This is a genomic window from Novosphingobium arvoryzae (assembly GCF_014652615.1).
Lineage (GTDB): Bacteria > Pseudomonadota > Alphaproteobacteria > Sphingomonadales > Sphingomonadaceae > Novosphingobium > Novosphingobium arvoryzae.
The window spans coordinates 57672-114116 of record NZ_BMZD01000006.1; the positions used below are offsets into that span (position 1 = coordinate 57672).

Here is a 56445-nt window from a genome sequence, read left to right on the forward strand (position 1 = left end):
CACCCGGTCGCATTCGGGGTGAAACTTCGTGCGGATCGTCCCGTCGTTCTGTTGCAGCGTGGAGAAATAGCCATCCGCCAGCGCGATCATTTCCGCGCGCGGGGTCGGCACTTCGGCCGGGGAATTCATTACGGCCTTGTCCCAGAACCGGGGGTTCAGGAACTTGATCCCCGAATCCGACTGGCGCACCACGATGCTTTCCGCTTCCTCGATCGCGCCGTCCGCCGCCACTTTCAGCCGCAATGCAAAGCCCGATTCCTCGGCATGTTCGTGCGTCACCCCAAAGAACCCGACCTGCCCCGTGCGCGTATCGGCAAAGCGCAGGTCATAGTCGCCCAGCCGGTCGATCGTGCCCCACAGCCCGTCGCCGATCTCCAGCATCACGTTGTTTTCCGACGTTTTCGCGCCCTCTGCCCAGCGCAGCCGCTGCGGCGCGCGGTCCTGCAAGGCGGCCAGATAGCGATCGAGGACGGCATAAAGCTCTGCCCGGTCCATACTCTCTCCCAATCGGGCTTTACGCCCTGTCATGACTGCGGCATATCTTACCAATTGTTATAAATACAAGCAGAGAGTGCGATGCCGCCCACTGCGGATCGCCGCACCGCCGGGAGATGCCTGATGAAGCCGCAGATCCATGCCGCACTGGCCGCCACTGTTCTGGCCGCCGCGCTCGTCGCCCAGCCCGCTGCGGCGGCGAAACCAGCCCGCTGCAAGCTGACGCCAAAGCAGGTCGTGACCGAATTCATGACCGAGTTCTACCTCCGCAAGAACGTGCGCAAGGCGTTCGAGACATGGGTCGATCCCGGCTATATCCAGCATAACCCGATGGCCGCGACCGGGCGCGATGCGGCGATTGCCTTTCTGGAGCCGTTCTTCGCGAGCAACCCCGCGATCCGGTACGAGATCAAGCGCGTGATCGCGGATGGCAAGCTGGTCGCCGTCCACGCCTACGGGCGCTTTTCGGCCGAGGACCGGGGCATTGCCGTGGTCGATATCCTGCGGGTCGAAGGGTGCCGGGTGATGGAGCACTGGGACGTGGTCCAGCCGGTTCCGGAAAAGGCCATGAACACCAACGGGATGTTCTAGAGAATGAAGTGATCCCCCGCCGCGCGCACGGTGATATCCCCGATCGACACGCCCGCGGGCTGGTCGATCGCGTGGATGATCGCATCGGCAATGTGTTCCGGTGCAAGGCTGGCATAGTCGATGTTTTCGGGATCGAGCCGCTCGGCCGGGAACGTTCCGTCCTGCATCCCGGCGACCATCGCCATGAAATCCGGCGTGTTCTGCCCCAGAATGCCGACGCTGGCCGCCTGGTTGACCACGGTGCCACCCAGCCCCGTGGCCGGAACCCCGGTCGGCTTGACGATGGTGACCTTGACCTTGCCGCGCGCCTCCACCCGGAAGCTTTCCGACAGGAAGTTCACCGCCGCCTTCGACGCCCCATAGACCGCCGCGCCCGTCACCGGGAAATTGCCATAGATCGACGAGACGTTGATCACATGGCCGCTGCCCTGTGCGATCATCGGATCGTGGGCGGCGACCATGCCGTTCAGGACGCCCTTGATGTTGATGTCGATGCAGCGTTCCCACGCCGCATAGGCCGCTTCGTGGTCCGCGATGAAGGCCAGCGGCATGATCCCGGCGTTGTTGAGCATCACGTCCACGCGCCCGAACGCATCCAGCGCGGCACCGACCAGCGCCTTGACCTGGGCCAACTGGGTCACATCCACTGCCACGGCCTGCGCCTGCCCCCCGGCGGCGCGGATTTCGGCAGCAACGTCCTCGGCGGCGGGCAGGTTGATGTCGCCCAGCGTCACTTTCGCGCCGCGCGCGGCGGCCTTTTGCGCGACCAGCCGGCCAAAGCCTCCGCCCGCGCCGGTGATGACGATGGATTTGCCGCTTACGTGATCCGCCATGCCGTACTCTCCCGTTTATCCAGTCAGTATCAAAGCTGCGCGGGCATCGCGTCAAGCAGCATGGTCTTGGTTTCGAGATAGCCCCACAGCCCTTCCGGCCCGCCTTCGCGCCCGATCCCGGATTGCTTGAAACCGCCGAAGGGCAGGCCAAAATCCATCCTGAGGCCATTCTGCCCGAACCCGCCGGTGCGGATGCGCCGCCCGATGGCATAGGCCGCCTGGGCATCCTGCGTCAGAACCGAACCGTTAAGGCCATAGTTGGACTCGTTGGCGATGCGGATCGCGTCTTCCTCGTCCTCGCACGGGATCAGGCTGAGCACCGGGCCAAAGATTTCCTCTTGCGCGATGCGGCTGCGGTTATCGACGTTGGCGAACAGAGTCGGTTCGATGAAGTAGCCCTGGTTGAGGTGCTTGGGCCGCCCGCCGCCGCAGATCAGGTCGGCGGTGCGCTTGCCCTCCTCGATATACATCTCCACCCGCTCCAGCTGGCGCTTCATCGCCAGCGGCCCCAACTGGGTGGCAGGATCGTCGGAATGACCGATGACCACCTGGCGCATCTCCGCCGCGATCGCCGCGGCCAGCTCGTCGTGCCGGGCCTTGGGCACGATGGCGCGGGTCAGCATCGCGCAGACCTGGCCGCTCATCATGTTGAGCGTGCCGGTCAGCAGCTTGGCCGCCGCATCGGTCGGGAAATCGTCGCGGATGATCGCCGCGCTCTTGCCGCCCAGTTCCAGCGTGTAGCGCGCGATCCGTTCCCCGCAGACTTGCGCGATCCGCTTGCCCGCCAGGGTCGATCCGGTGAACGAAACCTTGTCCACCCCGTGGTTGTTGACCAGATGGTCTGCCGCCTCGCGGTGGCCGGGCACCAGGTTGACCACGCCAGCCGGAATGCCCGCCGCCGCTGCCGCTTCGGCAATGATATAGGCTTCCAGCGGGGTTTCCGGGCTGGGCTTCATCACCACGGTGCAGCCGGTCAGCAGGGCATAGGCCACCTTGTTGGCCATGATCCCGAACGGCCCGTTCCACGGCGCGATAGCCGCCACCACGCCCACGGGTTCGTGCACCACGATCCCCGCCGCCGCGCCGACCGTGGCGCGCTGCTGGACGAATTCGAAAGCTTCCGCAAAGCCGGCAATCTGCGCCAGCCCCATTACCGATCCGCCATGCATCGCCCCGGCAAAGCTGGCGAGCCCGCCCATCTGCGCAGTCCACGCGGCGGCGAGCTCCGGCACGCGCCCTTCCAGATGCGCCACCATCCGGCGGAACGCGGCGACGCGCTCGGCCGGGGGCGTGGTCGGCCAGGGGCCGCAGTCAAACGCGGCGCGCGCGGCAGCGACGGCAGCGTCCATATCGGCCTCGTCCGCTTCGGCGCAGGTGGCAACGACCTGTTCCGTATTGGGCGAGACCAGTTCCAGCAGCCGCCCGGAATGCGCGGGCACCCACTGGCCGCCAATATACAGCTTGTCAGGATGGGCGATCTTTACGCCGTGGGGCAGCATCGGACAGTCTCCCGGATAGTTTTGTAACAATTGTTATGGATGGTAGCGCCGTGCGCGCCGCCGCGCAAAGAAAAAGGGGCAGCCATTGCTGGCCGCCCCTTTCCGATTTCCCCACCTGGTTTCCAGGCGAGCGATCCGGTCAGAACTGCTTCTTGACCGTGATCGCCCATTCACGCGGACGACCGACCTGCGAGTAGATCGTCCCCGAGAAGGCATAGACCGCCGCAAAGCGCGCCGGCGTGTAATACTTGTTGAACACGTTCTGCACTTCCAGCGCGATCGACAGGTCTTCGTCGGGGTTGCGCCAGGTCAGGCGGGCATTCGCCAGCGTGTAGGCCGGGAAGAAGTCGATCACCCCACCGGCCGCGATGCGGCCCGCGCTGGTCTTGCCGGTATAGGCGGCGTCGAAGCGCGGCGTGATCGAGCCATAAGTGCCCAGATCAGCCTTGTACTGCGCGCCGATGCTCCACTTCCAGCCCGGCGTCACGATCGGATCGGTCAGCAGGATCGCATTGCCGACGCGCGGGTCGATCTTCGACCAGTTGCCCGCCAGATGGCTGAGCGACGCATCGATATCGAACCCTTCGACCGGCGAAGCGGTGACTTCCACTTCGAAGCCCTTGATCTTGCCGTCACCCGCGTTCTGGCGGGCGCCGCACGGGGCGTTGGAACCCAGCGAGGCGCAGCTGATCAGCGGCAGCTGCACGGCCTTGTAGTCGTTGATGAAGCCCGAGATGTTCATCCGCAGGCGGCGGTCGAACAGGTCGGTCTTGATCCCCGCTTCATAGGCGGTGACGGTTTCCGGGCCAAAGCTGCCGTTCAGCGCCTGCGCGGCGTCGAACGGACGCGCGGTCACGCCGCCGCCCTTGAAGCCGGTGCCGACGGTGACATAGGCCAGGATCTGCGGCGAGAAGCGATAGTCCGCCGAAACGCGCCAGTCCCACCGGCTGCCGTCATAGGTCGCCTTCACGCCGTCCAGCGCGCCGAGGAACGTCGAGACCGTGCCGTTGTAGTTCTTGCGAACGAAGGTGTAGTCCTTGTGCTCGTCGGTGTAGCGCACACCGGCGGTCAGCGTCAGGCCTTCCATCGGACGCGCAATGATCGTGCCGAACCCGGCCTTGCTGTCGGCGTTGACCGGATCGTTACCCGCGAACTGGAAGTTCAGGCCCGGCGCGATATAGCGGATGTCCTGACGGGTGTAATACAGCGACCGCTGGTCGGACATGAAGCCGCCGACCGTCAGGTCCACGTTGTCGCCCAGCTGCGCGTTGAAGCGCAGTTCCTGGCTGAAGAACCAGAACTTCAGGTCGTTGTAACCGCCCGCGCCCTTGCTTGCGATCGGGCCGAAGTCATCGTCGGTGCCCCAGATCTGGCGGTAATCGCGATAGGCCGTGATCGACTGGATGTTGATGGTATCGGACAGCTTGATCGTGCCGTTGGCCGAAATGCCCCAGCCATCGAACTTGGTGGTGTTGGGCATGAAATAGCCCTGACCGACCTGGCCGCCCGCCGGCAGGTAGAAGCTGGCGTAAGTGCAGAACCGGCCGCAGATCACGCGATTGAGACCATTGGTCTGCGTCACCACTTCGGCCGCGTTGTTGCGGTCTTCGCGGGTATAGTCCGCCGTGACGGTGAAATCGATCGCATCGCTGGGGTTGAAACGCAGCGCGCCGCGCAGGCCCGCGTAGTTCACTTCGCCCAGATCGGCCATCACGCAGTCCGAACCGGAGCCGGGGAAGCCGGTGATCCCATCCGGGTTGCCCGGGTTGGCGCAGCCGTAATCGACCTGCTTCACATAGCCATTCTGGCGCTTGTACACGCCCGACATGCGGGCATAGAGGCCATCGGCCAGCACGAAGTTGGCGCTGGCGCGCAGTTCCACGCGCTGGCGCTCGCCATACGTGCCCTGGATCGAGCCGGAATTTTCATCCGAAGGCTTCTTGGAAAACAGCTTGATCGCGCCGCCGATGGCGTTGCGGCCCGTCAGGGTGCCCTGCGGCCCGCGCAGCACTTCGACGCGCTCCAGATCGAGCAGGTCGAAGATCCCGCCGGTCAGCGTGGCATAATAGACATCGTCGACATACATGCCCACGCCCGGTTCATAGGCCGGGTTGAAGTCAAACTGGCCGACCCCGCGGATCGAGGCGCCCAGCGACGAACCATAGGCGCCGCCCATGGCATTCAGCGTCACGTTCGGGGCCTGGCGGGCCACTTGCGACAGGTCGGTCTGGTTGCGCGATTCCAGCAGGCCGGCATCGACCGCGGTGATCGACAGCGGCGTATCCTGCAGCTTCTGTTCGCGGAACTGGGCGGTAACGACGATTTCACGGCCCGCTTCGGAGGTGTTCTCGTCATCGCTCGCTTGCGCGAAGGCGGGCGTCGCCAAGCTCATCGCGATCATGGAGGCGCCGGCCGCAAGGCCTACGCGCGCAAGTGCAGTCATGCCAGAAAGCTTGGCCATCTCTTCCCTCTCCTTGTTACGGACCCTATGCCGGGCCTCCCTATTTTGTGAGTAAGACATACAATATGAACCTTGGCAAGCGTTCCGTGCTGGTCAATGCACCGGCTCGGTGCAGTGATGCAAAAAGGTCACGATTGTTAGCGATCCCGGGTCGGCCCGATGCGCCTGCCCCTTGCGCCGACGCGGCCAGGGGGCGATAGGCAGGGCATGGACGCTGCCACTCATCCCGAACCCGCCGTGCCTGCCGACAGCGGACACGCCCAGTTCGACCTGCTGATCCGTCTGCTCAAGCTGGGCAGCTTCATCAACGGGCCGATGAAGGATGGCGTCTGCGATCCGTCCGGCGTCTCGCAGATCGAGCTGAAAGTGCTGATGGCGCTGGCCGGCGAAGGCGATCTGGCCGGGCATGACCTGGTGGAGATCATGGGTGTCCCGGCCATGAACGTCAGTCGCGCGCTGGCCGCACTGCGGTCGCGCGGCTGGATCGAGGACACGACCGATCCCGAGAACCGTCGCCGCAAGCCGGTGCGGCTGACCATCGCGGGGACAGACGCCTATCAGGCGCTGCTGCCGTCAGTCGCCACCGTGGCAAACGCGGTGCTGGGCGGGCTGACCCCGCGCCAGCAGCGCGAATTTGCCGCGATTTCCGACAAGCTGATCGCCGCGATGACCGACTGGATTCGCAGCCACCACGAAGGTGTGAAGCTCTAGGCGGCCCCTCACGGCCACTGCTTTTGCAGCCTGGTGAAGTTTTCGACCACGAAGGCCGCGCCCAGCACGGGATGGGCAAAGCTCATCGCCACTTCCTGCCGGTTGGGCCAGGTCGGGCGCCATTCCTCTTCTGCCAGGATCACATCCGGGCCGATGGGATTGGCCGGATAGCATTCCACCGCCGGTTGCAGGTGCGCCACCGTGTGCGCCCAGCCGGTTTCGTAGTCGGCCTGCCACTGCATCATGTAGTTCAGCCGCTTGATCTTCCACACGCCGTTCTCGCGGACATAATCGTTCTCATAGATGCCGGCCTCCCAGAACTGCTGCGGCATCCCTTCGGGCAGGCTGTCCTTGATCGCATCGTGCCAGCCGCCCGCCAGCACGCCCCGGAACCGGCCCTTGGCGGTCTTGCGATCCGGCGCGACGGTGATGACGTCCTGCAACTGGAAGTGATCGAGCAGCAGCCCCTTCACCGGCCCGCGCCGCCCGCCGGTGAACAGGTTCTGGAACCACGTGCCATAGAGCCGCATCACCCCGGCGTGGCCGCGATATTCGCCCGACAGGAACACCACCGCGCCGTCCTCGGCAAACAGCCCTGCCACTTCTTCCGGCCGGTTGTAGTCGATGTAATAGCCATAGGCCCATTGCAGCTTGCGGATTGCGGCCTGGTCCTCAAGCTCTGCCACCCGGCCTTCCAGCGCGGCGAAGCGCGATTCCAAATCAGCCATTTCGACTCTCCCAATTTATTTGTATGCAACACTAACAAATGTGAATGTCTTGGCGAGAGGGAAAATGCAGATGAGCGACTGGCAGGGCCGCGTGGCCTTCATTTCGGGCGGGGTTTCCGGGCTGGGTCTGGGCATTGCGCAGGCGTTCAGCGACGCGGGTATGCGGCTCGCGCTGTCCTATCGCAACGAGGATTACCGCGCGTCCGCCTCCGCCTGGTTCGCCGCCAACGGGCGCGAGGAACCGCTGTGGATCAAGCTGGACGTGATGGACCGCGCCGGCTGGGCCGCCGCGGCCGATGCGGTGGAGGCGCACTTCGGTGAAGTCCACGTGCTGTGCAACAACGCCGGGGTCAGCGTGTTCGGCGACACGGCAGAGGCATCGCACGCCGATTACGACTGGATCATGGGGGTCAATTTCGGAGGCGTGGTGAACGGCATCGTCGCCTTCCTGCCCAAGCTGAAGGCGGCGCAGGGCAAGCGCCATGTCGTCAACATCGCCAGCATGGCGGCGTACCTGTCCGGCCCACAGGCAGGGATCTACACCGCCAGCAAGTTTGCCGTGCGGGGACTGACCGAATCGCTGCGCTACAATCTTGTGCCGCTGGGGATTGGCTGCACGCTGGTTTGCCCTGCGCTGATCCGCACCAATGCCTGGGATTCCGCCTTCCGCCGCCCCGCCGAATTTGCAAGCAGCGGTTTTGGCGCGGTGGACAAGGCGCAACTCGAACAGTTCGGCAGCGTGTTTCAGGCCGGGATGGACCCGCACGAGGCCGGGACCAAAATCGTCGCGGGCATGAGCGCGGGCGCAGGTCTGGTCTTCACCCACCCTGAATTCGCCGAGGACTTCAAGGCGATCTACGAAGACAGCCTCGCCGCCCTGCCCGATGAAGTCGCCCCGCCGGAGCGGCTGGAAGTCGAACGAATGCGCCGCGAAGCGAACAAGGCCGCGCTGGCGGGCAAGGCCATCACCATCGACGATCTCAGCTAGACGGCGCGCATCGCCGCACTATCTTGGCCCCGATCTGGAGGGGTTCAGAGGAGAACGACTGATGTGCGATGACCTGACCGCTCACGCCGAAGAAGCCGCGCTGGCACAGAGCGGCCTCAACCGCCGCGAATTTGCCGCGATCGGCGCGGCGGCGATCCTGGCATCGGGCTTTGCCACCACCGCCAGCGCCAAGGGCGCGCCCAAGCTGAAGGAACAGACCGTCACCTTTGCGACGGGCGATGGCACGGCGGATGCGTTCTTCGTCCACCCGGCCAAGGGCAAGCATCCCGGCGTAATCATGTGGCCGGATATCGCGGGTCTGCGCGAAGCCTACAAGGTCATGGCGCGGCGGCTGGCGGAATCCGGCTATGCCGTGCTGGTGCTCAACCAGTATTACCGCTCCAGCCCGGCACCGATCATGAACAGCATTGCCGAATGGCGCACGCCGGAAGGGCAGGCCAAGCTGGGCCCGATGATCAGGCTGATCGATCCCGCCGCGACGATGCGGGACGCCAGGGCCTGCGTGGCGTTCCTCGACGCGCAGAAGGCCGTCAACCGCAAGCGCGGGATCGGATCGTGCGGCTATTGCATGGGCGGGCCGTTCACCGTGCGCAGCGCCTATGCCGTGCCGGACCGGGTCAAGGCCGCTGCCTCATTCCACGGCGGCGGGCTGGTGACGGACAAGGCCGACAGCCCGCACAAGCTGCTTGCTGAAACCAGGGCCAGCTACCTGATCGCCATCGCCCGCAACGACGATGCCCGCGCGCCGGCCGACAAGGATACGTTCCGCGAAGCCGCCAAGGCGGCTGGCCGCCCGGCCGAGGTCGAAGTCTACAATGCCGATCATGGCTGGTGCACCATCGACGCCCCCGTGTTCGACAAGGCCGAGGCCGAGCGCGCCTGGGGCCGGATGCTGGCGCTCTACAAGGAGCTGTAACCGCCCCTTACGCCCACCAATAGGCCGTCGCGCGCATTTCGATGCTGATGCGCGGCGGCGCATCGGCCGGGGCGAGCGGATCGTCGAAGGCCACGTGCGGCACACAGTGCGCGCGGGTGGGATCGCTGTCGTTGGTCTTGAACAGCACCGCTTCGTCCGCCGTCATGTCGGCAAAGAAATACCACTGGTGCGCCGGGTTATGCCCGACGACCCAGCTTTCGAACGACCATTCGGGCGCGCCATCTGGCGGGTCGAAAATGGCGTCGGCCACGATCAGGTCGTCCGCCGCGACACTGCGAATATCGCAGAACGCCAGCGGCACGTCCTGCGGCGGCGGGGACAGCGCCCGCCACAGGTTGTAGGCGGCGCAGCGGGTAAAGGCCCGCCCCCCGGCCCCGCGCTCCGCAAACTGCGCGGCGGTGGCATCGTTGATGTCGACATGGACAAAGCGCGCCGGGTGCGAATTGTCGCTGCTCCCGGCCTTGCCGCTCTTTTCGCTGTAGCGCAGGATGCCGGGACTGGTGACGAAGACATCGTCCGCCCCGGTCAGCTCCTTGATCAGCGCCGCCACTTCGGCGCGGTGGATCGCCTCCAGCGCGGCGCGGTCGGTCCAATCCGTCACGATGCTGCGATGGCGGACCAGCTGGAACCCTTCCCGGTCGACCTGCGCGCCGATCGCGCGCGCATCGCGCACCGGCATGGGCTGCAAGTCCACCGGAACCCGGTCCTTCTCATGCGCATTGGCATAGTAGAAGGGCCGGGGCGTGCCCCGCCGCACATAGGCGATCAGGGCAGTGCGATCGGTCACCCCTTGACCTTCGTGGTATCGAAGGTGCCCAGCCCCGGCTTGAAGCTCTTTTCGTCAAGGAACTGACGGGTCGCTTCCTTGCGCGCGGCAGCGCCGCCAAAGCTGTGCAGCGCTTCCTGCGCGCGGATCTGGTATTCCAGCCCGTTGTCATAGGTCATGTCGACCATCCGGCGCATGGTCCACTTGGTGGCGCGCAGGGCATGGGTGTCCTTCTTCTTCAGGGCATTGGCGATTTCCAGCACGCGCTCCTTCAGGCGCTCGGCCGGAACCGCCTCGGTCACCAGGCCCTGCTCCTCGGCCTGCTTGCCGGTCAGGTTTTCGCCCATCATCGCGTGATACATCGCCTTGCGGAACGGCATCAGTTCCTGCGCCACCTTCGATGCGCCGCCGCCGGGCAGGATGCCCCAGTTGATTTCCGAGAGGCCGAACTGCGCATCTTCCGCGGCAATGGCAATGTCGCAGCCGAACAGCGGGCCATAGCCGCCGCCAAAGCACCAGCCGTTGATCATCGCGATGGTCGGCTTTTCATACCAGCGCAGACGTTCGAACCAGCCATAGCTTTCGCGCTGCGACTTGCGGATCGCCCACAACCCCTGCTCCTCGGTCTCGCGGAAGTATTCCTTGAGGTCCATGCCAGCGGTCCAGGCATCGCCCTCGCCGGTCAGCACCAGCACCTTCACGTCGTCGCGGAATTCCAGCTCTTCCAGCACCTGCTTCATCCGCCGGTTGAGCTTGGGGCTCATGCAGTTGCGCTTTTCGGGGCGGTTGAACTTCACCCAGGCGATGTCGTCGGCAACGGTGAAGGCAACGGTATCTTCTTCGGGGCGGTCGGCGGCGGTGCTCATGACAATCCTCTTTCTCAGCAAATGTTGCTATGACTCATAACAATATGGATTGCTATGCGCAATAGCCAAGGTTAGAGGAGCAATGTGAAGGATCCGCTGCTCGACCTGCCCGGTTATTCCCTGCGCCGCGCCGCATCCGCGATGATGGCGGAGTTCGCCGCGCGGATCGAACCGCTGGGACTGCGCATCGCCGACGTTTCGGCGCTGCTGGTGATCGGCGCCAATCCGGGCGTCACCGCCAGCCAGCTCGGCCGGGCTCTGGACATCCAGCGCGCCAACATGGTCCCCCTGCTCAACCGGATCGAGGATGCCGGGCTGCTCACGCGCCGCCCGCTCGATGGCAAGTCGCACTCGCTGCACCTGACCGAGGCGGGTGAAGCCAAGCTGGCCGAGGCCCGCGCCACCATCGCCACGTTCGAGGACTGGCTGGTAAACCGCGTTCCGCCGCCGCACCGCGACCACCTCAAGCCCGCGCTTGACGCGCTGTGGCGGGATTAAAGCGCCGCACCGCGCAGCATTTCGACGTTCTCGGCAATCATCTGGCGGACTGACCGCGCCGGGCGGCCCAGCAGCCGCTCCACATCGTCCGAACAGATCGCCAGGAACCCGCCCCGGATCGCCGCGCCGAACGACACCATGTCATCGCTGTTCCACGGAATCGCGCCGACATACTGATCGTCCACCGGGCGGCGGGGAATGCCCATTGCGTCGAAGATCGCATACTGCGCCTCATCGTCGACCGCGACGTATTCCAGCGGCACCCCGGTCAATTCCGCCATCAGCGCGGTGACTTCGGCAAAGTCCTGCAGTTCCGGCCCGGTGATGTCATACGTCAGGTTCTCATGCCCCGCGCCCGTCAGCACGGCGACCGCGCAGGCCGCGCAATCATCGCGCCACACCATCGCTTCCTTGCCCAGGGCGGCATTGCTGATCCACTGCCCGCTGGCCATCACGCCGGGGCCCGCCATCAGGATCATCGCATCGGCATAGTGGGCATCGCGCAGGAACGTGAAAGCCAGCCCCGATGCGCGGATCAGGCGTTCGGTTTCGATATGGTCATGGCGCACTTCGGCCGGGTTGGCCGGATCGTCGATGCCGATGAAGCTGGTATAGACCACGTGGCCCACCCCCGCCGCCTCTGCCGCATCGACGGCGGCCTGATGCTGCGCCACCCGCGCGCCCACGCGGGTGCCAGAAATCAGCAGCAACTTGTCCGCCCCGGCCATCGCCGAGACCATGCTGGCGGGATGGTCATAGTCCCCATAGCGCACCTCGCAGCCCAGCGCGGCCATGTCCGCCAGCTTGGCGGGGGTCCGCGTCATCAGGATCAGGTCGCGGGCAAGACCGCGCTCGATCAACCCCTGCGTGGCGAGGCGGCCATACTGGCCCGACGCCCCGGTGATGACGATCTTGCCCACGTGCGCCCCCTATTCCGCCGCATCCAGCTGCGCCTGGCTGACCCACCAGCCGTGCACTTGCGGGCGCAGCCGCGTGGGAATGCGGATGCTGGCCACCGGGCCTTTGGCGATGGCCCCCGCTTCCAGCACCCACGCGAAATGTTCGAACGTGTTCTCGCCCGTCTGGTGATCGACGAACGTGATCAGCCAGCCTTCATGGCTCGCCGATGGCACGTGCAGCGGCTCGTTATAGCACCAGCCCGGCTGCATCGGCAGCGCCTGGGTGATCTGCGGCTGCGCGGTGTCCATCCCGTCCAGCCGCACCAGCATGTCGAACATCGCCAGCACCGGGCCGCCGAACACCGGCGGTCCCTGCCGGTCCGGGTTCATCGTCAGCATGAAGCCCGTCGCATAGGGCCGCCCCTGCTTCGCTGCCGGGATCACCGGGAAGTCGCCCGGCGGGCCGATCACGCTTTCCGCCACGTCGCCGGCCGGCCCCCTGGGATCGACCGTCCAGCGGGTCAGTCCGCCCTGGATTTCCCACGGCTGCATCTGGATGCCCGACGGTTCGCGGATGAAGGCGAAGGCGTTGGTATTGGACAGGCACTGGTCGAAATGCAGCAGGCCGTCCGCATCTTCCCACGCGTTCATCATGTGATAGCAGAACACCCCCTTGGGGCCCTTGAACCACTTGATCTCGGAAACATCGCCATAGCGCGGCATCACGCCCAGCCAGCTGTTGAGGTCTGGCTGGTGATGCCAGTGTTCGCCGCCTGCCTTCAGCCGGTCGAGGTCGGCCGTGGTCGGATAGATCGGGAACAGAGCGTAATTCTCGCTGATCGTGAAATCGTGCATCATCGCGCAATAGGGCGCGTCGAACCACTGTTCGGATTTCAGCTGCCCATCCGCGCCGACCACGCAATAGGCGACCTTGGTGCTGGCCAGCCCGTCCGCCTCGTAACCATAGAAGAACATCTCGCCGGTGACCGGATCGACCCGGACGTGCGCGGTCATCGTTTCGGACTTCAGCGCGCCACCGAAATTGTAGCTGCCGATGGTGTCCAGCGTGCGCGGATCGACGCGATAGGGCAGCCCGTCCTCCTTCGCCATCAGCAGCTTGCCCGCGTGCCAGACCGGGGTGGTGTTCGCCACGGTGCGGTCCACGCCCTGCACCTCGGCATCATCGGTATAGGGGTTGCGGTATTTGCCGAAGCGGGCGCGGCCCAGCGCCTTTTCCGCCTTGTGCCGCGCGGTTTCGACGAACTTCATCGCGAAATCGACACTGCCGTCGGCGTTGATCGACAGGCGGCTGACCATGCCGTCGCCCGACAGGGTGTGGTCATCGGCAAACTTCGGCGGGAAGGCGGGATCGGGCACGGCACGATAGAAGCTGCCCCGAATCTCCGCCGGAATCGTGCCCTCCACCTCAAGCCCGGTGAACGCCACTTCCTGGCCCACGGGTTCGTTCAGCCCGATGAAATAGGGCGTTTGCGGGAAACCTGCCATCGATCCTCATCCTAACTATTGTTAGCGTTTGTGTAGCGCGATGGCCGCGCGGCGCAAGCTGAAAAGCGCAAGAAAAAGGGGCCGCCATCCGGGTGGATGACGGCCCCAGTCAGGGTAGTTCGTTAGCTCAGAATTCCTTCTTGAGCGTCACCGCCCAGGTCCGCGGCAGCGACGGCGCACCCGAAATGGTGCCCGGGCTGGCGAACTGCTCGTAGAGCGAGGTGTAGTAGTACTTGTCGAACACGTTCAGCACTTCGAGGCTGACCGAGATCGGCGCTTCCGCTTCCTGCTTCCAGGTCAGGCGCGCATTGCCGACGAAGTAGCCGTCGATCCGGTTCGATGCGACCAGCGTGGCCAGCGGGCCGCCGCCGGGACGCGCGGTCACGCCCGGAACCGCCGGACTGGTGGTGATTGGCGCGGTGGTGGACACCAGGATCCGGTCATAGTTCACCGCTTCGGTGTAGATGTGGCTCTGGTACGAACCGTCGAAGCGGGCCGACAGGGTGCCGCCCAGCACGTTTTCAAAGTCGTACTGCGCGCCGAAGCTGGCCTTCCATTCCGGCGTATACGGCGTGACCATGTTCAGGGTCACGGCGGTCGCGCCGGTCAGCGCCTTGTACTTGAAGTCGATGTAGCTGAGCGAACCGTCCAGCGTGAAAGCGGGGGTCGGCTTGATCAGGGTTTCGACTTCGAAGCCCTTCACATCGGCGGCCCCAACGTTGTTGGGCTGGAGGCACGGCGCGATCGGGCAGGCCGACAGCGTCAGGATGATGTCCTTGTAGTCGTTGTAGAAGGCCGAAACGTTCAGGCGCAGCTTGCGATCGAACAGGTCGGTCTTGAACCCGGCTTCATAGGAAATCAGCGTTTCCGGCTTGAACGACTTGATCTGGTTCAGCGCCCCGTTGGCCGGGCCGAAGAACGGACGCGGGTTCACGCCGCCCGCGCGGTAGCCGGTGGCCACCTGGGCATAGGCCATCACTTCCGGCGAGAAGCGATAGTCCATCGCGATGCGCCAGTCGAAGCGCTTGCTGTCAAAGCTGGCCGGCGAACCATTGAGGCCGGCGATCAGGCAGTTCGGCACGCCGGTGCTGAACGTGGCGGCCGGCGGGGGCGCGGCGCAGGCGCCGGGCAGGGTGCCGTCCGGGTTGTGACGCTGGAACACGTAATCCTTCGAGTCCCAGCTGTGGCGGACGCCGCCCGTGATGTTGAGGCTGTCGGTGACGTGCCAGATGCCGGTGGCGAAGAGGGCCTTGTTGCTGGCCGGCGTCGGGTCCGGCCCGTGCAGGAAGTCCAGCCCGGCATAGTTCAGCACCACGCGCGCGGTCAGCGTGCCGTCACGTTTGAAGTAGAAACCACCCAGCGTGTATTCGAACGCCGCATCGTCGCCGATCTTGCCGTTCAGGCGCAGTTCCTGGCTCCACTGATCGTTGATCAGCGTCTGGCGCAGCTGCTGGTTGGCAATCGGCGAGTTGTCGACGTCCTGCGACCAGACCGACTTGTAATGACGCCAGGCCGTGATCGACTTCAGCTGCAGGCTGTCCGACAGATCGATGTCGATCGTGCCCATCACGCCATAATTGTCGAGCCACTGCTGCGGTTCGAAGATCACCGGCTTGAACGGTGCCTGCGGGGTCACCGGACGGGTATCGGCGAAGGTCGAATAGGTCACGTAGCGGCGATCGTAGCCGGTCAGGGTGTCGCAGCTGTTCACGCCGTAGGGAACGAACGCGCAGTTCCCGACAACCGGCGCACCGGTGATCGTGTTGCGCAGCCACGCCACGCCGTCACCCGTGGTGGAGGCGTTGTTGAAATAGCGCAGCACGCCCGCACCGGCTTCCGAACGGTCGCGGGTGTAATCGCCCGAAACGTTGACCTCGACCGTCTCGGTCGGCAGCCAGCGCAGCGAGAGCTTGCCGGCAGCATAGGACTGGCCGCCCAGCGTGCCCAGCACCGGGCTGCCGGTGTTGTTTGTAGGGACGCCGGAACCCGGGTGGGTCAGGCCATAGTCCAGCCGCTTGACGTAACCGTCGCGGTTCTTGGACACGCCCGCGACGCGCGCGAACAGGTTGTCGGCCAGCGCGAGGTCCGCAAAGCCGCGCACTTCGACGCGGTTGAACGAGCCGTAAGTGGCCTGGATCGAGCCCTTGCCGTTGCCTTGCGGCTTGGTGGAGAACAGCTTGATCGCACCGCCGATGGCGTTGCGGCCCGAAAGGGTGCCCTGCGGCCCGCGCAGCACTTCCACGCGGTCGAGGTCCATCAGGTCCAGCAGCGAGCCGGTCAGGGTCGGGATGTAGACGTCATCGACATAGATGCCGACGCCCGGTTCCAGCGCGAAGTTGAAGTCGGTCTGGCCAACGCCGCGGATGAACGCGATCAGGCCCGAACCGTTCTGCTGGCCCTGCGGGGTCAGGGTGACGTTCGGAGCCTGCGCCGCAACCTGCTCAACGCTGGTCTGGCTGCGGGCTTCGAGCATTTCCGAATTGACCGCCGAAATGGCAAGCGGAGTGTCCTGCAGGCGCTGTTCGCGGAACTGCGCGGTGACCACGATTTCCGGGTTGCCGCCGGGAGCGGTCTCATCCGCTTCCTGCGCAAAAACCGGGGTTGCGGCCGTTGCCAGGACCAGTACGCTCGCACCCAGCGCGAACGAATGCCGAAGCTTGCTCATTGCCTTCATCCTCCCTCGTTCCAAAGGCGGCTTGATTGTAAGCCTTGCCTACCGATTATCACCCATGTGAAATTTTCAAAAGGGTGAAATTCATCGGAGCGAAAGATTCCAGTACCTGTGGCCGAAAAGTCGCAGGGCCATTCCGGCGCTGAAATATCAGGCAAATTCCTCGGTATCGATGGTCTGCTGGATCACCGGGCCATAGCGCGGACCGGCCACGGTGTGCTGGTTTATCAGCGAATCAAGCTCATCCGCCACGTGTGCGGGCAAGTCCCAGTCCCAGCGCGCGATGTTTTCTTCCAAGTGCGGGATCGACGCCGTGCCGGGGATCGTGACCACGTGATCCCCGCGCGAATGGACCCACGCCAGGCTGAGCTGGGCCGGGGTCACGCCCTCGCGCGCGGCGATCGCGTTGAACGCATCGACCAGCGCCAGGTTCTTCGGCCAGTTATCGGCATTGAAGCGCGGCATGGTGTGGCGCAGATCCTTGTCCGGCAATGCAGCCATATCGCGCACGCCGTTTGCCAGCACGCCCCGGCCGACCGGCGAAAACGCCACGAACGTCACGCCAAGGTCGCGGCAGGCGTCCAGCACGGCGATTTCCGGGTTGCGGGTCCACAGCGAATATTCGGTCTGCACCGCCGCCACCGGATGCACCGCGTGGGCGCGGCGCAGGGTATCCGCGCTCATTTCCGACAGGCCGACCGCACCGATCTTGCCCGCTTTCACCAGGTCCGCCATCGCCCCCATCGATTCCTCGATCGGCACGCTGAAATCGCGGCGGTGCATATAGTACAGGTCGATGTGATCGGTCTGCAGCCGCTCCAGCGACTGCTCGACACAGGCCTTGATCGTCTCCGGCTTGCAATCCACGCCCCGGCGCGGCCCATCCACGACGATGCCCATCTTGGTCGCCAGGAAGAATTCCTGCCGCCGCCCCTTTAGTGCCTTGCCAAGCAGGGTCTCGTTATGGCCCAGGCCATAGATGTTGGCGGTGTCGAGATGGTCATAGCCCAGGTCAAGCGCCCGGTTCAGCAACTGGACGGCGTAGTCCTCGGACGGCGGCGTGCCATAGGCCCAGGACAGGGACATGCATCCCAGCCCGACCGGATTGACTGCCCGTCCATTGATCTGCCGCCGTCCCACCATGACTTATCGCGCCGCCTCCAGCTGCTTTTCCAGTTCGCCCAGCACCCGATAGCAATCGAGCACCTTGCCGACCGACGAATTCGGCTCGCGCCCTTCGCGGATCGCGGCGATGAATTCCCGGTCCTGCAGTTCGATGCCATTCATACTGACATCGACCGTGGACACGTCGATCGGTTCTTCCCGGCCATTCACCAGATCGTCGTAACGCGCAATATAGGTGCCGGTATCGCCGATGTAGCGGAAGAAGGTACCCAGCGGCCCATCGTTGTTGAACGACAGCGACAGCGTGCAGATCGCGCCGGTTTCGCTCTTCAGCTGGATCGACATGTCCATCGCGATGCCCAGCTGCGGATGATGCGGCCCTTCGATCGCGTTGGCCTGCACGATCCGGCCCGCCTGATAGGCAAACAGGTCCACCGTGTGCGCGGCGTGGTGCCACAGCAGGTGGTCGGTCCACGAACGCGGTTCACCCTTGGCGTTCATGTTCGTGCGGCGGAAGAAATAGGTCTGCACATCCATCTGCTGGATGTTGAATTCGCCCGCCTTGATCTTGTTGTGCACGTACTGGTGCGACGGGTTGAAGCGGCGGGTGTGGCCCACCATGCAGACGAGGCCCGTTTCCTGTTGCTTGGCCAGCACGGCCTCGCTGTCGGCCCAGCTGTCGGCCAGCGGGATTTCGACCTGCACGTGCTTGCCCGCGTTCATGCAGGCGATGGCCTGCGCCGCGTGCATCTGGGTGGGCGTGCACAGGATCACGGCGTCCACGTCGTCGCGGGCCAGCGCGTCGTCCAGTTCGGTCGAGCTGTGCTTCGCGCCGTACTTGGCGGCCACTGCCGCGGCCTGTTCGGCGGTGCGGCTGATGATCGAGGTGATTTCCACGCCCGGAATGTTCTTCAGCCCGTCGAGGTGCTTTTCGCCAAAGGCGCCGGCACCGGCCAGGGCGATGCGGATGGGATTGGTCATTCTTCAGGCTCCAGAACGATATGGCCGATGGCCGTGTTGCTGCAAGGGATGTGATAGTGGCGGTGCAGGCGCCTGACCTTCTTGCCCAGCGCGCCGCGCATGATCAGCCACATCACCATTTCGATGCCTTCGCTGCCGGTTTCGCGCAGGTATTCGATGTGCGGGATCCACCGCACCTCGTCATTGTCGGCTTCCAGCATATCGAGGAACTTGTTGTCCCATTCGCGGTTGAGCAGGCCGGCGCGCGGCCCCTGCAACTGGTGGCTCATGCCGCCGGTGCCCCAGATCTGCACGTTGAGGTCTTCGGGGAAGCTTTCCACCGCGCGCTTGATCGCTTCGCCCAGCGCCCAGCAGCGGTTGCCCGACGGAACCGGATAGGTCACGACGTTGACCGCCAGCGGCACCACCTTGACGGGCCACTTGTCGGGCTTGCCGAACATCATCGACAGCGGGACGGTCAGGCCATGGTCGACATCCATCTCGTTGATGATCGTCATGTCGAATTCGTCGAGGATCAGGCTCTGCGCGATGTGCCAGGCCAGGTCCGGGTGCCCTTCGACGTCGGGCACGGGGCGCGGGCCCCAGCCTTCGTCGGCGCTCTTGTAACGCTCACCACAGCCGATCGCGAAGGTCGGCACGATCTTCATGTCGAAGGCCGATGCGTGGTCGTTATAGACCAGCACGATCACGTCGGGCTTGGTCTCCTTTTCCCATTCGCGGGTCCAGTCATACCCGGCGAAGATCGGGCCGAAGTAATCGTCGCGGTCCTTGCCCTGGTCCACGGCCACGCCCAGCAGGGGCACGTGGCTGGAGCCGACACCGGCGGTAATACGGGCCATCTCAATAGTTCCCTTGCTTGTCCGCGGCGCCTGTGGCGGCGCGGTTGGCCTTGATGGAGCGATTGCCTTCGGGGCTGCGGCCGCCCTTCAGCATCATGTCCCGGTATTCCGGGAAGGTCATGTCGGTCATCGTGCTGACCGCTTCGGCAAAGCTGAGGCCATCGGTGCTGAACAGCTTGGACAGGAAATAGACGTTGCCCCCCAGATCCAGCAGCGTGTTGTAATCGCGCGCCAGCAGCGCGGCCTTGGCCTCGTCGCTGATCGGCCATTCGTCCAGATAGGCCTTCTCGTCGGCCTTGAACCGCTGGCGGTTCTCATCCTTCATCAGGCTCATCGCGAACTGGTTGATGTGATAGCCTTTGCGCGCGCGCGCGGCAGTATAGACGCGGGTGCCCGGGATATCCTCGAACTCGGCGAGGTATTCGTGGATGTTCTGCGTCGGCTTGGCGGGCTGGGTCACAGGCCCCTCTCCTTCAGCTGGGCATCAAGCCGGGGGAAGACCCGGCGGGCGTTGCCTTCGAAAATGGCGTGGCGTTCGGCATCGGAAATATCCAGCGCGTCGATGTAGCGCTTGGTGTCGTCGAAGTAGAACCCGGTGGTCGGATCGATCCCGCGCACCGCGCCCACCATTTCACTGCCGAACAGGATGTTCTTGTTGTCGATCACGTCGGCCAGCAGGTTGATGCCCGGCTGGTGATAGACGCAAGTATCGAAGAACACGTTGTTCATCAGATGGCTTTGCAGGTCCGGCTTCTTCAGCATGTCGGCCAGCCCGCGATAGCGCCCCCAGTGATAGGGCACCGCCCCACCACCATGCGGGATGATGAAGCGCAGGGTCGGGAAGCGGCTGAACAGATCACCTTCCAGCAGCTGCATGAAGGCGATGGTATCGGCCGCGATGTAATAGCCGCCGGTGGCGTGCATCGCCGGGTTGCACGAACCCGAAACGTGGATCATCGCCGGCACGTCCAGCTCGCACATCGCTTCGTAGAACGGGAACCAGAACGGATCGGTCAGCGGCGGATGCTTGAAATGCCCGCCGCCCGGATCGGGGTTGAGGTTGCAACCGATGAAGCCCAGCTGTTCCACGCAGCGCTTCAGCTCCGCGATGGAGCTGGTCATGTCCGCTTCGGGCGACTGCGGCAGCATGCACACGCCCGCGAACGTTTCGGGATAGAGGCCAACCACGCGCGCGATCAGGTCGTTGCAGACCTGCGCCCACTTCACCGCGACCGACTGATCGCCCACGTGCGGGGCCATGGCGGAGGCGCGCGGCGAAAAGATCGTCATGTCCGCGCCGCGTTCCTTCAGCAGGCGCAGCTGGTTCGATTCGATCGTCTCGCGGATTTCGTCGTCCGAAATGTCGGGATAGGCGGGCGCTTCCACCCCCGCCTTGAACGCGGCCTTCTGCGCCTCGCGCCATTCGTCGTGCGCCTTTGGCAGCACGGTGTAGTGGCCGTGGCAGTCGATGATCATGGTCACGATGACTTTCCTTTCCCGGCAGCTTCCCGCTGGCGATAGACTGTGCCGCGCGTCATCACCGGGGCAACCCCCAGCGACAGCAGCGTCTTGGCGGATTCTTCCATTTCGGCAGCGCGCCGCAGCCCGTGCGTCGCCATGCGTTCCAGATTGTATGCGGCGCGCTGCGCCCACGGGATGGTCTTTTCGCTGGCGTCGAGCGAGGCCAGCACTTCGTCCGCCACCCCGGCAGCGTTTGCGGCGGCCATCATCTCGTCCGTCAGCGCTTCCAGCCCCTTGACCATGACCGAGCGGATCATCTTGATCGCGCTGGCCCGGCCCACTTCCGCGCCGACGACGCGGATGTTGGCAAAGCCCAGCGCCCCCAGCGCCGCCGCCGCTTCTTCCGCCGCCGGTCCCGCCAGCAGCAGCGGCACGTTCAGCCGCGCCGGATTGACCGGGGCCAGCACGGCCACGTCGACATAGCGCCCGCCTGCCGCCTCCACCGCGCGCGCCGCCGCGCGCTTGGTATCGGGGGCGACCGAATTGCAATCACACCACAGCGCACCGGGCATCAGGCTGGCGGCATAGTCCTGCGCGGCCGGCAGCGCCTGATCCGCCGTGACCAGCGACAGCACCAGCGGCGCGCCCGCCAGCGCCGCTGCCGCGCTCTCCGCCGCGATCACGCCCGCATCCGCCATCGCCGCGCGGCGCGCGGGCAGCACGTCCCAGCCGCGCGCGCGCTCTTCCCACCCGGCAGCGCGGGCAAAGGTGGATCCGGCTTCACCGAACCCGATCAGGGCAAGATCACAGGTCATTGCCCCCGCCATGCGCGCGCGCCAGTGACAGCGGCAAATCGAATGAAGCCCGCAGCTATCAGAATTTACGAATCAACTGGCGAGTTCCCGGCCCACCTGTTCCAGCAGGGTCACGAACGCCGCCTGCGCCGCCGTCGGGCGCCAGCCCGCGCGGGTGGCAATGCCGATGGTGCGGGTCACCGGCACCGGTGTCGGCAGCGCCGCCAGCACGCCCGCATCGAGTTCGACCGAAACCTGATCCGGCGACAGCAACGTCAGCGCATCGCCCGACAGCAGCAACTGGCGCAGCATCATGACCGATCCGCATTCCACCCCCACGCGCGGCACATCGCGGCCCAGCGTGCGGATCATGCCTTCCCAGTAACCGCGCAGCGGGGTGTCCCGCCCCGGCATCAACCAGGGATAGGCGAACATCGCTGCCGCCACATCGTCCGTCTGCGCCAACAGCGGATGCCCGGCGCGCATCACCAGCGCGGGGCGATCCTCGAACACGGGAACCTGATCGAGATCCTCGGCCCGCGCCCCTTCGCGCAGCGCGCCCAGCATCAGGTCGATGTCGCCATCGCGCAGCGGCCCGACCAGCTCGGTGTGACTGCCTTCGTGCACCGCGATGTCGATCTGCGGATGCAGCGCGGCGAAGCGGGCGATGACTTCCGGCAACCAGCGCGCACGCGACAGCGGCATCGCGCCGACCGCGATCCGCCCGCCCGCCTTGCCCTGCCAGGCCGCCACTTCCGACAGCCCCGCGCGCAGTTCCGCCATTGCCAGGCCAAACCCGCGCGCGCGCCGTTCCCCCGCCGGAGTCAGCGCAAGGCTGCGCCCGCGCCGGTCCAGCAAGCGCTGCCCCAGCGCGACCGACAGGTCCGCCACCGCGCGGTGCAGCGACGCCGCCGAAATCCCGGTCGCCTCCGCCGCCGCGCCGTAACTGCCCGCGCGCACCACCGCGAGGAAGGCGCGCAGCTGCGTACCCGTAACGCGCGGACTGCCGACATGCGCAATCGCCGCCTCGGCGCGGGGGGCCAGCAGGCGGGCGGGCTCGGTCGGGCTCATCCCCTGCGGGCCGCGTTCAAACAGGGTGACGCCCAGGCTGGCCTCCAGCCCGGTGATCGCCTGGGTCAGCGCGGGCTGCGACAGGTTCACGGCCCGCGCCGCGCGGCTCAGGCTGCCGTGGCGCACCGTGGCAGCCAGCGCGGCGAAGTGGCGGATATTGGGCGGTCGATCAGTCACGCCCAGTCGATTAGCAAATAGTTATGCCCCGCGCCAACTTCGCATTAGCAGGCATCACGCACCCGGCGCATGGCCGATGGCAGCTAAATCCAGGAGCAGGCCATGACCGGTATCGTCGTCCAAAACATCCAGCGCGCCCCCATCGACGTGATCGACGGACTGGCCAAGTGCGGCGTTGCCACCGTGCACGAGGCGCAGGGCCGCACCGGCCTGCTCGCCAGCTATATGCGCCCGATCTATTCCGGCGCGCGGATCGCGGGCAGCGCGGTAACGATCAGCGCACCTCCGGGCGACAACTGGATGGTCCACGTGGCCATCGAACAGCTGAAGGAAGGCGACATCCTGGTGATCGCGCCTACCAGCCCGTGCGAAGACGGCTATTTCGGCGACCTGCTGGCGACCAGTGCGCAGGCGCGGGGGTGCCGGGGGCTGATCATCAACGCAGGGATCCGCGATGTGCGCGACCTGACCGAAATGCAGTTCCCCGTCTGGTCCAAGGCGGTGTTCGCGCAGGGCACGATCAAGGCCTCGCTCGGCAGCGTCAACGTGCCGGTGGTCTGCGCGGGCGCGCCGATCGAGGCGGGCGACGTGATCGTGGCCGATGATGACGGCGTCTGCGTGGTCAAGCGCGAGAAGGCCGCCGAAGTGCTGGCCGCCGCGCAGGCCCGCGAAGCCAACGAAGGCGAAAAGCGCGCGCGCCTCGCCGCCGGTGAACTCGGCCTCGACATGTACAAGATGCGCGAGAAGCTGGCCGAAATGGGCCTCAAGTATGTCTGATGCCGCCATCCGCTGCATGTGGATGCGCGGCGGCACGTCCAAGGGCGGTTATTTTCTGAAGGACGACCTGCCTGCCGACACCGCGGCGCGCGATGCGTTCCTGCTGGCGATGATGGGTAGCCCCGATCCGGTCCAGATCGACGGGATGGGCGGCGCCGATCCGCTGACCAGCAAGGTCGCGGTGGTCAGCAAATCGGCGCGCGAAGGGATCGACGTCGATTACCTGTTCCTGCAGGTCTTCGTCGATCAGGCGATCGTCACCGATGCCCAGAACTGCGGCAATATCCTGGCCGGGGTTGGCCCGTTTGCGATCGAACGCGGGCTGGTGGCGGCCACCGGCGACGAAACCCGCGTTGCGATCTTCATGGAAAACACCGGGCAGGTCGCCGTCGCCACCGTCCAGACGCCGGGCGGCGTGGTGACCTACAAGGGCGATGCCGCGATTGACGGCGTACCCGGCACTCACGCCCCGATTCCGACCGAGTTTCGCGACACGGCCGGTTCGTCCTGCGGCGCGCTGCTGCCCAGCGGCAACGCGGTCGATGTGGTGAATGGCGTGCCCGTGACCCTGATCGACAACGGCATGCCCTGCGTGGTGATGAAAGCCGCCGATGTCGGCATCACCGGATACGAGGACCGTGACTGGCTGGACGCCAACACGCAGCTCAAGGCCCGGATCGAGGCGATCCGGCTGGCCGTGGGCGAACGGATGAACCTGGGCGACGTGACGGAAAAGAGCGTCCCCAAGATGATGCTCGTCGCCCCGCCCCGCGCTGGCGGCGCGGTCTGCGTGCGCAGTTTCATTCCGCACCGCGCCCATGCCACCATCGGCGTGCTTGGCGCAGTCAGCGTGGCGACCGCCTGCCTGATCCCCGGATCGCCCGCCGCCGAAGTGGCAGATATCCCGGCCGGCAACCGCAAGACCCTGTCGGTCGAGCACCCGACCGGCGAAATGAGCTGTGTGCTGGAAGTGGACGATGCAGGTAACGTGGCCAGCGCCGCGCTGCTGCGCACGGCCCGCAAGTTGATGGATGGAGTGGTATTCGGATGAGCAACGAACGCATCGTCAGCTGGCACGGCAATCCGTCGAAGCCGCTCTATGTGCCCCCGGCGGGCGCGATTGACGCGCATTGTCACGTTTTCGGGCCGATGGCGCAGTTCCCGTTCAGCGCCAAGGCCAAGTACCTGCCCGAAGACGCCGGGCCGGACATGCTGTTCGCATTGCGCGACCATCTGGGGTTCGATCGCAACGTGATCGTGCAGGCCAGCTGCCACGGCACTGACAACGCCGCGACGCTGGACGCCATTGCCAGGTCCAACGGCAAGGCGCGCGGCGTCGCCGTGGTCGATCCGGCAATCCATGATGCCGAATTGCAGGCCCTGCACGACGGCGGCATTCGCGGCATCCGCTTCAACTTCCTGAAGCGGCTGGTCGATGACGCGCCCAAGGACAAGTTCCTGGAAGTGGCCCAGCGCCTGCCGCAGGGCTGGCACGTGGTGATCTATTTCGAGGCCGACATTCTGGAGGAACTGCGCCCGTTCATGGACGCGATCCCCGTGCCGCTGGTGATCGACCACATGGGCCGCCCGGACGTGACCCAGGGCCCGGACGGACCGGACATGAAGGCCTTCCGCAATTTCCTGAACAGCCGCGACGATATCTGGTTCAAGGCCACTTGCCCCGACCGGCTCGACGGGAACGGCGATCCGTGGGACATGTTCGCGGAGAGCGTCGCGCCGCTGGTGGCCGATTACCCCACCCGCTGCCTGTGGGGCACGGATTGGCCGCATCCCAACATGCAGGACGCGATCCCCGATGACGGCCACCTGGTCGACATGATCCCCCGCATCGCCCCGACCGAGGAATTGCAGCGCCTGCTGCTGATCGACAATCCGGAAGCGCTCTACTGGGCTGACTGACAGCCTCAGTAGATCGTGTAGCCGCCATCGATCACGATGCTGTCTCCGGTGTGGAACCGCGAGGCATCGGAGGCGAGATAGACCGCGATGCCCGCGAAGTCCTCACGCTCGCCCCAACGGCGCAGCGGCACGCGGCCGATCACCCTGTCGTTGAACTTGTCCCACGCCTGCAACCTGGCGGTCATGTCGGACCGGATCCAGCCCGGCAGCACGGCGTTGGCGCGAATGCCATAGCGGGCATATTCCACCGCCAGCCCGCGGATCAGGCCCAGCACGGCGGTCTTGCTGCTGGAATAGGCTTCGTTCGCCGGGGCGCCGTCGATGGCGGAAGTGGACGATGTGACCAGCAGCGAACCGCCCGCGTCCCCGGCCTCGGCCCGTGCCAGCATATGCCGGGCCACTTCGCGGAAGGTCCAGAACACCGCGTCGAGGTTCACGGTCATCACCCGCCGCCACGCCTCGGTCGTCTGTTCGTGGAACGGCCCGCCCCCGCCAATCCCGGCATTGGCCGCGCAGAAGTCGATCCGTCCGAACCGTTCCAGCACGCCCGCGATGCCGGCGATGATCGCGTCCTCGCTGGTCACATCGACTTGGCTGACCAGCACCTCGGCGCCAGTCGCGCGCAGGGTTTCCCCGGCGGCGGCGTTCTTGTCCGGGTTCTGCCCCCAGATCGCCACGCTTGCCCCGGCAGCTGCCAGCCCTTCGGCCATGCCCAGGCCAATTCCGCCGTTCCCGCCGGTCACCAGCGCGACCTTGCCGGTCAGATCAAAGGGATTGAATGCCATGCCCGCCAGTCCTCTTGCTGCTGTTTGCAGCAGTCTGTCGCAAGGCATCCCGCTTGGCCAGCCTGACAATGGATCCTGTGCGCTACAAGCGGTGCACGCCCTGTACCCAGCCCCTGGCCTGCTGACGCACGATTTCACGGTCATCCGGCAGGGCCGCGACCTCGTTCTGTCGGCGCGCCTCCAGCAGGACGCTGGCAGGCAGCGGCTCGTCGAACAGGATGCCGATCCGTCCGCCGTTGCCCCACTGGATGTCGCCAAAAAATTCGTGACGATCCCATTGCAGCACCGCCGGCCCGCTGCAGCCAAAGGCCTGCCTGGCCAGCACGCTGGCCCCCTGGCGGGACAGATCGCACAGGATGACACTATGCACGCCCGCCCGGGTGATCACTCGCGCCGCCAGACGCAGGCGCAGCCTTGAATCGCGGCGCCGTCCTACCGGGTTTGTCATGCTGCCTCGCCAGGATTGACCATCGGGTCGATCCTGCACCGGGCGCAGTAAGGATCAGGCTAAGTCTGCCCTAGGGCGAAACCCCGATCAGGTGACGGACTTCTTGGGGTTCACCAGGATCACCATCTCGTCATAGACCGCGATCAGATGGCTGTCGTACCACTGGTCCAGCACGCATTTGACCTGACCGAAGAAGCCGGGAATCTCGTCCAGCACATAGGATCCGCGAAACTGCGCGCCGCCTTCTTCGCCATAGACCGGCGGTGCGGAGATATCGATCGCCTGCCCTTTGAGATAGGCCACGATTTCATCGATCTGCTGCTTCAGCGCGGCACGGCGATGTTCGTTGTTCGCCCCGCGCGCATGCTGCAGCTCCTCGCGTCCACGCTCGATCAGGGCGGAAAGATAGGCATAGACGCGGTCCATGTTCTCGCGCTTCAGCGCGACCATCTTGTCCACGTATTCCTTCTGCACGCGGATCGCCGCGGTTTCGGGGTGTTCCGAACCGGCAAAGCCTTGACCCCAGCTGACGGGATTTTCCTGAATCATGCGCTACCCTTGCAAACCCGATGCAATATGCTTCGAATGCAGGTGGATAGCCCCGGCATGCTTACTTTCGGGTAAACCCGGCTGGCCGAATGTATCGGGGCGGTGCGCCCGCCCTAGGCGGCTACTTTAGCCAGGCATAGAGAAAGTCGGGCAGGCGCCCGCCAACCAGATAGTCGCCATCCACGAACGCCTCATACTGCAGGCGGCGCCCCAGGGTGCGGTCTGCCGGGGGTTGCTGCTCGTTGCGGCGGGAAAAGGCCGACAGCAGCGTGCGGGCAGGCTCGTAGGTGTGGGCGGCCGTGCTGTCGCGCGCGGCCGGATGGGTCATGGTGACCAGGAACTTGCGCACCCGGCCATGCGACGGGTCGGACCGCCGGGCCTCGCGCAGCAGGGCGGCCCAGCCGCTGACCGGGTCCGCCGCGTCCCACATCGCGCGATAGCGCTGCTCCAGCGGCGCTTCGAGCACGCGCAGGGTATCGCCACTGACCGTGCCGGTGACGATCGGCTCTCCGCCCTTGGCAGGAGTGATCGTGATCGCGCGGATGGCGCTGACGGTCAGTTCGTCGAGCAGGTCGATTTCCGCCTCGTCCAGCCGGCCGTCGAGCAGCATCAGGTCGCGGACCCTGGCTGCATCCGCAGCCTGCATGACCCGCGCGGGCTGGCGCTGCGCGGCGACGATGACGGCGATGACCTCGGCGCTCGCCCTCGCCCGCCCGTCGGTATTTGCCGCGTCGGCCGGACGCTGGTTGGGCGGTCGCTGGGGCAGGATATCCACGCTCGAATTGGCGCCTCCCTGGGCCAGCGCCGGAGCGCTCGCCAACAGCCCGCCCATCGCAATCAGACCGCGCATCCCTACCTCCCGCTCCGGCCGCAGGGCAGACAATGCCCGCGCGACCATACATCCGTCTTGTGCAAAGACGTCAGCCGCATCATATCGGGCAAAAGGATATGGTCATGCCTGAAAAACTGCACCTTACCGATGCCGAATGGCGCGAACGCCTGACCCCCGAGCAATACGCTATCCTGCGTCAGGCGGGGACGGAGCGGGCCTTTACCGGCAAGTATGAATACAACACCGCCCCCGGCACGTACTACTGCGCGGGTTGCGGCACGGCGCTGTTTGCTTCCGACGCCAAGTTCGATTCCGGCTGCGGCTGGCCCAGCTATACCGCGCCGCTGCATGAAGACGGGGTGGAGGAACTGGTCGATACCTCGCACGGGATGATCCGCACCGAAGTGCGCTGCGCGACGTGCGAAGGGCATCTGGGCCATGTCTTCCCGGATGGCCCTGCCCCCACGGGCCTGCGCTATTGCATCAACAGCGCCGCGTTGGGCTTTGAACCGGAAGATTGAGCGCGCCAGAATTCAGGCCAGAATCCAGAGCAGCACAAATTGCCATTAACCCTGCGTTACAAATCTCCTATGCATGGCGCGCGAGCGCGGGGGTGCCAGTTCCGGACACCCCGCCCGCGAGAGGGTTGATCGAGCCACATGGCACGTAAAGATATCCGGCGCTCCGCCAGTGGCAGCCGCCAGCCTGAACCGCCGCAGCCATCCGGCCTGCGCCGGTTCGTGCGCCGCCTGTTCGTGTGGGGGCTGGGTCTGGCCCTGCTGGGGGTGCTGATCGTGGGCGTGGCCGTGGGCCTCGCCGCGCAATCGCTGCCCACCTACAGCGAGCTGAAAAGCAGCCAGGCCGGGCAGATGATCGTTGTGCGCGCACGCGACGGAACGGAAATCGTCTCCCTCGGGCCAAGCTATGGCAAATGGCTGCCCTATGACCAGATCCCGCAGGTGATGAAGGACGCGATCCTCTCCACCGAGGATCGCCGCTATCGCAGCCACATCGGCGTCGATCCCATCGGCATCGCCCGCTCGTTCTATGTCCGCGTGCAGGAAGGCCGCTTCAAGCAGGGCGGGTCGACCATTACCCAGCAGCTGGCGCGCACGGTGTTCCTGAACAACAGCCGCACCTGGGGCCGCAAGCTGCGCGAGATCATTCTGGCGATGGCGCTGGAATGGAAGTTCTCGAAGGACCAGATCCTCGAGCTCTACCTGAACAAGGTCTATTTCGGCGGCGGCGCCTATGGCATCGATTCCGCCAGCCGCAAGTTCTTCGGCCACCCCGGCACCGAACTCAGCCTGCCCGAAGCCGCGATCATCGCCGGGCTGGTCAAGGCGCCCTCGCACTATTCACCCACCGCCGATGCCGATGCCGCCGTCGGGCGCGGGCAGGTCGTGCTGGGCCTGATGCGCGATAACGAGGTCATCAGCGCCGCCGAATTCGCCGCGACCGACTTGAAAAAGATCAAGTTCGCTGCCGAAAAGGGCCAGAACTCCGTACGCTACTTCACGGACTGGGCGCTGCCCCAGCTCGACCTGCTGCTGCCGGAAAACTCCGAACCGATCGAGGTCTGGACCACGCTGGACATCGCCATGCAGCGCGCCGCGACCGAGGCGATCCAGACGCAGGTGCCCAAGGGCGCGCAAGGCGCGCTGGTCAGCCTCGACCGCGATGGCGCGGTGCTGGCGATGGTCGGCGGGACGGATTACGTCACCTCCAACTACAACCGCGCGGTCAACGCCGTGCGCCAGCCGGGCTCGGCGTGGAAGCTGTTCGTCTATCTCGCCGCGCTGGAAGCCGGCTATACCCCCAACGACAAGGTCGTGGACGAACCGGTCACGATTGACGGGTGGAGCCCGCGCAACGCCAACGGCACCTTCGCGGGTGAAATCGACGTGCGCAGCGCCTTTGCCTATTCCAAGAACACCGTCGCGGCGCAGCTGGGCAACGAAGTGGGCTTCAGCTCGGTCGCTGGTATGGCCAAGCGGTTCGGGATCACCACGCCGATTTCCACCGTCCCGTCGATGGTGCTGGGCAGCAACGTGGTGCGCGTGATCGACATGACCCGCGCCTTTGCCTCCGTTTCGGCCAAGGGCCAGGCGATCGAACCCTATGGCATCACCAAGATCGCCACGGTCGACGGCCGCGTGCTCTATGAACGCGACCGCAAGAGCGGGCAGATGCTGGTTCCCGCCTATGTCGCCGCCGGGATCACCGACATGCTGCAAAGCGCGGTCAGCATCGGCACGGGCCGCGCCGCGCAGATCGGCCGCCCGGTGGCGGGCAAGACCGGCACGACCACGTCCAACAAGGACGGCTGGTTCCTGGGCTTTTCCAGCGGGATCACCACCGGCATCTGGATGGGCCGCGACGATGACAAGCCCGTTCCCGGGCTGCAGGGCGGCACCGCCCCGGCGCGCGCCTTTGCCGCCTATATGCGCGTGGCGGTGGCTGGCCGCCCGGTCGAGAAGTTCGACACCGAAGCCGTCGCCCCGGCCTGGCAGCTGGAACCCGATGACGAAGCGATGCTGACCGGCAACCCGGACGATTATTACTACGTCGATGAAAGGGGCAATCTGGTTGACCCCAATGGCAATCCCGCCCCGGCCGACCGGGCACCGGCAGCCCCGGATGGAGGGCTGGAGGAAGTCAACAACCCGCCCCCCGCCGCCAACGCCGACTTCCTCGATCAGGCCACCGGGCGCGGCCCACGCTGAGCTGATCCGGCAGGAACAGAACAGAAAGGCCCCCTTCCCACGACAGGAAGGGGGCCTTTGCTTGTGCCCGATGTTGCTTGCCGGTTCAGAGCACTTTCCAACCAATCCGGATCACCGTGATTGGTCTGAGAGTGCTCTAGCGCAGGCGCACCGGCAGGAACGTGGCGGGCTGGCCGCGCCGCTGGACGCGCAGCATGATCGCCTGACGCCCCGCAGCCTTGGCCGCGCGGACCGCACTTTCCAGTTCGGCCACGCTGGTCACGTCGTTGCCATTGGCCGACAGGATCACATCGCCGCGCTGGAGGCCCTTGGTGCCCGCGTCGGACGAACCATCGACCATCGCGATCACCAGCCCCTTGGTGCCATCGGGCATCCCGATCTGGCGGGCGATCTGCGGGTTGAGCGCGAGGACCGACAGGCCCATCGACTTTTCGACCAGCCCTTCGCCCTGCTTTTGCGGGCTGCGGTTATAGGCGTCTTCTTCCTGCGGGGTGTTGGGGTTGAACGTGCTCTGGGCCAGTTCCTCGTCGCTCGGGCGCTTGCCGACCACGGCGTTCAGCGTCATCCGCTTGCCGCCACGCACCACTTCCACCGGGATACGCTTGCCCGGCGCGGTGTTGGCGACGATGAAGCTGAGCGTCTGCTCCGGCGTCACGTCCTTGCCATCGATCTTCAGCACCACGTCGCCCGGCTGAATGCCGGCGGCGGCGGCGGGCTGGCCCGGCTGCACGGTCTGCACCAGTTCGCCGCGCTTGTTGGGCAGGCCCAGCGAATCCGCGACATCCTCGGTCACCGGGGCGATCTGCACGCCCAGATAGCCGCGGTCGATCGACTGGCCCTTGATCAGCTTGTCGACAATCGGCGCGGCGATTTCCGCCGGAATGGCAAAGCCGATGCCAACGCTGCCGCCGGTGGGCGAGAAGATCGCGTTGTTGATCCCGATCACCGCGCCGTTCATGTCGAACATCGGCCCGCCGGAATTGCCCCGGTTGATCGATGCGTCGGTTTGCAGATAGCGGTCATAGGCCCCGCCCGCGCCGGTATTGCGATAGACGGCGGAAATGATCCCGGAAGTTACCGTGCCGCCCAGGCCGAACGGGTTGCCAATGGCAATCACCCAGTCGCCCACGCGCGCCGTGCGGCTATCACCGAACTTCACGAACGGCAGCGGCTTGCCCGCGTCGATCTTCAGCACCGCCAGGTCCGACGGCGCATCGCGGCCAACCAGCTTGGCGGGATATTCGGTGCCATCGGGCATCGTCACCGTGATCGATTCGACCTGGCCCTGCCCGTCCGCCACGATCACGTGGTTGTTGGTGACGACATAGCCGTCCGCCGAAATGACGAAGCCCGAACCCAGCGACTGCGCCTCACGCGTTTGCGGGCCGCTGCCCTGCCCGCCGAACAGATCGGCAAAGGGCGTGCCCGCGAACGGGTTGGCATTGCGGACCTGCACTTTCTGGCGGGTCGAAATGTTGACCACGGCGGGCTGCAACTGCTGGGTCAGGTCGGCAAAGCTGGCCGGCGCGCCACTGCGGGGCACCACGTTGGCCATGTGCTGCGCGTCGTTCTGGGCCACCTGTCCCACCGCCGGAAGGCCGGTCGCCAGCGACAGGGCGGCGCCGCCCAGCAGCAGCGCGGTAGTCACTCCATAGGCGTATCGCACGTGTCCTCGATCCTCTTGTCTGGTCGCATTGCTGCGAAAGTCATGTTCCCGCCCCGATTCAGCCTGAACCGCCTGAACGGGGATTGAATGGGCTACCGGCCCTTGAACTGGCGCAGGTAATCGTTCTCTGGCGAGAGGATGATCGTGCTGCCACCCTTGTTGCCGGGATTGGCAAACGTCGCCTCATAGCTGCGCATCGCCCGGTAGAAGTCATAGAACGCGGGATCCTGGCCATAGGACTTGGCATAGATTTCCGCGGCCTTGGCTTCGGCATCGGACGTGATCAGCTGCGCCTGCATCTGCCCGCGCGCCTGGATCGTGGTCGCTTCCTGCTCGCGCGCGGCCTGCATCCGGGCGAAGGCGCTTTCCAGCGCCCCTTCGGGTAGATCGGCACGCTTGATCCGCACGTCGATCACCTGCGCGCCATAAGCGCGGGCCTGCTGGTCCAGGTTCTTGCGGATCTGGGTCATCGCCACCCCGCGTTCGGCGGTCAGCAGCGACTGGAACGTGCGCTTGCCCAGTTCCTGCCGCAGGACCGAGGTCATGATCGGTTGCAGCTGGCTGATGACGCGCTCCACCGAACCGGCGGTCTTCACCATCTTGACCGGATCGATGATGCGGAAGCGGGCATAGGCATCGACCTGCAACCGCAGCTGGTCACTGGACAGCACCAACTGGCGCTCCATCGGGAACGACAGCAGCTGCTTGTCCACCCAGACCAGCTGTTCGATGAACGGCAGGCGCCAGCTGATCCCGGCGCCCGTCTGTCCGAAATCGACGTTCGGGCGGAATGCGTTGATCTTGCGCACCGGCTCACCCAGCCGGACGACGACGACCTGCTGCGTTTCGGGGACGATCACCACGCTGGATACCAGCACCAGCGCGGCTGCGATCAGGCCACCCAGGGCCATCTTGCTCTGACGAAGCACGTTCAGCATCCTACTGCCCTCCCTGCGCGGCGGCAGGCGCATCGGGTGCGCGGCGCTTCACTTCGGGCAGCGGGAGGTAGGAAGTCACGCCATTGGCTTCGACCACCACCTTCTCGTTGTTGGACAACACGCGCTCCATCGTATCGTAATACATGCGCCGCCGGGTTACTTCCGGGGCCAGCTTGTACTGCTGGTACACCTTGTCGAAGGCGGCGGCTTCACCCTCGGCGCGGGCCAGCGTCTGCTGCGCCCAGGCCTGGGCGACGTTCTTGTCGCGCTGGGCGTTCTGCTGCGCGACGTTGACCTTCTGGAAGGCATCCGCGACCTTTTCAGGCGGGTCGGCCTTCTTGATGTCCACGCCGACGACCTGCACCCCGGTGCGATAGGCATCGAGAATGCCCTGCATCCGTTCGCGCGTGTTCAGTTCCAGCGGGCCGCGACCGGTGCCGTCCCAGATCGCGTCGAGCGACACTTCTGCCACCGACGCGCGCATCGCGGCTTCCGCCACTTCCTTGACCGTGCGCTGCGGGTCGACCGTGGCGAACGTGAACAGCTTCAGGTCCTTGATCCGCCAGCGCACCTGATACGACAGGTCGATCAGGTTCTGATCGCTGGTCAGCACCAGGTTCTCGCTGCCTTCGTTTTCCGGGATCAGGTCATTGACCACCGACGTCACGTCGCGCGTCTCGACCTGCTGGATCGGCCAGGGCGCGGTGACCGACACCCCGGATTCGATCGTGTGGCTATATTTGCCGAAGGTGGTGACAATGCCCTGCTCTTTCGGGCTTAGCTGGTGGAACGCGCTGCTGAGCAGCCAGACCACTGCCAGGCCGCCAACGATCAGCGGCGCCCAGCTCTTGCCGTCGGCGCGCGGGGGCAGGCCGGGAAAGCCGCCCCGTCCGCCGCCACCGCCAGAGCCGCCGCCCCTGCCGCCAACCTTGCCGCCACGGGCCTTGAAGATGTCCTCGATCGAGGCAGACCGGCGCGGCTCCTCGGCGCTGCCGGCAGGTTGCCAGGGGTTGCGGGGACCATTGCCGGGGGCCGGGTCCGCGGGCTGTTCAGGCGGCTGCTGCGGCGCGGGATCGCCGCCGTCAGAGTTGCCGGAATCGTTGCCCCAGGGGCTCTTGCGGCCGGCCATTGCCAGCACGATCTGCTGTGCAGAACTGCGAATACCTCTCATGAGGGTTCTTATAGGTACGGGTTGTGCACAAAAACAGTGCCTCCCCCCGCTTTTTCCTTGCTAGGGGGGCGCAAATGCAAATCAGGAGTAGAGTGTGAGCGTGAACGCCGGTGATCCCGACACCCTGAAGCCGCTGTTGCCGCCGCTGGCGCAGGCGCGACTGCAATCGCTGAAAGTAACCGACGCAGGGGTCGCGGTGCTGGTGCTCGACGCATCCGGGCTGGACGGGATCGAGCGCGACCGGCTGGAAGTGGCGATCAAGGACGCGCTGCGCGACCACGTGGCCGAAACGCGCGTGGCGATGATGGCCGACAAGCCGAAGATCCGGATCATCGCGGTCGGATCGGGCAAGGGCGGCGTGGGCAAGTCCACCGTCTCGGCCAATCTGGCAGTCGCGCTGGCGCGGATGGGCCGCAAGGTCGGGCTGGTCGATGCCGACATTTATGGCCCCAGCCAGCCCCGCCTGCTGGGCAACGAGGGTGTAAAACCCCGCGCGACCGAGAAGAAGCTGATCCCCGTCCCCAGCCAGTGGGGCGTGCCGGTGTTGTCGATGGGCCACCTGATCGAGGCAGGCAAGGCGATTGCCTGGCGCGGGCCGATGGCGGGCAACGCGCTGGGCCAGCTGGTCGATGCCGACTGGGGCGATATCGATACCCTGATCGTCGACCTGCCCCCCGGCACTGGCGACGTCCAGCTGACCATGCTGCAGCGTCACAAGCCGCTGGGCGCGGTGATCGTTTCCACCCCGCAGGATCTGGCGCTGATCGACGCGACCCGCGCGATGCAGCTGTTCGAGGTCGGCCATGTCCCCGTGATCGGCCTGGTGGAAAACATGGCCGGATATGCCTGCCCGCACTGCGGCGAGATCAGCGACCCGTTCGGCAAGGGCGGGACGGAGGCGACCGCCAAGGCGCTGAACCACCCGTTCCTGGGCCGGATCCCGCTGGACCTGTCGATCCGCCAGCAAAGCGATGCCGGCACGCCCCCCGCCGCCGGGAATGGTCCGCAGGCCGAAGCCTTTGCCGCGATCGCGCGGCGCGTGGCGACCTGGCTCGACAATCAGTGAATCTGGCAGTGAAACGGACCGCAGCCCCATGCGCGTAACCCGGCGCGGCATCCTGCTGGGGGCCGGGGCGACCGGCGGGCTGATCCTGGCCTGGGCGCTGACCCCGCGCTCGTTCCCGCCGCCGCTATCCGCCGCCGAGGGCGAAGTGGCGTTCGATGCCTGGCTGAAGATCGGGCGCGACGGGGTGGTCACGGTCGCCGTGCCGGAACTGGAAATGGGGCAGGGCATCACCACCCTGATCCCGCAGATCGTAGCGCAGGAACTGGGCGCGGACTGGCGGCAGGTGGCGGTGGAACCGGCCCCGGTCAGCGGCGCCTATGCCAATGCGCCGCTCGCCGCGCGCTGGTCGGCGCTGTGGCTGCCGCTGCTGAGCGGGCTGGCGGACGAGCCGGACGACCTGCTCGCCCGCCGCTTTGCCGAGGGGGAGCCGTTTACCGCCACCGCCGATGGCACATCGCTGATCGCGCACGAAGCCGCCGCTCGCGCCGCCGCTGCCAGCGCCCGCGCGATGCTGGCGCAGGCCGCCGCCGACCGCTGGGGCGTGGCGTGGGAAGAATGCGATGCGGTGGACGGCCACATTGTCCACGCCAAGCGCCGCCTGCCCTTCGCCCAGTTGGTCGAGGAAGCCGCGGGCTTCGACGCGCCCGACCCGCCGGTCCTGCGCCCGCGCCCACCGGGCGAGAATCCCGCCGAAGTGCTGCCCGGCGCGTCGCTGCGCTTCCCCCGGCTGGACCTGCCCGCCAAAGTCGACGGCAGCTTCAACTTCGCGGGCGACGTGCGCCTGCCCGACATGGTCTATGCCGCCATCCGGCACGGCCCCATCGGGGACACCCGGCTGGGCGGCTATGACACGGGCCAGACCAGGGGCGTGCAAGGCCTGCTGAAGCTGGTCAACGGCCCCAGTTGGCTGGCGGCGGTGGCAACCGACTGGTGGGCCGCAGAACGCGCGCTTACCCTGATCGCCCCGCGCTTTGCCGCGCAGGACCGCGCCGGCACCGCCGCCTGTGAACAGGCACTGGAAGAGGCCCTGCGGCGCGGCCGTGCCAGCCGGATTGCGGAGAGCGGCGAACCCGACGCCTGGCTGTCGGAAAAGTTCGAACACGTCGCGCATTACCGCGTCGCCCCGGCACTCCACGCCACGTTGGAAACCGCCACCGCCACCGCCCGGCTGGCCGACGGGAAGCTGGAGCTGTGGGTGGCGACGCAGGCCCCGCAGGCCGCCCGTCGCGCCGCGGCTGCCGCGCTGGACATAGCCGTCGAGAACGTGGTGCTCTATCCCATGCCGGCCGGGGGCAGCTTCGACCGGCGGCTGGAGCATGACCACGTGGCCGAAGTGGCCGTGATCGCGCGGCAGGTGGGCAAGCCGGTGCAGCTGATCTGGTCGCGCTGGCAGGAACACGTCGCGGGCGTGCCGCGCACACCGGCGCGGTCCGTGCTGGCGGCGCGGACCGCTTCTGACGGCACGCTGGTCGCCCTGAAAGTGCGCATCGCCGCCCCCGCCAGCTTTCACGAATTCGGGGAACGGCTGCTGGAAGGCAAGGCGCCCCACGCCGGGCGCCATGCACAGTTGCAGGGCGATGCGATGACCGTGGAGGGCGCCGTGCCCGCCTATGCAATCCCGCACCTGGTGGTCGAACACGTGCCCGCCGTCATCCCGCTGCCCACTGCGCGGATGCATGGCAACGCGCACGGCTATACCTGCTTCATGGTCGAAACCTTCATCGACGAGCTGGCCGCCCGCGCCCGGCGCGAACCGCTGTCCTATCGCATCGCGATGCTGGGGCATGACGTGCGGCTGGCCAATTGCCTGCAACGCGCCGCGACGCTGGCCGAATGGAACGGCGGCGCGGCGGGCAGCGGGCAAGGGCTGGCCTGTCACCAGATGACGGTCGCGGGCCGGACGGGCCGCATCGCGCTGGTCGCCGCCGCCCGGCAGGACGAACGCGGCATCCGCGTCGACAAGCTGACCGCCGTGGCCGACATCGGCCGGGTGGTGAACGCCGACATCGCCCGCCAGCAGATCGAGGGCGGCTTGCTGTTCGCGCTTGGCATGGCGCGCGGATCGAGCACCGCCTATGCCGACGGCCTGCCGCTGACCGGGCGGCTGGGGATGCTGAACCTGCCCCAACTGGCGGATTGCCCGGAGATCGAGGTGGACTTCATCGCGGGTGACGACGATCCGTTCGATCCCGCCGAACTGGCCGTGGCCGTGGCCGCCCCGGCCATTGCCAATGCCCTGTTCGCCGCCGGTTCGACCCGGCTGCGCACCCTGCCCCTGCTGGCCGGAAGCGCCTGATGCCGCCGAAAGCCCAGCTTTTCCTGCCTGCACGGACCCGCCAGAGCGCATGTCATGACTGACCATTTGCCCGCCAACCATCCTCCCGTCGCCAAGCTCAGGGTCGGCGTGCTGCTGGTCAACCTCGGCACCCCCGATGCGCCGACGCCCAAGGCGGTGCGCCGCTACCTCAAGGAATTCCTGTCCGACCCGCGCGTCGTGGAAATTCCGAAGCTGGTGTGGTGGCCGATCCTGAACGGGATCATCCTGAACGTGCGGCCGAAGAAATCGGCCCATGCCTATGAACAGGTCTGGGGGCCGGACGGATCGCCGCTGGCCGCGATCACCAAGGCGCAGGCCGCCGCGCTGCAAGCGCGGCTGGGCGATGGCGTGATGGTTCGCTGGGCAATGCGCTATGGCAACCCGGCGCTGGGCGCCGAAGTGCAGGCGATGAAGGATGCCGGGTGCGAACGCATCCTGGTTGCCCCGCTCTACCCCCAGTATTCGGGCGCGACGACCGCGACCGTGATCGATGCTTTGGGCGCGCAGCTGGCAAAAATGCGCTGGCAGCCCGCGATCCGCACCCTGCCGCCCTATTACGACGACGCAGCCCATATCGAAGCGCTGCGCGCCGATACCGTGCGCCAGCTGGCCGCGCTGGATTTCACGCCGGAAGTGCTGTTGCTGTCGTTCCACGGCATGCCCGAACGCACGCTGCATCTGGGCGATCCCTATCACTGCCAGTGCCGCAAGACCGCACGGCTGCTGGCACAGGCGCTGGCCCCGACCCACCCCGACCTGCGGATCGAGGTCAGCTTTCAATCGCGCTTTGGCCGCGCCAAGTGGCTGGAACCCGCGACCGACGCCGTGCTGGACCAGCTGGCGAAGGCCGGCACCCGCCGCGTCGCGATTGCCGCACCGGGCTTTTCCGCCGACTGCCTGGAAACGCGCGAAGAACTGGCAATTCGGGGGGCAGAGGATTTCAAGGCCGCCGGGGGCACGCACTTTGCCGCGCTCGATTGCCTGAATACGTCCGATGCCGGGATGGCGATGCTGGACACGCTGGTCCGACGTGAACTGGCGGGGTGGATTTAACCGAAAAGCTAATTACATCGGTGTCAATAATCGAGGAGAGACGATGGCTACGCTGGCAACCGATACCCCTGCTTTCACCCACTGGTCCCAGGCCCTGCCCAAGCACGCGCTGGATCACATTCCGGGCGAGGACGGCTGGCCGGTGCTGGGCACCACCCTGCAATTGCTGGCTGACCCAATCGGGTTCGGCAACCGGATGCGGGCGAAATACGGCAACGTCTATCGCAACAACAGCTTTGGCCGGCGCGGGGTGATCCTGATCGGGGCGGAAGCGAACGAGCTGGTGCTGTTCGACCGGGGCAAGCTGTTTTCCAGCGAACAGGGCTGGGGCCCGGTGCTCGACCAGCTGTTCCCGCGCGGACTGATGCTGCTGGACTTCGACCATCACCGGGCCGACCGCCGCGCGCTGTCGATCGCGTTCAAGCCCGAGCCGATGCGGCATTATTCCGACGCGCTCAATCGCGGGATTTCCGAGCGGGTGCAGGAATGGTCCGGGCGCGAAATGGCCTTCTATCCGGCGATCAAGCAGCTGACGTTGGATCTGGCCGCCGACAGTTTCCTGGGTCTGCCGTGGGGGCCGGAAGCGGACAAGATCAACACCGCCTTCATCGACATGGTCCAGGCCTCGATCGGCGTGATCCGCAAGCCCCTGCCGTTTACCGCGATGGGCCGGGGCGTGGCGGGGCGCAAGTTCCTGCTGGAATACTTCACCGCCGAAACGCTGCGCCGACGCGAACAGGGCGGCGGGCAGGACATGTTCAGCCAGTTTGCCCGCGCAACGCACGAAGACGGCTCGCTGATGCCGGTCGACGAAGTGGTCGATCACATGATCTTCCTGATGATGGCTGCGCACGATACCATCACGTCGTCCGCCACCTCGCTGATCTGGCTGCTGGCGAAGAACCCGGAATGGCAGGACAAGCTGCGCGAGGAACTGCGCGCGGTGACCGGCGGCGAAGGCCGTGCCCTGGCCTATGACGACCTGGGCAAGCTGGACCTGACCGAGATGGCGTTCAAGGAAGCGCTGCGGATGATCCCGCCGGTTCCGTCGCTCCCGCGCCGCGCGCTGCGGAAATTCACGTTCGGCGGCTATACTATCCCGGCCGGAACGCCGGTGGGGATCAGCCCCGCGGCGGTCCACATGATGGAGGAATACTGGCCCGAACCCGCAAAGTTCGATCCGCTGCGCTTCACCCCGGAACAGGTGGCCAAGCGCCACAAGTATGCCTGGGTGCCGTTCGGCGGGGGCGCGCACATGTGCCTGGGGCTGCACTTTGCCTACATGCAGGTGAAGATCCTGCTGGCCCACGTCCTGACGCGCTATCACATCGATATCGCGCCGGGGTATGAGCCCAAGTGGCAACCCTGGCCGATCCCCAAGCCCAGCGATGGCTTGCGCGTCACGTTCCGGCCGGTCTAAGCGCGGGGCAGTCCCTAACGAAAGTTATAACGATGCCCGGTCTGCGCCCCGATATCGATCCTGACGGTCTGCTGGAATACTCGGTGGTGTTCACCGACCGCTCGCTCAACCACATGAGCGCGGCATTCCAGGGCGTGATGCACGATATCCATGCGGGCCTGACCGGGGTCTACGGGGCAGAGCGCGCCGTCGTCGTTCCCGGCGGCGGCAGCTATGCGATGGAAGCGGTCGCGCGGCAGTTCGCGACCGACAAGCGCGTGCTGGTGATCCGCAACGGGTTCTTCTCCTACCGCTGGAGCCAGATTTTCGAAGCGGGCCGCATCCCCGCCCACGAAACCGTGATGAAGGCTCGCCGCATCGGCGAAGGGCCGACCGCACCGTTCACCCCCGCCCCCATCGACGAAGTGGTCGCCGCGATCCATGCCGAGCGCCCCAACGTGGTCTTTGCCCCGCACGTCGAAACCGCATCGGGAATCATCCTGCCCGACGCTTACGTGCGCGCCGTGGCCGCCGCCGCGCATGACGTTGGCGCGCTGTTCGTGCTCGATTGCGTGGCATCGGGCTGCGCCTGGGTGGACATGGCCGCCAGTGGCGTCGATGTGCTGATCTCAGCCCCGCAGAAGGGCTGGTCAGCCTCGCCCTGTGCCGGTCTGGTCATGCTGAGCGCGGCCGCACTGGAACGCTGCCGCGCCGCGCAGTCCAGCAGCTTTGCCATCGATCTGGGCCGCTGGCTGGCGATCATGGAAGCCTACCTGAACGGCGGCCACGCCTATCACGCCACTATGCCCACCGACGCCCTGCGCGGGTTTCGCGATGCGATGCTGGAAACGCAGGCTGCCGGCTACGAATCCCTGCGCGCCGCCCAGTGGGAACAGGGCAACGCGGTGCGCGCGATGCTGGCCGCGCGCGGCGTGCAATCCGTTGCTGCCGAAGGATTCGGCGCGCCGGGCGTGGTCGTATCCTACACCACCGATCCCGATATCCAGAACGGCAGGAGGTTCCTTGCCCAAGGCTATCAGATCGCGGCGGGCGTGCCACTGATGGTGGACGAGGGCGCGGACTATCGCAGCTTCCGCCTCGGCCTGTTCGGACTGGACAAGCTGCTGGACGTGCCGGCCAGCCTGAAGCGACTGGAAACCGCGTTCGACGCGGTCTTCCCGGCCTGAGTCCTTACCGTTTGCGGACGAATTCCGCGCGCAACACCAGCCCCTTGATCCCATCGAACCGGCAGTCGATTTCCTGCGCGTCGCCGGTCAGGCGGATCGACTTGATCACCGTGCCCTGCTTCAGCGTCTGGCCCGCGCCCTTGACGGTCAGGTCCTTGATCAGAGTGACGGAGTCCCCATCCGCCAGCAGGTTGCCCACCGCATCGCGCACTTCCACCACATCGGCGGCGGCGCGCTTGGCCGCAAGCTCCGACGCGGGCAGCCATTCGCCGCTGTCCTCGTCATAGACGTAATCTTCGTCGGTATCGGCCATTGTTTCCCTCCATTGGCAGGCAACGGCCATGGCAGGCGCGCCGCCGCTTGGCGAGTAAAACCTTGAAGCGCTTGCCCCTGTGTCGATCCAGCGGCAGACTGCCGCAAAATACAGGGGGAGAATGGCAATGAACAATCCGGCAATCGCACGGCGAATGGTGCTGCTGGGCACTGTCCTGGTCATGCTGGGGCTGCTCACCGGCTTCGTGTCCGGCAGCCTCGCCAACCCACGCATGGGGCTGGCCTCGCACCTCGAAGGCTTGATGAACGGCACGCTGCTGATCGCCCTGGGGGCGGCCTGGGGACATGTCCGGCTGTCGCCCGCCGGCGAACGCTGGGCCTTCGGGCTGCTGGCATTCGGATCGCTGGCCAACTGGCTGGCGACCCTGCTGGCGGCGATCTGGGGCGCGGGCGGCGAAACGATGCCGCTGACCGCTGCAGGCCATCAAGCCGCCGCCTGGCAGGAAAACGTGGTGACCGGCCTGCTGATCACGCTGTCCTTCGCGATGGTCGCGGCCATCGCCCTGGTCATCAAGGGCTTGCTGGCCGCACGGCAGGACGCGGCATGACCGACCGCACGGTCATTCCGCTGGACGAAACACACCGCGCCGCCGCCGTCGCCACGCTCGCCGCCGCGTTTCAGGATGACCCGGCGGTCAGCTGGATCATCCCCGATCCCGCCGCGCGTGCGCGCCGGTTGCTCAAAATGTACGATTGGCTGTTCAGCGATCACCTGACCCACGGCTTCATTCTGGGCACGTCGGGCGCGGAAGCGGTGACCATGTGGCGCGCACCGGGCAAGGTCCATTACCGCACCCCGCTGCGCCCCGGACACCTGCTCCACCTGTTGCAGATCTTCGGCCCCTGCATCCTGCGGGCCGCGAAGGTGGGCGACTGCATCGATGCGCATCTGCTGCGCGGGGAAGGCCGCTATTACTTGCGGTATGCCGGGGTGCGGCCCGAATACCAGGGCAAGGGGCTGGGCGGCCTGACGATCCGCGCGGGGCTTGCGAAAGCGGCGCAGGCGGGCGTTCCTGCCGTGCTGGAAACCGCAACGGAGAGCAACGTCGGCCTCTATCAGCGGCTGGGCTTTGCCGTGCGGGAGGAATGGGATGTGCCGGGGCGCGGGGCACCGCATTTCTGGACGATGGAGCACCCGGCCCAGGCCTGAAGAATCAGGCGAACACCCCGTCCCACACCAGCTTGGCTCCCAGCGCGACCATCAGCAGGTAGATGATGGTGTAGAACCGCGCGCTGTCCAGCCGCCGGATCAGCCGAACGGCGATCAGCGTGCTGACGATAGCCAGCGGCAGCAGCGCCGCGCCGGCGGCCAGAGTCTGCGCATTGAGCGATCCCAACGCGAGGTAACTGGGCACCTTGATCCAGTTGATCAGCGCAAAGAACACCGAACTGGTGCCAACAAAGCGCTCATGCGGCAGACGGCGCGGGGTAACCCACATCTGGAACGGTGGCCCACCCGCATGGGCGATCTGGCTGGTGAAGCCTGAGGCCGCGCCGAACAGCATGCCGACCCAGCCGGGCGAATCCGATGGGGTCACCACTCTCCCCCCGCGCTCCAGCCACAGCCGATAGACACCAAACGCGCCGGTGATTGCGCCGAGCACGAGCAGCAGGCGCTCCTCTGGCACCACGGCGGCCAACACCGTGCCCAGCGCGACGCCCGCGATCGCGCCCGGCAGCATCCAGGCAACGATCCAGCGGTCCCAGCTCTTGCGGAACGACCACACGCTCACCGCGTCCTGTGCCAGCAGCACCGGCATCAGCACCGCCGCCGCGACCGGGGCGGGCAGGCTGAGCGCCAGCAGCGGGGTTGCCAGCACGCCGAGGCCGGAAAAGCCGCCCTTGGCCAGCCCGACCACGATTACCGCGATCACCGCCAGGGTCAGCGTCCAGGGATCGGCCAGCAGTTCCATCGCCCCAGCGACAAGCATGCCCTGCCGCGCAGCGCAAGTGTCTGCCGCGCAGCGCAAGTGCCTGCACTCTTGCCAAGTGGCGCGCGCTGCCGCTTAAGTGCGGCAAACGCACCAACCGCCAAGGACCTACCCGATGCGCGCCATTCTGCTTGCTTCTTCCGCCCTGCTGCTCGGTCTGGCGGCTCCGGCTGCGGCCAGGACGCCAGAACAGGTGGCGGCGGCGGCGCTGGCGGCAGCGCCGGTATGGGATGGGCACAACGATATCCCGATGCAGCTGCGCGATCGCCACAAGAATGTGCTGGCAGGGTTCGATTTCCAGGACACCACGGACAGCGCCGATCCGGCGAAAGGCCAGATCGCGCTACAGACCGACCTGAAACGACTGCGCGCGGGCAAAGTCGGGGCGCAGTTCTGGTCAGTCTATGTCCCGGCCAGCCTCAGCGACACCCAGGCCGTGCAGGCAACGATCGAACAGATCGACGTCGCCAGGCGATTGATCGGGCAGAATTCCGCCGAATTGCAGTATTGTGAAGATTCCGCCTGCGTTGAACGCGCGTGGAAACAGGGCAAGATCGCATCCCTGCTGGGGATGGAAGGCGGCCATTCGATGGGCGGTTCGCTGGCCGTGCTGCGCCAGCTCCACGCGCTGGGCGCGCGCTACATGACGCTTACCCATTCGCGCAACAATGCCTGGGCCGATTCCGCCACCGACAAGCCGGTCCACGGTGGACTGAACGCGCTGGGCCGCGACGTGGTGCGTGAGATGCAGCGGCTGGGCATGCTGGTGGACCTCAGCCACGTCAGCGAGGAGGCCATGCTGGACGCGCTGGAAGTGGCCAAGGCTCCGGTCATTTTCAGCCATTCCAACGCGCTGGCCGTCAGCTCCCACCCGCGCAACGTACCCGACAGCGCGCTGGACAAGCTGAAGGCCAACGGCGGCATTGTGATGGTCAATTTCTATCCGCTGTTCGTGGTCGAACAGACCCGCCAGTGGAACATGGCCCGCGCGGCCGAGCGCGCCCGGCTGGAGGCGCTGCACCTGGGCAAGCCCGCCGCCACTGTCACTGCTGCGCTGGCAGCGTGGGAACAGGCCAATCCGCAGCCGCTCGGCACCGTGGCCGACGTGGCCAATCATCTTGACTACATCGCCAAGCGGATCGGGGCAGATCACGTGGGCCTTGGGGCGGACCTTGACGGCATCGACAACACCGTGGTCGGGCTGGAGGACGCGTCGAAATATCCGGCGCTGTTCGTCGAACTGGCCCGCAGGGGGTGGAGCCAGGCCGATCTGGAAAAGCTGGCCAGCCGCAACATGATGCGTGTGCTGAAGGCTGCCGAGGCGTATGCCGCGACGCAGAAGGGCCAACCCCCGATTGAAAACCCGGTCAGCTTCTGACCGGGATCAGTGCGGGTCGATGCGGCCGGTCAGGCGGAAAAAGAATGCGGTCGACCAGCCGAGCATGAAGATGCCCAGCACGCTTTCGAACGCGCCCAGCAGCCGCCATTCGGGCAGCACGTGGGTATCGTTATACCCCACGGTCGAATAGCTGATGGTCGAGAAATACAGCGCGGATTCCAGGTCCGGGATTGCGCCCAGCGCCAGATAGGTCACCGCGAAAATCCAGATCTGCACCCCGTGCAGCGCCAGCATCGCGATCACCGCCCCCAGCGTGAACAGCACGCCGCGCGGTGACAGCGGATTGGTATGCTCCAGCCGTTCGACCGCAGCTTCCGTCCGCACCGCCCCGTTCAGGGCAAACAGGCCCAGGCCGTGCACGATCACGCACAGGACAACCATCGCGGATGACACCGCGAACTGCGCGAGCAGGTTGTCCGGCGTGGCGAACTGGCTGATCAATCGCGCAGCAAGTCGTTGATCGCGGTCTTGGCGCGGGTCTGCGCATCCACCGTCTTGACGATCACCGCGCAATACAGCGACGGCCCCGGCGTGCCATCGGGCAGCGGCTTGCCCGGCATCGAACCCGGCACGACGACCGAATAGGGCGGAACCACGCCAATGTGGACCTCGCCGGTCGCCCGATCGACGATCTTGGTCGATGCGCCAAGGTAGACACCCATCGACAGCACCGCGCCTTCGCACACCCGCACGCCTTCAACGACTTCACTGCGCGCACCGATGAAGCAGTTGTCCTCGATCACCACCGGCCCGGCCTGCAGCGGTTCCAGCACACCGCCGATACCGACGCCGCCCGACAGGTGCACACCCTTGCCAATCTGGGCGCAGGAACCGACCGTGGCCCAGGTATCGACCATCGTGCCTTCGCCGACATAGGCACCGATATTGACGAAGCTGGGCATCAGGATCACGCCCTTGGCAATATACGACCCACGGCGCGCCACCGCGCCCGGCACCACGCGAAAGCCCCCTGCGCGGAAGCGGGCGTCATCCCAACCTTCGAACTTCGACGGCACCTTGTCGAACGCGGGCGCACCGGCGGCGCCATTCGGCACCACCGCATTGTCGTTCAGGCGAAACGAGAGCAGCACGGCCTTCTTCAGCCACTGGTTGACCTGCCAACCACCCTGCCCGTCCGGCTCCGCCACGCGCGCCTGGCCGCTGTCGAGCAGTTCCAGCGCGGCTTCGACCAGGCTGCGAACATCGCTGCTGGCAGGGGTCACCCCGTCACGTGCTTCCCAGGCGGCTTCGATCGCGGTAGCAAGATCGGCAGTCATGTCGTGTTCCTTCGCTCGTTCGCGGGCAATCGCGGCAGCGCCTATCGCCTGCCTGCGCCGGGGGCAAGCGCGCAGGCGGAATGGGACAGGAAATTTCCGGTTAAGGGAAGCCATGGCAATGGTCGCGATGGATTGCACAAGGGACGCTGCATGAAACTTCCGAAGGCGGTGCGCAGCCAATGGCATCTTGGCGCAGCGATCCTCTCGTTCGCGCTGGTGGCGGGTTGTGGCGGTGGCAGCGGCGGATCGGTGGGCAGCACCCCCGCGCCGACGCCATCCCCCACGCCGACCCCGACGCCCACTCCGACTCCGACGCCGACTCCCACCCCCACTCCAACCCCGACCGGCGCGTTCCTGACCAGCGAATACAACCGCTCCTCCGGCGCGCCGCAGCATGGCGTGGTGACGGCATGGTCGCAGGGCTACAATGGCAACGGCGTTACCATTGGCATCGTCGACACCGGGATCGACAGCGACAGTCCCGAATTCGCCGGCCACATCCACCCATCCAGCGCCGATGTCGCGGGCGATCGGGGCGTCGATCCGGAAAGCGACCACGGCACCAATGTCGCCATGGTGGCTGCCGCCGCGCGCGATGGCACCGGCGTGCTGGGCATCGCCTTCAATGCCACCATTGCGATGTTCCGCGCCGATACGCCCGGCAGCTGCGCCACCAAGGATACCGAGGTGAAGGACAGCGGCTGCAAGTTCAACGATGTGAACATCGCCGCCGGAGTGGACCGGGCGGTGGCGGCCGGGGCCAAGGTCATCAACCTGTCGCTGGGCGGTTCCGCCCCCAGTTCCACTCTGCGCGCGGCGGTAGGCCGCGCCACGGCGGCAGGCGTGGTGATCATCGTCTCTGCCGGGAACGACGGGGATTCGACCGAAACCGATGTCGACCCGAACAATCCCGACCCCTTTGCCGCCGGATTGCAGGCCGCGGGAAGCGGCAACGTCATCATCGTGGGATCGGTGAACAAGGACGGGGCGTTCTCCGCGTTCAGCAACAAGGCCGGAACCGGGGCCAACTGGTTCCTCTCGGCGCGGGGCGAGCGGGTCTGCTGCGTCTACGAGAACGGGACGATGAAGATCGTCGACAACCCGGATGGCACCCGCTCGGTCTATGTCATTTCCGGCACCAGCTTTTCCGCGCCGCAAGTGGCGGGCGCGGCGGCGCTGCTGCGCCAGGCTTTCCCCAACCTGACCGCCGCCCAGGTGGTCGACCTGCTGCTGCGCACCGCGCAGGATGCCGGGGCAGCGGGGACCGACACCACCTTCGGGCGCGGCATTCTGGATATCGCCGCGGCGTTTGCGCCGCAGGGCACCATGGCCATCGCGGGCAGCACCGCGCCGATGCCGGCCGGGGATACCACCGCCGTCATGTCTACGCCGATGGGGGATGCGGGGCCGCTGGCAGGCGGGCTGACGACCATTGTGCTCGATGGCTATCAGCGCGCCTACCAGATGAACCTTTCCGCCGGGCTGCGGGGCGCGCAAGTCCAGCCGAAACTCGCCGCCGCGCTGCGCAGCGATTCGCGCAACCTCTCGCTCGGCGGGGGCAAGGTATCCCTTGCCTTCTCGGTCGACGCGCAGGGCGCTGTGGCGCGGTTGCCGTGGCAGGGTGCGCTGCGGCTCAACCGGCACGATGCGGAACAGGCCCGCGTGCTGGCCGCGCGGATCGTGGCGGAAATCGCGCCAGGGCAGCGGCTGGGGTTCGCGTTTGAACAGGGCGCGGACGGGCTGGTGGCCCAGTTGCAGGGCCGCGATCAACCCGCATTCCTGATCGCGCGTTCGCCGCTGGATGACCTGGGCTTTGGCGCGACCGGCCAGGCCAGCTTTGCGCTGCGCCAGCAACTGGGCGCGTGGGGGCTGACCGCACTGGCCGAGCATGGCAGCGCGCAGGCCGCCGCGCCGGTGCAACTCGCCGCCAGCACCCGCACCCGCCTGCCCGGCGCGCCCGCGCTGCGACTGGGCCTGTCGCTCGATCGCCAGCTGGGCGCGTTCGATGCGGCGCTGGGCGCGCAGTGGCTGGCCGAGCGGGACAGCCTGCTCGGCGCGCGGCTGCACAGCGCATTCGGCGCGCGCGGCGCGGACAGTGCCTTCCTCGATGCCAGCCTGGGCTGGCGCGCGGGCGATAGCTGGCGGCTGGGCGCGGCCTTGCGCAGCGGCTGGACCTGGGCCCGGCGCGGCGGCGCGCTGGCCGCCGGATCGCGGCTGACGACCTCCGCCTGGGCTGTCGATGCCAGCCGCTATGGAGTGATCCAGCCGGGCGACAGCGTCTCGCTGCGCCTGTCACAACCCTTGCGGGTGGAGCGTGGCGGGCTGAATTTCCTGCTGCCGGTGGACTACAGCTATGAAACGCTGGCCCCGACGCTGGGGCTGCAGACCCTGTCCCTCGCCCCGCGCGGGCGCGAACTGGACGGCGAACTGGTCTGGCGCGGGCAGCTGTGGAACGGCGCGGCCATGGCCAGCCTGTTCTGGCGCAAGGACCCCGGCCACTACAGCGCCCTGCCGGATGACAAGGGCGCAGCCGTCAGCTGGGTGCGCAAGTTCTAGAAGTTGGGTAAAGGTGCGGACCGGCCGGATGGCCTGTCCGCACCAAACAGATTACGCCCCGGCCTTCACCGCGAATTCCCAGGCCTTGTCGGCCAGCGGCTGGACCCGTTCGGACATCGCCTTGGCGTGGGCCGAGCTGGCAGTGCCGTCGATCACGCGCTTTTTGATGCCCTGCATGATCCCGGCGAGGCGGAAGAAGTTGTAGGCAAAGTACCAGTTCATGTCCGGCACGCTGGTGCGCCCCGTGGCCGCGCAATAGCGTTCGACCACTTCCTCCAGTTCGGGGATGCCCAGCGCCTTGCGGTCCAAGTCCAGCACCCCGCTGCGCCCGCCGTTTTCCGTCACCCACGCCATCGCGACATAAGTGAAGTCCGCCAGCGGATCACCCAGGGTAGACAGTTCCCAGTCGAGCACGGCCAGCACCTTGGGTTCGGTCTTGGCCCAGATCATGTTGTCGATCCGGTAATCGCCATGAACCACGCTGGTGCGGGTCTGTTCGGGCAAGGATGCGGGCAGGAACGCGATCAGGCGCTCCATCGAATCCATCGTTTCGGTTTCGGCCAGCTTGTACTGCTTGGTCCAGCGTTCGACCTGGCGGCCGAAGTAGTTGCCCGGCTTGCCATAGTCCGACAGCCCGGCCGCATCGACATCGACCGCGTGCAGGCCCGCCAGCGTATCGATCATCGCGTTATAGGTCGCGCGGCGATAGTCCGGGGCGTCGTTGGGCATCGCGCCGTCCCAGATGGTGCGCCCGTCGACCATGCCCATCACGTAGAACCAGCTGCCGATCACGCTGTCATCGGTGCACAGCCCATACTGCGGGGCAACCGTCCACCCGGCCTTTTGCAGCGCGGCCTGGACCTTGTATTCGCGGTCGACCGCATGGGCCGAGGGCAGCAGCGGGCCAAACGGCTTGCGCCGCAGCACGTAGTTTCCGCTCGCCGCCTCGATCTTGTAGGTCGGGTTGGATTGGCCGCCCTTGAACTTGGTCAGCTGCATCGGGCCTTGATAGCCCGCCACGTTGGCTTCCAGCCAGGCGGATAGCTTGGCCTCGTCCAGCCGGTCCGCACCTTCGGGTTCGACCGTGCCGACGAAATCAAGCTCGGCGTTAACGGCAATTGCGTCGGTCATCAGGCCCTCACTGATCGAACACGATGACGGAACGCGCGGAGTGGCCCTGCTTCATCTTTTCGAAGCCTTCATTGATCTGCGACAGCGGAATCCGCTCAGCAATGATCGAATCGAGATCGAGCAGCCCGCGCATATAGAAATCGACCAGCCGCGGCATATCGACCGGGAAGTGGTTCATCCCCATGATCGCGCCCTGCAGCTTCTTGCCCGACAGCAGGTCCATGGCGGAAAGCCCGACCGAGTGGTTCAGCGGCATCATGCCCAGAATCGTGGCCGTGCCGCCACGCCGCAGCGACTTGACCGCCAAGTCGCCCGAAGCCGGACGGCCCACCGCCTCAACCGCATGATCGACGCCGCCCTTGGTCAGTTCCACGATCTGCGCGGCGGCATCTTCGGCCATCGCATCGACCGTGTGGGTCGCGCCCAGCTTCATCGCCAGCTCGCGCTTTTCAGGCATGGGATCGGCGGCGATGATCTTGCCCGCCCCGGCGATCTTGGCGGCGTTGATCGCGGCCAGACCCACCCCGCCGCAGCCGACCACGGCCACCGTTTCGCCCGGCGTCACCTTGCACGCGTTGAAGATCGTGCCCGCGCCGGTCGTCACTGCGCAGCCGATCACCGATGCGCGGTCCAGCGGCATTTCGGGATCGATCCGGGTGCAGGCGTGTTCGTGGATCAGCATCATTTCGGCAAAGGCCGAGAGGTTGAGCATCTGGTTGACCGGGCTGCCATCCGGGCGGCTGAGGCGCGATTCCGCACCCGGCGCGCGGCGAGTATCGCCGCCCAGGCACAGCGCCATGCGGCCGGTCACGCAGAATTCGCAGTGGCCGCAGAACGCCGAGAGGCAGGTGACGACCGCATCGCCCACTTTCACCGTGCGCACTTCGCTGCCCACCGCCTCGACGATCCCGGCGGCTTCATGCCCGGGCACCGCGGGGAGCGGGTGGGGATAGGCCCCTTCGATGAAGTGGAGGTCGGAATGGCACAGGCCGCAAGCCGCCGTGCGGATCAGCACTTCATGCGGACCGGGCTTCGAAATCACCAGATCTTCGATTTCCAGCGGCTGGTTCGGTGCGACGAGGACTGCGGCTTTCATTTCTCTCTCTCCAGGTTGCCCCGCCCGCTTGCGGGAGGGGGCAGGCGAGGGCTGGTCATCGGCCCTCGCCAAACAGGCCTTCCCCGACCCTCCCGCCGGCGGGAGGGCAGAGGAAGGCCGCCAAGGTACTTAGCGGGCCACCCCGAGATCGCCCGAGGTCGGGCCCGACGGAGCCTGCGGGGCATACTTGCCCATTTCCAGACGCGCGATCGAGCGGTTGTGGACTTCGTCCGGACCGTCCGCGATGCGCAGGGTCCGCTGGCCGGCATACATCTTGGCCAGACCGAAGTCTTCCGAGACGCCGCCGCCGCCGTGGGCCTGAATCGCGTCATCGATGATCTTCAGCGCCATCGTGGGAGCCTTGACCTTGATCATCGCGATTTCGGCCTGGGCAGCCTTGTTGCCGACCTTGTCCATCATGTCCGCCGCCTTCAGGCAGAGCAGGCGCGAGCACTCGATCTCGATCCGGGCCTCGGCAATGCGCTGTTCCCAGATCGAGTGGGTCGAAATCGACTTGCCAAACGCGACGCGCGACTGGAGCCGCTGAACCATCTTCTTCAGCGCTTCCTCGGCCACGCCGATGGTGCGCATGCAGTGATGGATGCGGCCCGGCCCGAGGCGGCCCTGCGCGATCTCGAACCCGCGCCCTTCGCCCAGCAGCATGTTGCTGGCCGGAATGCGGACGTTGTTGAGCTTGATTTCCATGTGGCCGTGCGGTGCATCATCATAGCCGAACACCGGCAGGTGACGGACGATTTCGACGCCGGGCGCGTCCAGTTCCATCAGCACCATCGATTGCTGGGCGTGCTTCTTCGCCTCGAAATCGGTCTTGCCCATGACGATGGCGATCTTGCAGCGCGGATCACCCGCGCCCGAAGACCACCACTTGGTGCCGTTGAGCACGTATTCATCGCCTTCGCGCCGGATCGAGCACTCGATGTTGGTCGCGTCGGACGAGGCGACCTGCGGTTCGGTCATCAGGAAGGCAGAACGGATTTCGCCGTTCATCAGCGGCTTCAGCCACTGTTCCTTCTGCTCACGCGTGCCATAGCGATGCAGCACTTCCATGTTGCCGGTGTCCGGCGCGGAGCAGTTGAACACTTCCGAGGCCCAGCCGATCCGGCCCATTTCCTCGGCGCAGAGCGCGTATTCGAGGTTGGTCAGGCCCGGACCTTCGAATTCGAACGTGTCGTCCACGTGGGTGCGGCCGGACTGGGGCGGCATGAACAGGTTCCAGATGCCCTGCGCCTTCGCGCGGGCCTTTTCCTCTTCCACCACTTGCAGAACTTTCCAGCGCTCACCCGCGGCGTCCTGCGCCTTGTAGTCGCCGGTCCGCGGGCGGACATGGTTTTCGATGAACTGGCGCACCCGGTCGCGCCAGTAGACTTGCCGTTCGGTGGGGTCGAAATCCATGGTCCTCATCCTTCCTTATGCTGTCGAATCTCGGCACCATCAGTGCCAGAGGCGCGCCCTCGCGCCAAGGTGTTTAATCGAACGATTAAGCGTCAGGGATGCATTCCCTCCGCATCGGGATTGATCCGCGCGGCGGACAGCGCCGCCAGCCGCGCCTCGTGGTCGGCGCGGGTAATCGGGAAGCGCGAAAAGATCAGCGTCGAGGCCAGCGCCGCAATCACGACGATCACGCAATAGGACAGCGTGAGGGTGTCGATCACGCCCTGCTCCACTTGCCCCGGGATCGCCTTGCGCGGCAGGCCCGAATAGCTGACCAGCAGCCCGGTCAGCCCGATGCCCGCGGCCGTCGCGCACTTCTGCACGAACATCCAGCCGGCGGCGAACACGCCCTCGGTCCGGCGGCCGGTCTCCGCCTGCGATGCCTCCACCACATCGGCCAGCATCGACTGCGCCGAGATGGTCACCATCACCGCGTTGATGTTGGACACCAGCACGAATGCGAACAGCAGATAGGTCGATTGCGGCGATCCGACTTCAGGCCAGAACCCGGCAAGCCGCAGCGCGAATGGCGCCACCCAGAACACCACGCTGACCAGCGCGCAGACCACCGCCGTCCCCCGCTTACCCAGGTGCCGGTGCAACGGCTGGACAAGGATGAACGAGGCCAGCACGCCGACCATCAGCAGCCACGGCAACAGCGCAAAGCCGGTTTCCGAAAACTCCCAGACATAGAGGTAGAGGAAGTTGGAGATCGTGAAGGTCATCTGCGAACTGGAAATCGCGATGGCCGCCCCGCCCAGCAGGATCAGCGCGGCGGGGTGGCGCAGCGATTCGATGATTTCCCGCAGCGCCGAGAGCGCGGAAGTCTTTTCCGGGCGGACATCGGGCAACCGCGCGATCCGGCGGTGCTGCCCCAGCGCAGAGATCACCACGACAGTGGCCATCAGCACTGCCCCGGTCAGGCCGTAGAGCCAGTAGCCATCGGGGTTGAGCTGCCCGTGCTTGTGGGTGGCATCCGCGCGCAGGAAGACCGTGTTGGCCAGGAAGAACAACAACAGGCCCCCGCCCCAGGCGAACAGATAGCGGAACCGGATCAGCGCTGTGCGTTCATCGTAATCGGTGGTCAGTTCCGCGACGAGCGACTGCGAAGGCACTTCACAGCACGAGATCAGCGTGCGCACCAGGATCGCCACCAGCACCAGGTATGGGAAAATCAGCGTTTCGTCAGCGGGCGGGGTCCACAGCAGCAGCCATGACAGCGCCAGCGGGACCGGCGCGATATAGAGCCACGGCAGGCGCCGTCCCCAGCGGGTATAGGTCCGGTCGGACAGATGCCCGATCACCGGATCGATGAACGCATCGACCACCAGCGCCAGCATCAGCGCCAGCGACACAAGCTTGGCATCCAGCCCGATGACCTGGCTGTAGAAGATCAGCAGGAAAGTCGAAAAGCCGTTGTCCTTGATGCCATAGGCGGCCGAACCGAGCCCGTGGAACAGCCGCAGCCGGGTGGGCAACCGCTCAGGCGCGGGGGTGCTGACCGCGCCCTGCTCCATCACGGCGTCACCGCTCATTGCGGCGCGCCCAGCTTCCCTTCGGCCATGGCTTGCAGCGTGTCGAACATCCCCGGCGCGTCCGGATCCCAGGCGTGGCGCGGGCCGATGGTGATGCCGCCATCGACGATCAGCGACGTGCCGGTAACAAAGCTGGCCGCATCGCTGCACAGGAACGCCACCGCGTTGGCGATGTCATCCGGCTGGCCGCCGCGCGCCACCGGCTGCGCCTGGCTGGACATCTGGGCGATCATCGCCTTGGCGGTGTCGACCATTTCAGCCGGCATTTCCATGCTGGCGGTGAAGATGTTGGTGTTGATGAAGCCCGGCTGCACCGCGTTCACGCGGATGCCGAATTGGGCCAGGTCCGTCGCCGCGCACTTGGTCAGGTGCAGCACGCCCGCCTTGGCCACGGCATAGGCGGTGGGCGAATAGCCCGGACCGACCGCCGCGACGGACGAGGTGTTGACGATCGCCGCGCCCTTGCGGCCCTTCATGTGCGGCACGGCATAGCGGATGCCCATCGCGACCGAGCGCAGCAGCAGGTGGAAGGTGAAATCCCAGCCATCGGCGTCGATCTCGTCAATGCCCTCGCGCGCGCCGCCTGCCCCGGCGTTGTTGAACACCACGTCGATCCCGCCGCAGGCCGCCGCCGCCTGATCCATCAGCGCCTTGATCTGCGCAACGTCGCAGACATCGCAGGCCACTGGCGTGATCCCCGCTGCCTCGGCGGCCACGGCCTTGGCCCCTTCGAGGTTGAGATCGGCGGCGAACACCTGCGCCCCTTCGCGGGCGAACAGCAGCGTTGCCGCCCGGCCAATTCCCGATGCCGCACCCGTGATGACGACGCACTTGCCGCTGAATCGCATATCCACTCCTGTCGGTTCTGATTTTGGCGGCAGCTTAGGCGCGAAACCGGCGCGGTCAACGCCATTGCGCTTGACGCTACGGCAAGCGCGCTTTGCGCCAAATGGCGGAAATCCGCGCTTGCGCGCCCGTGCCGACTCGCTTTAACCTTGCGATTAAGAGAGGAGTCCGATCCATGTCAGACCTTGATGCGTTCCGCGCCGAAATCCGCGGGTGGCTTGAAGAAAACTGCCCTGCCGAAATGCGCCAGCCCGCCCGCGACGAAGACGACGTCTGCTGGGGTGGCCGCAATTTCAAATTCAAGAACGAGGCGCAGAAGCAGTGGCTCGAACGCTGCGTGGCCAAGGGCTACACCGTGCCCGACTGGCCCAAGGCTTATGGCGGCGCGGGCATGTCCCCGGCCGAGGCCAAGATCTGGCGCGAGGAAATGCACCGCATCAATGCGCGCCCGCCGCTGTCCAGCTTTGGCATCTGGATGCTTGGCCCGGCACTGCTGAAGTTCGGGACCGAGGAGCAGAAGGTCCACTATCTCGGCCAGATCGCGCGCGGGGAAATCCGCTGGTGCCAGGGCTATTCCGAGCCGGGTTCCGGCTCCGACCTCGTCAGCTTGCAGACCTTCGGCGAGGACAAGGGCGATCACTGGGTGGTCAACGGCCAGAAGATCTGGACCAGCTATGCCAACAAGGCCGACTGGATCTTCTGCCTGGTCCGCACCGACAAGGCGAACAAGTATCAGGGCATTTCGTTCCTGCTGTTCGACATGACCTCGCCGGGCGTCACGACCAAGCCGATCCTGCTGATCTCGGGCAGCTCGCCGTTTTGCGAAACCTTCTTCGACAACGTGAAGGTGCCCAAGCACCAGATCGTCGGCGAAGTGAATCGCGGCTGGGATGTCGCCAAGTACTTGCTGGGGCATGAGCGCGAGATGATTTCGGGCGCGGGCGGGAACGACCGGCTCAACACCCTCGGCCCGGTGCTCAGCCGCGCCGGCCTCGAGGACCCGCTGCTGCGGGCCGAACTGGCGATGTTCGACGTGGATGCCCTGGCATTCAGCGCAATGGGCGAAAAGTTCCTGGATGAGGCCAAGGTCGGCAAGGCCCACCCTGCCCAGCCCAACATGATGAAGTATGCCGGGAC

The 56445-nt window shown here is 66.1% G+C and carries 53 protein-coding genes (2 of these 53 running past the window's edge); 20 read left to right on the forward strand and 33 right to left on the reverse strand.

Going from position 1 to position 56445, the window contains the following annotated elements; translation table 11 throughout:
* Window positions 1-528, reverse strand: partial view of a DUF8021 domain-containing protein gene (locus tag IE113_RS12430; RefSeq protein ID WP_229822366.1) — the 5' portion only. It extends 363 nt beyond the left edge of the window; 528 of the gene's 891 nt are visible here — the first part of the coding sequence; the start codon lies at window positions 526-528; its stop codon lies beyond the left edge, outside the window.
* Window positions 529-618: 90 nt separating this feature from the next.
* Here IE113_RS12430 and IE113_RS12435 point away from each other — a divergent pair, with 90 nt between their 5' ends.
* Window positions 619-1086 carry a nuclear transport factor 2 family protein gene (locus tag IE113_RS12435; RefSeq protein WP_189541979.1) on the forward strand — a complete coding sequence of 156 codons (468 nt, stop codon included), beginning with the start codon at window positions 619-621 and terminating at the stop codon, window positions 1084-1086.
* Here the strand turns inward: IE113_RS12435 and IE113_RS12440 are convergent.
* The 3 genes from IE113_RS12440 to IE113_RS12450 form a co-directional block, all read right to left on the reverse strand.
* Window positions 1083-1919: an SDR family oxidoreductase gene (locus tag IE113_RS12440; RefSeq protein ID WP_189541981.1), complete on the reverse strand. Its 837-nt coding sequence runs from the start codon at window positions 1917-1919 to the stop codon at window positions 1083-1085. The genes IE113_RS12435 and IE113_RS12440 overlap by 4 nt on opposite strands.
* 29 nt (window positions 1920-1948) lie before the next feature.
* Window positions 1949-3418 (reverse strand): aldehyde dehydrogenase, encoded by a 1470-nt coding sequence (locus IE113_RS12445; protein WP_189541983.1) that lies wholly within the window; start codon window positions 3416-3418, stop codon window positions 1949-1951.
* Window positions 3419-3557: 139 nt separating this feature from the next.
* Window positions 3558-5819: a TonB-dependent receptor gene (locus IE113_RS12450; RefSeq protein WP_229822371.1), complete on the reverse strand. Its 2262-nt coding sequence runs from the start codon at window positions 5817-5819 to the stop codon at window positions 3558-3560.
* A 267-nt stretch (window positions 5820-6086) separates the two neighbouring features.
* On the opposite strand from IE113_RS12450, the gene IE113_RS12455 reads away from it, so the two are divergent.
* Window positions 6087-6590 carry a MarR family winged helix-turn-helix transcriptional regulator gene (locus IE113_RS12455; protein ID WP_189541987.1) on the forward strand — a complete coding sequence of 168 codons (504 nt, stop codon included), beginning with the start codon at window positions 6087-6089 and terminating at the stop codon, window positions 6588-6590.
* A gap of 8 nt (window positions 6591-6598) precedes the next feature.
* Here the strand turns inward: IE113_RS12455 and IE113_RS12460 are convergent, their stop codons facing one another.
* Complete coding sequence (locus IE113_RS12460) at window positions 6599-7318, reverse strand: nuclear transport factor 2 family protein (protein ID WP_189541990.1); 720 nt, start codon at window positions 7316-7318, stop codon at window positions 6599-6601.
* A gap of 70 nt (window positions 7319-7388) precedes the next feature.
* Here IE113_RS12460 and IE113_RS12465 point away from each other — a divergent pair, with 70 nt between their 5' ends.
* Together IE113_RS12465 and IE113_RS12470 are read left to right on the forward strand one after the other, a co-directional pair.
* The gene (locus IE113_RS12465) at window positions 7389-8306 is read left to right on the forward strand and encodes an SDR family oxidoreductase (RefSeq protein WP_189541992.1); all 918 of its coding nucleotides are present in this window, start codon (window positions 7389-7391) and stop codon (window positions 8304-8306) included.
* Window positions 8307-8367: 61 nt separating this feature from the next.
* A complete protein-coding gene (locus tag IE113_RS12470) occupies window positions 8368-9243 on the forward strand; it encodes a dienelactone hydrolase family protein (protein ID WP_189541993.1) in 876 nt (291 codons plus the stop codon).
* A 7-nt stretch (window positions 9244-9250) separates the two neighbouring features.
* Here the strand turns inward: IE113_RS12470 and IE113_RS12475 are convergent, their stop codons facing one another.
* Both IE113_RS12475 and IE113_RS12480 read right to left on the reverse strand, forming a co-directional pair.
* A complete protein-coding gene (locus IE113_RS12475; protein WP_189541995.1) occupies window positions 9251-10051 on the reverse strand; it encodes a CmcJ/NvfI family oxidoreductase in 801 nt (266 codons plus the stop codon).
* Window positions 10048-10896, reverse strand: a complete 849-nt coding sequence (locus IE113_RS12480) for a p-hydroxycinnamoyl CoA hydratase/lyase (RefSeq protein ID WP_189541997.1) — start codon at window positions 10894-10896, stop codon at window positions 10048-10050. The genes IE113_RS12475 and IE113_RS12480 overlap by 4 nt, the downstream gene beginning before the upstream one ends.
* A gap of 84 nt (window positions 10897-10980) precedes the next feature.
* Here IE113_RS12480 and IE113_RS12485 point away from each other — a divergent pair, with 84 nt between their 5' ends.
* Window positions 10981-11394: a MarR family winged helix-turn-helix transcriptional regulator gene (locus IE113_RS12485; RefSeq protein ID WP_189541999.1), complete on the forward strand. Its 414-nt coding sequence runs from the start codon at window positions 10981-10983 to the stop codon at window positions 11392-11394.
* Here IE113_RS12485 and IE113_RS12490 read toward each other — a convergent pair.
* The 10 genes from IE113_RS12490 to IE113_RS12535 all read right to left on the reverse strand — a co-directional run bounded on the left by IE113_RS12490 (window position 11391) and on the right by IE113_RS12535 (window position 22918).
* Window positions 11391-12314 (reverse strand): NAD(P)H-binding protein, encoded by a 924-nt coding sequence (locus tag IE113_RS12490; RefSeq protein ID WP_189542001.1) that lies wholly within the window; start codon window positions 12312-12314, stop codon window positions 11391-11393. The genes IE113_RS12485 and IE113_RS12490 overlap by 4 nt on opposite strands.
* Window positions 12315-12323: 9 nt before the next feature.
* On the reverse strand, window positions 12324-13799 hold the full coding sequence (gene nov2 / locus IE113_RS12495; RefSeq protein ID WP_189542003.1) for a lignostilbene-alpha,beta-dioxygenase NOV2: 1476 nt from the start codon (window positions 13797-13799) through the stop codon (window positions 12324-12326).
* A 127-nt stretch (window positions 13800-13926) separates the two neighbouring features.
* Window positions 13927-16464, reverse strand: a complete 2538-nt coding sequence (locus IE113_RS12500) for a TonB-dependent receptor (RefSeq protein WP_189542005.1) — start codon at window positions 16462-16464, stop codon at window positions 13927-13929.
* 156 nt (window positions 16465-16620) lie between these two features.
* Window positions 16621-17613 carry an aldo/keto reductase gene (locus tag IE113_RS12505; RefSeq protein ID WP_189542007.1) on the reverse strand — a complete coding sequence of 331 codons (993 nt, stop codon included), beginning with the start codon at window positions 17611-17613 and terminating at the stop codon, window positions 16621-16623.
* A 3-nt stretch (window positions 17614-17616) separates the two neighbouring features.
* Window positions 17617-18564, reverse strand: coding sequence for a Gfo/Idh/MocA family oxidoreductase (locus IE113_RS12510; RefSeq protein ID WP_189542241.1), 948 nt, complete (start codon window positions 18562-18564; stop codon window positions 17617-17619).
* 8 nt (window positions 18565-18572) lie between these two features.
* Window positions 18573-19415, reverse strand: a complete 843-nt coding sequence (locus IE113_RS12515; protein WP_189542009.1) for a class III extradiol dioxygenase subunit beta — start codon at window positions 19413-19415, stop codon at window positions 18573-18575.
* A 1-nt stretch (window position 19416) separates the two neighbouring features.
* Window positions 19417-19875 (reverse strand): protocatechuate 4,5-dioxygenase subunit alpha, encoded by a 459-nt coding sequence (gene ligA, locus IE113_RS12520; RefSeq protein WP_189542012.1) that lies wholly within the window; start codon window positions 19873-19875, stop codon window positions 19417-19419.
* On the reverse strand, window positions 19872-20897 hold the full coding sequence (locus IE113_RS12525; protein ID WP_189542014.1) for an amidohydrolase family protein: 1026 nt from the start codon (window positions 20895-20897) through the stop codon (window positions 19872-19874). The genes ligA and IE113_RS12525 overlap by 4 nt, the downstream gene beginning before the upstream one ends.
* Window positions 20894-21691, reverse strand: a complete 798-nt coding sequence (locus IE113_RS12530; protein WP_189542015.1) for an NAD(P)-dependent oxidoreductase — start codon at window positions 21689-21691, stop codon at window positions 20894-20896. Before IE113_RS12530 ends, IE113_RS12525 begins: the two co-directional genes overlap by 4 nt.
* Before the next feature lie 72 nt (window positions 21692-21763).
* The gene (locus IE113_RS12535; RefSeq protein WP_189542017.1) at window positions 21764-22918 is read right to left on the reverse strand and encodes a LysR family transcriptional regulator; all 1155 of its coding nucleotides are present in this window, start codon (window positions 22916-22918) and stop codon (window positions 21764-21766) included.
* 102 nt (window positions 22919-23020) lie between these two features.
* On the opposite strand from IE113_RS12535, the gene ligK reads away from it, so the two are divergent.
* From ligK to IE113_RS12550, 3 genes are read left to right on the forward strand one after another with little or no spacing between them, the layout of a single operon-like run.
* Window positions 23021-23695 (forward strand): 4-carboxy-4-hydroxy-2-oxoadipate aldolase/oxaloacetate decarboxylase, encoded by a 675-nt coding sequence (gene ligK / locus IE113_RS12540; protein WP_189542018.1) that lies wholly within the window; start codon window positions 23021-23023, stop codon window positions 23693-23695.
* Window positions 23688-24746, forward strand: coding sequence for a 4-oxalomesaconate tautomerase (locus tag IE113_RS12545; RefSeq protein ID WP_189542020.1), 1059 nt, complete (start codon window positions 23688-23690; stop codon window positions 24744-24746). The genes ligK and IE113_RS12545 overlap by 8 nt, the downstream gene beginning before the upstream one ends.
* Window positions 24743-25615: an amidohydrolase family protein gene (locus IE113_RS12550; RefSeq protein WP_189542021.1), complete on the forward strand. Its 873-nt coding sequence runs from the start codon at window positions 24743-24745 to the stop codon at window positions 25613-25615. The genes IE113_RS12545 and IE113_RS12550 overlap by 4 nt, the downstream gene beginning before the upstream one ends.
* A 5-nt stretch (window positions 25616-25620) precedes the next feature.
* On the opposite strand, the gene IE113_RS12555 is transcribed toward IE113_RS12550, so the two are convergent.
* From IE113_RS12555 to IE113_RS12570, 4 genes are all read right to left on the reverse strand, one after another.
* Window positions 25621-26400: an SDR family NAD(P)-dependent oxidoreductase gene (locus IE113_RS12555; RefSeq protein ID WP_189542023.1), complete on the reverse strand. Its 780-nt coding sequence runs from the start codon at window positions 26398-26400 to the stop codon at window positions 25621-25623.
* Window positions 26401-26482: 82 nt separating this feature from the next.
* Entirely contained in the window at window positions 26483-26770 is a 288-nt protein-coding gene (locus tag IE113_RS12560) for a PilZ domain-containing protein (RefSeq protein ID WP_189542025.1), read from the reverse strand.
* Window positions 26771-26935: 165 nt separating this feature from the next.
* Window positions 26936-27397, reverse strand: coding sequence for a hypothetical protein (locus IE113_RS12565; RefSeq protein ID WP_189542027.1), 462 nt, complete (start codon window positions 27395-27397; stop codon window positions 26936-26938).
* Between the two features lie 121 nt (window positions 27398-27518).
* Complete coding sequence (locus tag IE113_RS12570) at window positions 27519-28247, reverse strand: hypothetical protein (RefSeq protein ID WP_189542029.1); 729 nt, start codon at window positions 28245-28247, stop codon at window positions 27519-27521.
* 104 nt (window positions 28248-28351) lie between these two features.
* Here IE113_RS12570 and msrB point away from each other — a divergent pair, with 104 nt between their 5' ends.
* Together msrB and IE113_RS12580 are read left to right on the forward strand one after the other, a co-directional pair.
* Window positions 28352-28750 (forward strand): peptide-methionine (R)-S-oxide reductase MsrB, encoded by a 399-nt coding sequence (gene msrB / locus IE113_RS12575; protein ID WP_189542031.1) that lies wholly within the window; start codon window positions 28352-28354, stop codon window positions 28748-28750.
* A 138-nt stretch (window positions 28751-28888) separates the two neighbouring features.
* Window positions 28889-30955 (forward strand): transglycosylase domain-containing protein, encoded by a 2067-nt coding sequence (locus IE113_RS12580; RefSeq protein ID WP_189542033.1) that lies wholly within the window; start codon window positions 28889-28891, stop codon window positions 30953-30955.
* A 136-nt stretch (window positions 30956-31091) separates the two neighbouring features.
* On the opposite strand, the gene IE113_RS12585 is transcribed toward IE113_RS12580, so the two are convergent.
* The 3 genes from IE113_RS12585 to hflK all read right to left on the reverse strand — a co-directional run bounded on the left by IE113_RS12585 (window position 31092) and on the right by hflK (window position 34730).
* The gene (locus tag IE113_RS12585; RefSeq protein WP_189542035.1) at window positions 31092-32621 is read right to left on the reverse strand and encodes a Do family serine endopeptidase; all 1530 of its coding nucleotides are present in this window, start codon (window positions 32619-32621) and stop codon (window positions 31092-31094) included.
* Between the two features lie 92 nt (window positions 32622-32713).
* Window positions 32714-33559, reverse strand: coding sequence for a protease modulator HflC (gene hflC / locus IE113_RS12590; RefSeq protein ID WP_189542037.1), 846 nt, complete (start codon window positions 33557-33559; stop codon window positions 32714-32716).
* Window position 33560: 1 nt separating this feature from the next.
* Window positions 33561-34730, reverse strand: a complete 1170-nt coding sequence (hflK, locus tag IE113_RS12595; RefSeq protein ID WP_229822375.1) for a protease modulator HflK — start codon at window positions 34728-34730, stop codon at window positions 33561-33563.
* A gap of 94 nt (window positions 34731-34824) precedes the next feature.
* Between hflK and IE113_RS12600 the strand changes: the two genes are divergently transcribed.
* The 5 genes from IE113_RS12600 to IE113_RS12620 are packed head-to-tail and all read left to right on the forward strand — an operon-like array spanning window position 34825 to window position 41752.
* On the forward strand, window positions 34825-35796 hold the full coding sequence (locus tag IE113_RS12600) for an Mrp/NBP35 family ATP-binding protein (protein ID WP_189542039.1): 972 nt from the start codon (window positions 34825-34827) through the stop codon (window positions 35794-35796).
* A gap of 28 nt (window positions 35797-35824) precedes the next feature.
* The gene (locus IE113_RS12605; protein WP_189542041.1) at window positions 35825-38092 is read left to right on the forward strand and encodes a molybdopterin cofactor-binding domain-containing protein; all 2268 of its coding nucleotides are present in this window, start codon (window positions 35825-35827) and stop codon (window positions 38090-38092) included.
* A gap of 54 nt (window positions 38093-38146) precedes the next feature.
* Window positions 38147-39166, forward strand: coding sequence for a ferrochelatase (hemH, locus tag IE113_RS12610; protein WP_189542043.1), 1020 nt, complete (start codon window positions 38147-38149; stop codon window positions 39164-39166).
* A 43-nt stretch (window positions 39167-39209) separates the two neighbouring features.
* Window positions 39210-40586 carry a cytochrome P450 gene (locus IE113_RS12615; RefSeq protein WP_189542045.1) on the forward strand — a complete coding sequence of 459 codons (1377 nt, stop codon included), beginning with the start codon at window positions 39210-39212 and terminating at the stop codon, window positions 40584-40586.
* Window positions 40587-40618: 32 nt separating this feature from the next.
* Complete coding sequence (locus IE113_RS12620) at window positions 40619-41752, forward strand: aminotransferase class V-fold PLP-dependent enzyme (RefSeq protein ID WP_189542047.1); 1134 nt, start codon at window positions 40619-40621, stop codon at window positions 41750-41752.
* Between the two features lie 4 nt (window positions 41753-41756).
* Here IE113_RS12620 and IE113_RS12625 read toward each other — a convergent pair whose 3' ends face one another.
* Window positions 41757-42065 carry an alkylphosphonate utilization protein gene (locus tag IE113_RS12625; protein WP_189542049.1) on the reverse strand — a complete coding sequence of 103 codons (309 nt, stop codon included), beginning with the start codon at window positions 42063-42065 and terminating at the stop codon, window positions 41757-41759.
* 127 nt (window positions 42066-42192) lie between these two features.
* On the opposite strand from IE113_RS12625, the gene IE113_RS12630 reads away from it, so the two are divergent.
* Entirely contained in the window at window positions 42193-42633 is a 441-nt protein-coding gene (locus tag IE113_RS12630) for a styrene oxide isomerase (RefSeq protein ID WP_189542051.1), read from the forward strand.
* Window positions 42630-43235: a GNAT family N-acetyltransferase gene (locus IE113_RS12635; RefSeq protein WP_189542053.1), complete on the forward strand. Its 606-nt coding sequence runs from the start codon at window positions 42630-42632 to the stop codon at window positions 43233-43235. The genes IE113_RS12630 and IE113_RS12635 overlap by 4 nt, the downstream gene beginning before the upstream one ends.
* 4 nt (window positions 43236-43239) lie before the next feature.
* Here the strand turns inward: IE113_RS12635 and IE113_RS12640 are convergent, their stop codons facing one another.
* Window positions 43240-44016, reverse strand: coding sequence for a sulfite exporter TauE/SafE family protein (locus tag IE113_RS12640; protein WP_229822378.1), 777 nt, complete (start codon window positions 44014-44016; stop codon window positions 43240-43242).
* A gap of 115 nt (window positions 44017-44131) precedes the next feature.
* On the opposite strand from IE113_RS12640, the gene IE113_RS12645 reads away from it, so the two are divergent.
* Entirely contained in the window at window positions 44132-45394 is a 1263-nt protein-coding gene (locus tag IE113_RS12645) for a dipeptidase (RefSeq protein WP_189542055.1), read from the forward strand.
* Between the two features lie 6 nt (window positions 45395-45400).
* Here IE113_RS12645 and IE113_RS12650 read toward each other — a convergent pair whose 3' ends face one another.
* Window positions 45401-45856 carry an ion channel gene (locus IE113_RS12650; RefSeq protein ID WP_189542057.1) on the reverse strand — a complete coding sequence of 152 codons (456 nt, stop codon included), beginning with the start codon at window positions 45854-45856 and terminating at the stop codon, window positions 45401-45403.
* On the reverse strand, window positions 45853-46692 hold the full coding sequence (dapD, locus tag IE113_RS12655) for a 2,3,4,5-tetrahydropyridine-2,6-dicarboxylate N-succinyltransferase (protein WP_189542059.1): 840 nt from the start codon (window positions 46690-46692) through the stop codon (window positions 45853-45855). The genes IE113_RS12650 and dapD overlap by 4 nt, the downstream gene beginning before the upstream one ends.
* Window positions 46693-46842: 150 nt before the next feature.
* On the opposite strand from dapD, the gene IE113_RS12660 reads away from it, so the two are divergent.
* Entirely contained in the window at window positions 46843-49248 is a 2406-nt protein-coding gene (locus IE113_RS12660; RefSeq protein WP_189542061.1) for a S8 family peptidase, read from the forward strand.
* Between the two features lie 51 nt (window positions 49249-49299).
* On the opposite strand, the gene IE113_RS12665 is transcribed toward IE113_RS12660, so the two are convergent.
* The 5 genes from IE113_RS12665 to IE113_RS12685 all read right to left on the reverse strand — a co-directional run bounded on the left by IE113_RS12665 (window position 49300) and on the right by IE113_RS12685 (window position 55310).
* Window positions 49300-50379, reverse strand: a complete 1080-nt coding sequence (locus IE113_RS12665) for a phosphotransferase family protein (protein WP_189542063.1) — start codon at window positions 50377-50379, stop codon at window positions 49300-49302.
* A 7-nt stretch (window positions 50380-50386) separates the two neighbouring features.
* Window positions 50387-51475: a Zn-dependent alcohol dehydrogenase gene (locus IE113_RS12670; protein WP_189542065.1), complete on the reverse strand. Its 1089-nt coding sequence runs from the start codon at window positions 51473-51475 to the stop codon at window positions 50387-50389.
* Window positions 51476-51604: 129 nt separating this feature from the next.
* Entirely contained in the window at window positions 51605-52888 is a 1284-nt protein-coding gene (locus IE113_RS12675) for an acyl-CoA dehydrogenase family protein (RefSeq protein WP_189542067.1), read from the reverse strand.
* A 92-nt stretch (window positions 52889-52980) separates the two neighbouring features.
* Window positions 52981-54462 carry an MFS transporter gene (locus IE113_RS12680; RefSeq protein WP_189542069.1) on the reverse strand — a complete coding sequence of 494 codons (1482 nt, stop codon included), beginning with the start codon at window positions 54460-54462 and terminating at the stop codon, window positions 52981-52983.
* Window positions 54459-55310 carry an SDR family NAD(P)-dependent oxidoreductase gene (locus IE113_RS12685; RefSeq protein WP_189542071.1) on the reverse strand — a complete coding sequence of 284 codons (852 nt, stop codon included), beginning with the start codon at window positions 55308-55310 and terminating at the stop codon, window positions 54459-54461. Before IE113_RS12685 ends, IE113_RS12680 begins: the two co-directional genes overlap by 4 nt.
* A gap of 173 nt (window positions 55311-55483) precedes the next feature.
* Here IE113_RS12685 and IE113_RS12690 point away from each other — a divergent pair, with 173 nt between their 5' ends.
* On the forward strand, window positions 55484-56445 hold the 5' portion of the coding sequence (locus IE113_RS12690) for an acyl-CoA dehydrogenase family protein (RefSeq protein ID WP_189542072.1). The gene runs 199 nt beyond the window's last position; 962 of the gene's 1161 nt are visible here — the first part of the coding sequence; it begins with the start codon at window positions 55484-55486; its stop codon lies off the right edge, out of view.

Bases quoted from the DNA above. Each gene is read 5' to 3' on its own strand.
- IE113_RS12435 (WP_189541979.1), top strand. From the start codon at position 619: ATGAAGCCGCAGATCCATGCCGCACTGGCCGCCACTGTTCTGGCCGCC.
- IE113_RS12440 (WP_189541981.1), bottom strand. From the start codon at position 1,919: ATGGCGGATCACGTAAGCGGCAAATCCATCGTCATCACCGGCGCGGGC.
- IE113_RS12445 (WP_189541983.1), bottom strand. From the start codon at position 3,418: ATGCTGCCCCACGGCGTAAAGATCGCCCATCCTGACAAGCTGTATATT.
- IE113_RS12450 (WP_229822371.1), bottom strand. From the start codon at position 5,819: ATGATCGCGATGAGCTTGGCGACGCCCGCCTTCGCGCAAGCGAGCGAT.
- IE113_RS12455 (WP_189541987.1), top strand. From the start codon at position 6,087: ATGGACGCTGCCACTCATCCCGAACCCGCCGTGCCTGCCGACAGCGGA.
- IE113_RS12460 (WP_189541990.1), bottom strand. From the start codon at position 7,318: ATGGCTGATTTGGAATCGCGCTTCGCCGCGCTGGAAGGCCGGGTGGCA.
- IE113_RS12465 (WP_189541992.1), top strand. From the start codon at position 7,389: ATGAGCGACTGGCAGGGCCGCGTGGCCTTCATTTCGGGCGGGGTTTCC.
- IE113_RS12470 (WP_189541993.1), top strand. From the start codon at position 8,368: ATGTGCGATGACCTGACCGCTCACGCCGAAGAAGCCGCGCTGGCACAG.
- IE113_RS12480 (WP_189541997.1), bottom strand. From the start codon at position 10,896: ATGAGCACCGCCGCCGACCGCCCCGAAGAAGATACCGTTGCCTTCACC.
- nov2 (WP_189542003.1), bottom strand. From the start codon at position 13,799: ATGGCAGGTTTCCCGCAAACGCCCTATTTCATCGGGCTGAACGAACCC.
- IE113_RS12500 (WP_189542005.1), bottom strand. From the start codon at position 16,464: ATGAGCAAGCTTCGGCATTCGTTCGCGCTGGGTGCGAGCGTACTGGTC.
- IE113_RS12505 (WP_189542007.1), bottom strand. From the start codon at position 17,613: ATGGTGGGACGGCGGCAGATCAATGGACGGGCAGTCAATCCGGTCGGG.
- IE113_RS12515 (WP_189542009.1), bottom strand. From the start codon at position 19,415: ATGGCCCGTATTACCGCCGGTGTCGGCTCCAGCCACGTGCCCCTGCTG.
- IE113_RS12530 (WP_189542015.1), bottom strand. From the start codon at position 21,691: ATGACCTGTGATCTTGCCCTGATCGGGTTCGGTGAAGCCGGATCCACC.
- ligK (WP_189542018.1), top strand. From the start codon at position 23,021: ATGACCGGTATCGTCGTCCAAAACATCCAGCGCGCCCCCATCGACGTG.
- IE113_RS12545 (WP_189542020.1), top strand. From the start codon at position 23,688: ATGTCTGATGCCGCCATCCGCTGCATGTGGATGCGCGGCGGCACGTCC.
- IE113_RS12550 (WP_189542021.1), top strand. From the start codon at position 24,743: ATGAGCAACGAACGCATCGTCAGCTGGCACGGCAATCCGTCGAAGCCG.
- IE113_RS12555 (WP_189542023.1), bottom strand. From the start codon at position 26,400: ATGGCATTCAATCCCTTTGATCTGACCGGCAAGGTCGCGCTGGTGACC.
- IE113_RS12565 (WP_189542027.1), bottom strand. From the start codon at position 27,397: ATGATTCAGGAAAATCCCGTCAGCTGGGGTCAAGGCTTTGCCGGTTCG.
- IE113_RS12570 (WP_189542029.1), bottom strand. From the start codon at position 28,247: ATGCGCGGTCTGATTGCGATGGGCGGGCTGTTGGCGAGCGCTCCGGCG.
- msrB (WP_189542031.1), top strand. From the start codon at position 28,352: ATGCCTGAAAAACTGCACCTTACCGATGCCGAATGGCGCGAACGCCTG.
- IE113_RS12580 (WP_189542033.1), top strand. From the start codon at position 28,889: ATGGCACGTAAAGATATCCGGCGCTCCGCCAGTGGCAGCCGCCAGCCT.
- hflC (WP_189542037.1), bottom strand. From the start codon at position 33,559: ATGCTGAACGTGCTTCGTCAGAGCAAGATGGCCCTGGGTGGCCTGATC.
- hflK (WP_229822375.1), bottom strand. From the start codon at position 34,730: ATGAGAGGTATTCGCAGTTCTGCACAGCAGATCGTGCTGGCAATGGCC.
- IE113_RS12605 (WP_189542041.1), top strand. From the start codon at position 35,825: ATGCGCGTAACCCGGCGCGGCATCCTGCTGGGGGCCGGGGCGACCGGC.
- hemH (WP_189542043.1), top strand. From the start codon at position 38,147: ATGACTGACCATTTGCCCGCCAACCATCCTCCCGTCGCCAAGCTCAGG.
- IE113_RS12615 (WP_189542045.1), top strand. From the start codon at position 39,210: ATGGCTACGCTGGCAACCGATACCCCTGCTTTCACCCACTGGTCCCAG.
- IE113_RS12620 (WP_189542047.1), top strand. From the start codon at position 40,619: ATGCCCGGTCTGCGCCCCGATATCGATCCTGACGGTCTGCTGGAATAC.
- IE113_RS12625 (WP_189542049.1), bottom strand. From the start codon at position 42,065: ATGGCCGATACCGACGAAGATTACGTCTATGACGAGGACAGCGGCGAA.
- IE113_RS12630 (WP_189542051.1), top strand. From the start codon at position 42,193: ATGAACAATCCGGCAATCGCACGGCGAATGGTGCTGCTGGGCACTGTC.
- IE113_RS12635 (WP_189542053.1), top strand. From the start codon at position 42,630: ATGACCGACCGCACGGTCATTCCGCTGGACGAAACACACCGCGCCGCC.
- IE113_RS12640 (WP_229822378.1), bottom strand. From the start codon at position 44,016: ATGCTTGTCGCTGGGGCGATGGAACTGCTGGCCGATCCCTGGACGCTG.
- IE113_RS12645 (WP_189542055.1), top strand. From the start codon at position 44,132: ATGCGCGCCATTCTGCTTGCTTCTTCCGCCCTGCTGCTCGGTCTGGCG.
- dapD (WP_189542059.1), bottom strand. From the start codon at position 46,692: ATGACTGCCGATCTTGCTACCGCGATCGAAGCCGCCTGGGAAGCACGT.
- IE113_RS12660 (WP_189542061.1), top strand. From the start codon at position 46,843: ATGAAACTTCCGAAGGCGGTGCGCAGCCAATGGCATCTTGGCGCAGCG.
- IE113_RS12665 (WP_189542063.1), bottom strand. From the start codon at position 50,379: ATGACCGACGCAATTGCCGTTAACGCCGAGCTTGATTTCGTCGGCACG.
- IE113_RS12670 (WP_189542065.1), bottom strand. From the start codon at position 51,475: ATGAAAGCCGCAGTCCTCGTCGCACCGAACCAGCCGCTGGAAATCGAA.
- IE113_RS12675 (WP_189542067.1), bottom strand. From the start codon at position 52,888: ATGGATTTCGACCCCACCGAACGGCAAGTCTACTGGCGCGACCGGGTG.
- IE113_RS12680 (WP_189542069.1), bottom strand. From the start codon at position 54,462: ATGAGCGGTGACGCCGTGATGGAGCAGGGCGCGGTCAGCACCCCCGCG.
- IE113_RS12685 (WP_189542071.1), bottom strand. From the start codon at position 55,310: ATGCGATTCAGCGGCAAGTGCGTCGTCATCACGGGTGCGGCATCGGGA.